Raw genomic sequence first — 57,671 nt, forward strand, 5'->3', positions numbered from 1 at the left:
CACGGCTTGCCCCGCCCGGGCCGGCACGTCACGTACCGGGCTGTTCGAGCGCGGGCTGCGAGCCGCTCGAAGACCGCCGCTTCAGCCATGGTTGTACATTTCCGAGCGGTTCAGAAGCTTGAAAAAGCACATGGCCATATACGCTGTGGTTATGACCATGGTTCTCCGATCACCTCTTGCGCGCCGCGGCGTTTCGCAAACGCCAGATTTCCGCGCACGGATTGCCGGACTCGCTGTTCTGTTTCAATTTTCGGTTATATGATTTGCGCCGGGGCATATGAAAAACGTATGCCTCCGGCTGGCAAGTTCGGGGCTGGAGCGGGCATCGAGACTCTGCCTGCGGGATCAAGATCGCGAGACCCCTCCATCTCCAAAGACGCTGGCGCTCGTGTGCCAGCCCGAAGACGTTTGCAATGCGGGACAACAGGAATCCATGGTGGCATTGTCCAAGCTCATCCCGTCGGCGAGGGGCCTGTTTGTTTTCGAGGCCGCGGCACGAACCGGCAGCTTCACCATCACTGCCCGTGAGTTCAATGTTACCCAGCCTTCCATCAGCCGGACCATCGCCCAGTTCGAAGCCGAGCTGGGGATGCGGCTGTTCGATCGCGGCCCGACAGGACTTGCTCTCACCGATGACGGCCGGGTCCTCCACGCTGCCGTCCGCGAGGGGCTGAGCCAGGTTCGCGACACCATTTTGATGATCCAGGACCAGAAGAAAGCCAGCAAACCACAGGTGACCTTGTCACTCTCAAGCTCATTCGTCACGCATTGGCTGGTATCGAGGTTGGGAGCTTTCAACGCCACGTTTCCGAACGTTGACCTGCGCTTTGATTTGATTGCGGGCGTCATGCGCGGCATGCCGGACAATGTCGATCTGGGGACGCGGATCGTTGGCGACGACGATACTCAGTATCACCGGTGGGACTTTTCACCGGAAATCATCCTTCCGGTATGCAGTCCTTCCTACCTTCGCGCCCATGGCAAGCTTGATCACGATGGCGACGGCGACGGCCACGTCTTCTTGCATCTTACCGATCACCATTTGCAGCAATGGGCCGACATCTGGGGAAACGTAGCGAACCGGAAGACCGCCAAGGGAACGTGGCTGGAGTTCTCCGACTACGCGGTCATCCTTCAGGCAGCTCTCAACGGCGAAGGTGTTGCGCTTGGCTGGCTCAGTGTCACCTCAACCGCACTGTTGAAGGGGATGTTGGTTCCGGCATCGGATCGCCTCATCGATACGGGGCGCCATCACCGTCTGATCGCTCCCCGTTCAAGGCCCCTTCGGCCCGTTGTGGCGGAAATCGCCAACTGGTTGAGATCGCAAATGATGGAGGATGTCCAAGCGCTCCAACCTCTGCTTCAGTCGGAAGTCACGCACCACTGACATTGCTCGCCGCTATTTTGCGGCCCGGCAAGCACCCGGAGACCTCCCAGGATCATCCGCAGAAGTGGCGGAAGGTCCTCAGCCAGTTGCCGCCCATGATCGCTGCCGCCTGTTCGCGGCTGTAGCCGCGGTCGAAAAGGCCCTGCGTCAGGTTCGGCAATTTGCTCACCGTCTCGATGCCGACCGGATAGGACTGTCGTCCAAAACTCGAAAGCGGTCCGAAAATGTCGGGGCGGCGGGTGCGCCAGGTGACGACGCTCGGCGGTGCGACGACCGACGCCTGCTCCTGGTATTTCTCGACATAGTCGACCCCGATGCCGACATGTTCGGGGCCGACCAGCCGGATCAGATGATCGACGTGATCGAGGAAATCATCCAGCGTCGGGGTGCCGTCGGCCAGCGATTGCGGCAGGCCGCAGACGCCGATCATGCCGCCTTTTTCGACCATCGCCTTGACCGTCGCGTCTTCGGTGTTGCGCCCGTTCGACCGCAACCCGTCGGCATTGGAATGCGTGCAGACGGGCGCGCGGGCCAAGGCAGTCGTCTCGGCACGCGTGCGGTGGCCGCAATGCGACAGGTCGATCATCAACGGCAAAGAGTTGGCCAGCGCCACCAGTTCCTCGCCAAGATAGCTGAGGCCGGCATCGCGCCTTTCACCGCATCCGTCGCCAAAGATATTGGCTGTCGTGTAGGCAAGACCGAGCACGCGCAGCCCCATCCTGGTCAGCAATTCCAGCCGCCAAAGCTGGTCGTCCAGCATGGTCGCGCCCTGTGTGCCGAAGACCACGCCAAGCTTGCCGGCCCGCTTCGCCGCCAGCATGTCGTCGGCGGTCAGACAGAGTTTCAGGTAGGCGCTCTTCTCGATCATCGAGAGATAGCGCTCCGCGTTGCGCATCACGACATCCCAGTTCTCCTCCAGGGCGAAGGTGACATTGGTCGCATTGACCCCGCCGGCGAGCGTCCTTTCGGCATACTTGTCCTCGAGCACATAGGCGATGGACAGTGCGTCGAAGACGAACATCTCGTCGTGGAAGCGTCGCGTCTCTTCGCTGGCTTGCCCCGTGGCCGGGCGGACGGCGGAAACAACTGACATCTCTATTTTCTCCTTGATCAATTCAGGCTGAAACCGAGCGGGCGGCCTCGACCGCAAACCGCTTGATGTGGAATGGCTCGATCGGCGTCATGGTGGACCCCCGGTCGATTAGTTCGGCCATCACGTCACCAACCCCGGGGCCGAGCTGGAAGCCATGGCCGCAAAAACCGAAGGCGTAATAGAGCCCGGACACCCGAGCGCTAGGCCCCATGACGGGAATATCGTCAGGCAGGTAGCTCTCGATGCCGCTCCAGGTGCGGATGACCCGCATGTTGGCGAGCGCCGGCACCAGGCGACGGATCTGTCGAAGCTGGTTACCAAGATGACCCGGCACCGCATAGGCGCGTCTTATGTCGGCAAAGGCCGGACCGCGCGCGCCGCCGCCGAAGACGATATTGCCGCGCTCAACCTGGCGCAGATAGACGACCTCTTGCGGAATCGCAGTCGATACGCCGATCACCGGTTTGAGGCGGTACGGCAACGGCTCCGTCACCGCCATTTGCGGTCCGTGCACGGCGATGGGGACCGGCTCTTCGAACTGCTGTGACAGGGCCCCACCCCAGGCTCCGGCAGTAACCAGCGCAATCGGTGCGCTGAACATCCTGCCGTCCGCCGCGATCGCCTGGAAATCATCGCCTGGCTTGGCGATCGAGATGATCTCGGTGTTCTCGAACACGGCAACGCCGGTCCGAGCGGCAGCGCGCCCGAAAGCCGGTGCCGCAAGCCGTGGATTCGCATGGCCGTCATTGGGCGAATAGGAGCCTGCGATCGCCTCCGGTCCGAAAAAGCCGAAGCGCGCCTTGAGGGAATTGGCGTTCAACAGCTCCAGGTCGAGGCCATAGTCGCGGGCCTTTTGCGCATAGGCTTCGATCACGCCGATCTGCCTGGGATCGTAACAGACGCGGATATGGCCGGTCTCCAGGAACTCGGCATCTTCGCCAAGCAGTTCCTTCAGCCTGCCCCAGATTTCGCGCGACCGGTTGGCCAGGGGGAGCTGCGGCAGAAAGCGCCCCTGCCGGCGCACATTGCCGAAATTGACGCCGCTTGCCTGCTGGCCGACCAGCCCCCGTTCAAGCAGGATGACCGAGCGCCCGCGCCGGCGCAGGAAGAACGCCGCGGCCGTTCCCATCAGGCCGCCGCCAATGACGATCACGTCGGCCTGCATCGGCTTCATGCTGCCTGCTCCGCGTCGCTCTCGGCGCCGATAATCAAGGGCTTGACCGGCGCCTGAGCGCGGATGCGGCCCACCGCTTCGACCGGAACACCGGCGCAAGCGGCGATCACCTCTGCCGCGGCATGCCCGCAATAGCGGCCCTGGCAGCGTCCCATGCCGACACGGCTGAAGGCTTTGGCGCGATTGATCTCGACCGCGCCATTGTCGGAGACGGCGGCACGCAGTTCGCCCGCGGTGATGTTTTCGCAGCGGCACACCACGGTATCTTCGCCGAGAGCAGCGGCAGCGCCCGCCGGCCACGGGAAAGCGGCGGCGATGCCACGCCGAAATCGCTCAAAGATACGCAGGCGGCGGCGAAGTCGTGCGACCTGGACCCCTGCCACCTGGCGGCCGAGATCGGACAGCACGGCCAGTGCCGCCAGGCGTCCGGCGACCTCGGCAGCGTCGGCGCCGAGCGTCAGCGCGCCATCGCCGGCCAGATAGACACCCGCCACGCTGCTGCGGCCGTCAGCGTCCTTTACCGGGAAGAACTGACGCGTCTGCGCATCGAAACGGAACTCACAGCGGGCGAGGTCCGCCAGCTGAGCCTCCGGCCGCAGATGATAGCCGAGCGCGACGGCGTCGCACGCAATCGTCCGGACTTTCCCTTTGCTGGTGCGGAAGCGGATCGTCTCGACCCCGTTCTCAGGCCGGCCTTCGATCTCGACCGGTGTGATGCCGGTTTGGATCTCGATGCCGCCGCGGCGAAGGTTCAAGGTGAGGGCCAGCCCCTTCAGCAGGACGTCCGGCCGGGCGATCAGCTGGGGCAGTGCCTTGACCCGCAGGTGGAAAGGCGAGGTATCGAGCACCGCGGCCACCTCGGCGCCCGCTTTCGAATATTGCGCCGCCACGAGATAGAGCAACGGTCCGCTGCCCATGAACACGACGCGCTTGCCGATCGCGGTGGCCTGCGATTTCAACGCAATCTGCGCGGCACCCATGCTGTAGACACCGGCCCGGTTCCAGCCCCGCACCGGCATCAGGCGGTCGGTTGCTCCCGAGGCGATGATCAGCGCATCGAAATCGACCGCGCTGGTTCGGGACCCCTGAAGGAGATGCAGCTGCTTTTCCCATATTCCCCAAGCGAGGGTCTCGGGCCGATAATCGATGCGATCACGCAAGGCATCGAAACTGCGATGCAGATCCTCGGCACGGCCGGCTTCCGATCCGTAGAGCGAGGCGTAGGAGCGGCGAAAACCTTCCGGCTGGCGGCGGTAGATCTGGCCACCGTCACGGCCGCCTTCGTCGATCACGATCGGCCGAACGCCTGATGCAACCAGTGTCTCGGCGGCACGCACGCCCGCCGGGCCGGCGCCGACAATCACTATGCGAGGCTCGGCCATGCCTGCTCCGGAGCTTTGGTGGCAATGCGCATGCCTGCGGCAAGCGGCGTGGTGCAGGCGCGCAAGCGCTCGCCCGTGTCGGTCCATACCCAGCAATCCTGGCAAGCGCCCATCAGGCAGAAGCCTGCCCGATTGCCGTCGCCGAATTCGGAGCTCCTGAGGTGGCGGATCTGCATGAGCATCGCCACCAGCAGCGTATCGCCCTTGCAGCCTTCTGCCGGCTGGCCGTCGATCGAGAAGACGAGTTTTGACCTGCCTTCCTCGCCAAGGCGTCGGAAACGGCCGCTTTCGTTTGAGGTCACGGGCGATCCTCCTTTGGATCTGGCTGTCTGCCATCCCACGATCTTTTCAGTCCGCCGCGCCCGCTGCCAATACTATGTGTTTTGCCATCCAGAACTTTTGGTTATGATGCGCCATGAACGCCAGGCATCTCGAAGTCTTCCGCGCCATCATGCGCCACAATTCGCTTACCGCGGCGGCGGAAGCCTTGCATGTTTCCCAGCCCGCGGTGAGCAAGATGCTCAGGCATTTCGAAACCGTGATCGGTTACAAGCTCTTCGAACGCATAGGCGGCCGCCTCGTGGCGACACCGGAGGCGCATCTGCTGTTTCGCGACGCCGACCGGATTTTCCGCGAGATCGAAGTGCTGAAGATCTATTCGAACCGAATTCGCGACAAACAGTTGAGCCTGCTGCGCGTCGCAGCCAGCGCGCCGCCGACCTTCGCGCTGCTGCCGGCCGCCACATGGCGCTTCCGACGGCGCAATCCCGGCGCTCGCCTGGTCCTGCAGACACTTCCGGCGGAAGAGGTTACCGAGCGCATCCTGATCGGCGACATCGATCTTGGCCTGACCATGACGATCCTGCCCGAGCCACAGATCCGCAACGAGGTTGTCGGCGCGGCGGACATCGTCGCACTGGTGTTGCCGGAATCACCGCTCGCAAGGCTCCAGATGGTTACGCCAGCCGATCTGGTGAACCAGACCTTGATCAGCTACGGCACGAATACGCCGGCCGGTCAGATGCTGGCGCGCGTGTTCCGAGACCAAGGATCGGTCTACGATCCGCAGATTGAAATAAGCCTGTCGATCGCGGCCGCACCTCTGGTGTCGGCTGGACTGGGGGTCGCGTTGGTGGACGGGCTGGTTCCCTGGGCAAAACTCGGCAACCTGAAAGTGCTGCCGTTCCAGCCGCGCTCCACGCTCGATATCGTGCTCGTGACGAGCACCACCTTGCCGCAATCGCGTTTTGGGCGCGAATTTGCCCGCGACATACAGGCAGCGATCCACGATCTGGGCCGCGGCAAGGCTTCGCAAACTATGACAACCAGTTGATTTCTGACACGAAGTCGGCGTGGCACGCCGCCAGTTCGTGCCTTTCCAACCCACCGATTTGCACACCTCAGGGCAGGATATTTTTTGCACGGGGCGCCAATGGTTCGTCGGCTAGCCGACAAATGAAACAGTCGTCGGGGCTTGCGCTGAAGGTAGGACATGCGGCTAGTATGCGCAGTCAGATCATTGGATTTCGAAAGGCCAAGCAATGCCGCCGAGCGAAATGACCACCCACGAGCCGGGCGAGAAAACTGTTCTCTCTGTTCGAAATCTGACCGTCCGGCTGCCCCAGAACATGGAACGGGAGAACGCAGTCGAAAACATATCCTTCGACATGAGGAAGGGTGAGATGCTCTGCATCGTCGGTGAATCCGGCTCTGGCAAGTCGGTCACCGCAAACGCCATCATGGGTCTGCTGCCGTCTTCGGTGCGGATTGCGCAGGGAAGCATCCTGTTCAAAGGTCACGATCTCGCAAGCGCCGGGGAAGACGTGATGCGGAGCCTGCGTGGCCGTTCGGTCTCCATCATCTTCCAGGATCCGCTGTCGGCACTCAATCCGCTGATGACAGTCGGCCAGCAGGTGGCCGAGGTTATGGAAGCACACCGGTCAGGCACCTCGGCGACCCGCGCCAAGGCGGTCATCGATTTGCTTGGCGAAGTCGGCCTGCCGGAGCCGGAGGTTCTGCGCCACCAGTATCCGTTCCAGCTCTCTGGCGGGCAACGCCAGCGCGTCATGATCGCCATGGCGCTGGCGCTCAAGCCCGACCTGCTGATCGCCGACGAGCCGACGACGGCTCTCGACGTCACCACCCAGGCGCAGATCCTTGCCCTGATCCGGCGGCTACAGCGCGAAAAGAACATGAGCGTGATGTTCATCACGCACGATTTTGGCGTTGTCGCGGAAATCGCCGATCGCGTTATCGTCATGGAGAAAGGCGCGATGGTCGAACAAGGAGCCAGCGCCGACGTGCTGGGCAATCCCAGCCATCCCTACACCAGGCGACTGATCGCCGCCGTCCCGCATATGATCGAGAACGAGGCGAAGGCGCGTGAGGATGCTCCGATCGTGCTGGAGGCGCACAAACTCGACAAGACCTACCGGCCGGGCATCGGCTTCTTCTCGCGGTCCCGCACCGTGCATGCCGTCAAGCAGGTCAGCTTCGAGGTTCGCCAGGGCAGAACGCTCGGCATCGTTGGTGAGTCCGGCTCGGGGAAATCGTCGCTGGGCCGCGTCCTGCTGAAACTCCTGGACTGCGACGGAGGCACCATCCTGTTCGACGGCAAAGATATCGCCGCACTTTCGAACTCCGAATTCCGGCCGATGCGGCCGCACATCCAGATGATCTTCCAGGATCCGTTCGCCTCGCTCAATCCGCGGCAGACGATCGCCAAGATTCTCACCGTCGGCCCGATGGCGCACGGCCTGTCCGCCCGGGAGGCGCGCGCGAAGGCGCTGCAGCTGCTGCGTCTGGTCGGGCTCGACGAGGGTGCCTACGACCGCTTTCCGCATGAGTTCTCAGGCGGCCAGCGTCAGCGGATCGGCATCGCACGGGCCCTGATGATGGACCCCAAGGTCCTGGTTGCCGACGAGGCGGTCTCCGCTCTCGATGTCTCCATCCAGGCGCAGATCCTCGATCTGCTGGCCAGCATCCAGGAAGAAATGCAGATCGCCATGATCTTCATCACTCACGACCTGAGGGTGGCAAGCCGCATCTGCGACGAAATTCTGGTGATGAACCGCGGCGAGGTCGTGGAGTGCGGTCCGCCTTCACAGATATTCCGGTCGCCACATCACCCCTATACGAGGCAACTGATCTCGGCCATTCCCGGCAAGGAATGGGTCCCTGCGGCTTGAGCCGCGGCCACCGTTGAAGATTCCCTTCCCTGAACAATGAATGACCGTGCCGACAAAGGCGCGGCTGCACGCCTGCTCCTTGATCAGGCCGCCGATGCCTGCCGCGCCGGCCTCCTGCTGAGTAGAATAGTTGCGTTTGTCCACTAAAAGTAGTTGCATTTGTCCACTACTCGCTCAATCATGCCCTGGAAGACCCTCGACAACCCCGGATGGGGCTGCGGCGATCTCGATGAAGGCTGTCCACGACAGCCTCTGGAGAGTGTTCGATGCCGGTAAAGAAGAACAAAGGTCCGCCCTATCCTGTCGAGACGGTCGGACTGGATGTCCTCGAAGACACGTTGAGCTTCTATATCCGCAGCATCAACATAGCGCTCTCGCGCGATCTCGATGAGCGCCTGGAAGGTCTCGATGTCGCCCGGGGAACGGGCAAGATCACCACCCTGCTCCTTGTCGACAGCCATCCAGGAATACGGCCCTCGGTCATCGCGCAGCTCATCATGCGCGATCGCTCCGCCATGGGCAGGCTCGTCGACCAGATGATCGATCACGAACTGATCACGCGTCAGGCCGCACCGGACGACGGACGCGCACAGGAGCTCCACATCACCAAAAAGGGGGCAGACCTCGCTCGCAAGGTGCGCAAGATCGCCACCAAGCAATCCAGCGATTTCTTCGCGGGTGTGCCCGAGAAAGACCAGAAGCGCCTGCTGGACATATTGCGGCGCGTCTACCGCCGCACCGCGGGACTCGACCAATGAGAGAACCGGCAGGAAGCAGAGCCGGCCAGCGTGTGGCGCTCGTGTCCGGTGCCAGCCGCGGCATCGGTGCGGCTTGCGCCCGGCACCTGTTCGAAACGGGCTGGACATTGTCGCTTGGCATGCGCGAACCGGTGCAGCCAGAGTGGGCCGATAGCGAACGCGTCCGCGTGTTCCCCTACGATGCCGCTGAAGCCGACAGCGAGCGGGCATGGGTCGACGGCACCATCGATGCCTTCGACCGCATCGACGCGGTTGTCGCCAGCGCCGGCATCATGATTCCGAAGTCGGTCATCGATGTCGACGACGCGGATCTCGACCGCATGTTCGAGATCAACGTCAAGGCTCCGCGCCGTCTGGTGCGCGCGTCATGGCCATCGCTTGCGGCGAGCCGTGCAGGCCGGGTGATCATACTCGCCTCGCTGTCGGGCAAGCGGGTCAAGTCCGTGACAGCAGGCTCCTACTCGATCTCCAAATTTGCCGCCGTCGCGCTGTCGCACGGCATCCGGCAGGCGGGGTGGGATCTCGGAATTCGAGCCACGGCCATCTGTCCCGGTTTCGTCGCCACTGACATGGCCCGTGGCATAACCGATCGCGACGATGCGCTGATGACCGACCCGGACGACCTCGCACGCATCATCGGCTTGCTTCTCGATCTGCCCGACCATGCGAGCGTCGCGGAGTTTTCCATCAATTGCCAGCTTGAGGAGTCCTACTGAGCATGCCCGGACCGTTCGTCGTCCCCGTTCATGGAGATACGGAGCTGCCAAAGGAGGTGGACTGCGTCGTCATCGGCGGCGGCATCATCGGCACCTCGACGGCACTGGAACTGGCCGAGAGAGGCTTGCGGGTCGCCCTGTGCGAGAAGGGCGGCATCGGACAGGAACAGTCCAGCCGCAACTGGGGCTGGGTTCGCATTTCCCGGCGGGATCCACGCGAGGTTCCGCTGATGGCTGAAGCCCTGCGGATATGGGCGAGGCTCTCCGAGCGGACGGGACGAGACACCGGCTATGCCCGGGCCGGGATTGTCTTCACCTGCGCGGACAACAAGGAATACGACCAGCACGAACGCTGGGGACGCCATCTCCAGGGCTATCAGCTCGAGTCGCGAATGATCGGCGCGGGTGAACTGCGTGACCTTCTCCCCGGCTCCAATCTTGATGTCAAAGGGGCGCTCTACACGCCCGCCGACGGTCGCGCCGAGCCGCAGAAGGCGGCACCCGCAATTGCCGAAGCCGCACGCGACCGCGGCGCCGCCATCCTGACTGAATGTGCCGTGCGTGGCGTGGAGACGACGAACGGCGCCGTCTCGGGCGTGGTGACCGAACGTGGCTTCATTGCCTGCAAGGCGGTCGTCCTTGCCGGAGGAGCCTGGTCGAACCTGTTTTGCGGGACGCTTGGTCTCAACCTACCGCAGTTGAAGGTCATGAATACGGTTCTTCGCACGACGCCGGTCGAGAACGGGCCTGACCAGGCCGTGTGGGCAAACAACTTCGCCATACGCAAGCGCCAGGACGGCGGCTACACCATCGCCTCCAGCATGACCAATCTCGTCGACATCGTGCCGAACTCCTTTCGCTATGCGCGCGATTTTCTTCCGGCCTGGAAGACAGAGTGGCGATCGCTGCAATTCCGCCTGGGCAGCCGTTTCCTTGACGAGGCAAGGATGCCGGCCCGCTGGGCGATGGATGAGGCGAGCCCCTTCGAATACTGCCGCGTACTCGATCCAAAGCCTTCCAAAAAAAGCTCGGAGCGCGTCCTTGCAAATGCCCGCAAGGCATTTCCGGTTCTTGAGAAGGCGCAGGTGGCGCAGCGCTGGGCCGGCTATATCGACGTCACGCCCGACGCCGTTCCCGTCATTTCGGCTGTCGACAGCGTTCCCGGCTTTCATGTGGCGACCGGCTTCTCGGGCCATGGTTTCGGCATCGGCCCCGCGGCAGGCAGGCTGATGGCCGACATCGTCACCGGACGGCCGCCGATCGTCGATCCCAAGGATTTCCGGTGGTCGCGGTTTTCGGACGGATCGAAGGTCGCACCGATCACTGGATTATAAGCGCTCCGACAAGAGAGCGTGACGCAGCGAAAGTGGAACACTATGAAAAGGAGCTTCCAATGTCAGATAAGAGCAGCAGCACAATCTTTCGACCGACGCGTCGTCAGGCGCTTGGAATGGCAATCGTCGGTGCCGCCGGCCTCACTATACCCAACCTGACCGGAGCAGGCAGGGCCCTTGCGGCAACACCGCCGAGCGAACCCAAGGGACAGGTGATCGTCGGCTTTTCCCAAGAGCCCACCGTCTTCAACCCGCATTTGCCGCATATCGAGGTCGACGAAGGCATTCACTTCAGCGTCTTCGATCCGCTGTTTGGTGTCGATCCCAAGGGCAATTTCTTCCCCGCGCTCGCCAAGGAGGTGCCGACCGTCGAAAACGGCGGCATCTCTGCCGACGGGCTCGAGTGGCACGTCAAGCTGCGCGACGACGTGAAGTGGCATGACGGACAGCCGTTCACCGCCGAGGACGTCAAGTTCACGCTGGAACTGCTGGTCGACCCGAAGTTTCGCAGCTGGCGACGCGCCGGCCACGAGCTCGTCCAGGATCTCACTATCGTCTCGCCAACCGAGATCAAATGGAAGATGAAGGAGCCTTACGCGCCCTACCCGTCGATCCTGGCCGCGACCTTCATCGTTCCCAAACATGTGCTCGGGGCGGCGGAAGACAAGAACACCGCGCCGTTCAACAATGCCCCGATCGGCACCGGCCCGTTCAAATGGGTGGAACGCATGGCCGGCGACCATATCGAACTGGCCGCCAACACCGACTACTTCGCCGACGGCCCCTACCTGAAGAGCCTGATCTACAAGTACATTCCGGATCTGACCGTTCTCTACACCCAGTTCAAGACCGGTGATATCGACGTTATTGGACTACAGTGGGTCACAGCCGACCACTATGAGGAAGCCAAGGCATTGAGCGGAACGTCGGTCGCCGTGATTCCCGCCGCCACGGTCGAGTCGCTCAGCTTCAACTTGGAGCGCCCCCAGTTCAAGGAACTCGCCGTTCGCCAGGCGCTGTACCATGCGCTGGACAAGAAGACGATCATCGACGCCCTCTACTATGGGCTGCCGGCCCCGACCGAAACCTACATGCCGCAGCAGTCCTTCTACTACAATCCGGATTTGCCGAAGCAGGAATACGACCAGGACAAGGCAAAGAAACTGCTGGACGACGCCGGCTGGGTCCCCGGCGCGGACGGCATCCGCGTCAAGGACGGTGTCCGCCTCTCGTTCAAGAACTCGACCACGGCGGGCAATCACATCCGCGAACAGGCGCAGCAGTTCATCCAGCAATCGTATCGCGACATCGGCGTCGAGGTGGTGATCTCCAACCTGCCGCCGGCCGTGATGTGGGGCGACTACTGGATGAAGTCGGAATTCGATTCCGTCGTCGTCGGCATCAACTTCCTGACGGGCTCCGATCCCGACACTTCGGACTATCTCAGCTCGAAGTCGATTCCGGCCAAGGGTGGCGCCGGCCAGAACACCTGGCAGTATGCCAGCCCGGAGGTGGACAAGCTGCTTGAGGCTGGCGGTGTCGAATTCGTGCCGGAGAAACGCAAGCAGGCCTACCTGAAAATCCAGGAGACCGTGCGCAACGACCTGCCATTCCTGCCGATGTTCCAATACGCGACGGTCCGCGGACACAAGTCCGGTGTCGAAGGCGTCGAGCCGAACATCAATGTGCGCATCGACTCCTGGGACGTGGCCACCTGGCACTGGGCATAGCCCGCGCAAACGAGGCCGGGCCGGTGATAACCGGCTCGGCCTGCATAGCCGACAAGGCGCCTCTGGCGCGACTGTATCCGACGGACACCAAAACGGAGACAACCGGCATGCTTCGCTATCTGCTGGGACGCTTCTGGCAAAGTCTCGTCCTGCTCCTGCTGGTTTCGGTGATCGGCTTTGCCGTCCTGAACCTGGCTCCGGGCGGACCGCTCTCGCAATTCACTCTCACGCCAGGAATGACGCAGGCCGATCTTGACCGGATCGCCACGCAAATGGGACTCAATCGCCCTCTTCCGATCCAGTACCTCGACTGGCTAAGCCACCTGCTTCGCGGTGACTGGGGTCATTCCTATCGGGACGGCAGGCCCGTGCTCGACATCATCTGGGAGCACCTTGTCGCGACATTGCTGCTGATGGGCGTATCGACCGCGATCGCCATCTTTGTCGGCACCTGGATCGGTGTCCTGGGCGCGCTCAGGCGATACTCGATCTTCGACTACGCGGCGACGGTCGGCGCGATGGTGGCGCTGTCGATCCCGACCTTCTGGTTCGGGTTGATTGCGATCTACATATTCTCGCTGCGGCTCCGATGGCTGCCGGCCGGCAACATGTACACGATCGGCAATGGCTCGCTCGGCGACTACGCGATCCATCTCATCATGCCGAGCATCGTTCTTGCGCTGGTCAATGTCGCCGTGTGGAGCCGCTATATGCGCACCGCGACGCTCGACGTCATCAGTCAGGATTTCGTCCGAACGGCCCGAGCCAAGGGGCTGAGTTCCCGACGCGTGTTGATCCGCCACATCCTCGGAAACGCCCTGCTACCGATGATCACCCTGCTGGGGCTGCAACTGCCGACGATACTGGGTGGCGCATTGGTGACGGAAACGGTCTTCACCTGGCCCGGCATGGGACGGCTGTTCCTCGATAGCCTTGGATACAGTGATTACCCCGTCGTGATGGAGCTGCTGATGATGTCCGCGGTCCTCGTCCTGGTCGGCAATCTGGCCGCGGACCTCACCGTCGCATTCGTCGATCCGCGCATTCGATTGAGCTGAGGAACGAAGAGATGACCCAGTCGGAATTCCTCGTTCCCACCCATTCCAGCCAACGCTGGTGGCGTAGCCGCTCCGTGCGCCGATTTGCCCGTCATCGACTGGCGATGTTCGGCCTGGTGATGATCATCGTTCTGGTCCTCGCATGCGTCTTCGGCCCCTTGCTGTTGCCCTTTGACGATCTCTACATCGACCTGCGTGGCCGGTTCTCGCCGCCGTTCACGGGCTATCATTTCTTCGGCACCGATCCGCTAGGGCGCGACATCGCGGCGCGCCTCTTTATGGCCGGCCGCATTTCGCTCCTGGTCGGCTTCGCTGCCATGCTCATCAGCACCGTCTTCGGCACCGTGCTCGGGATTGCTGCCGGCTTCTTCGGCGGCCGCATCGGCACGGTGCTGATGCGTTTCGTCGACGCGATGCTGTCCTTCCCCAACATCTTCCTGCTGCTGGCGATGGCAGCCTTCATCAAGCCGAGCCCGATCATGATCACCCTGATCATCGCGGCAACGAGCTGGATGGAAATCGCGCGCATCGTCGAGGCGGAAGTGCGTTCGCTGCGCGAACGCGACTTCATCGTCGCCGCCCGCATGCTTGGGCTTAGCAACAGCCACATCATGTTTCGCGAGTTGCTGCCCAATGCGATCGGCCCGATCATCGTCGCGGCCACGCTTACCGTTGCCCGCGCCATCCTTCTGGAAGCCTATGTCAGCTTCCTCGGCTACGGCATTCAGCCTCCGCTGCCGAGCTGGGGAAACATGCTGAACGGCGCCCAGCAATATCTCGACAGCGCGCCGTGGCTGGCAATCGTTCCTGGCGCCGCCATCACCCTGGCGGTCACGAGTTTCAACTTCATCGGCGACGGGTTGCGCGATGCGCTCGACGCGCGAAGCGACATGCTGTGAGGCCGCCCGGCATGGCAAGGTTCTCGCCGTTTGAAGTCTCGCTCTGGTATGCGACCGCGGCGCCGCCGCCGGAGACCAGCCCTCTGCAAGGACGCAGGCGGGCGGACGTCTGCATCGTCGGCGGTGGCTACACCGGTTTGACCACGGCACTCGACCTCGCCCGCGCCGGCATAGACGTGGTTCTGCTCGAAGCCCAGGAGATCGGGTTCGGCGGCTCTGGGCGCAATGCCGGCCACTGTACGCCAACCTTCACCCACTACAGCCTGCCCGAACTGCGTGCCATGCTCGGCGAGCCGTGGGCCGAAAGGCTGATCGCCCGGCAGACAGGAGCCAACGGACAGGTCGCCGGGATGATCGAGCGCTATGGCATCGATTGCGAATGGCAGCAGAACGGCTACGTCATGGGCGCGCTTACGCCAGGCGCCGTCGCCAAGCTCGAGGCAAAGGCGCAGCAGTACAATGCCGTTGGCGCCAAGACGCGGGTGCTCGACAGACAGGCGACCGAGGAGATGACCGGCAGCCCGCGATATCATGGCGGCTGGTTTCATTCCGAGGCTGGTCACCTCAATCCATTGGGATACGCAAGAGGCCTGGCCCGTGCCGTTATGGAGGAAGGTGGCGCAATCCACACGGGGTCACCGGTCCGCGACGTCGTGCGGCAGGATGGTGCCTGGGCAGTGCATGCCGGCGAAGGAACCGTCGTCGCCGACAAGGTCATCTTTGCGACCGGCGCCTACACCGTCGACGGATGGCCCGGCCTCGACCGGACCTACAAGATCCAGAGGGTGTTCGTCGCCGCCACCCAACCGCTGACCGCCAGCGAACGCCAAACCATCCTGCCGCGCAACACGACGATGCATGATGGCCGCGGCGACATCTTCGTCTACAAGTACAACGCCGAGGGACGCATCGTCGCCTCGATGTTCCCGATGGGTCGTCGCGGAAGGGACATGGCGTTCACACACCGCCTCATGTCCGATCGCCTGCGCTGGCTTCATCCGCAGCTCAGCAGCGAGTTGAGATGGGAGTATTTCTGGTTCGGCGAACTGGACATGCAGAAGCGCACCATCCCGCGATTCTATCAACTCGCGCCGGGCGTCGTCGCGCTGACGGGGCTATCCGGTCGCGGCGTGCCTACCGGAAGCATGCTTGGCGGCATACTCGGCGAATGGGCGAAGGGCGTCCCGGAAAAAGACCTTTCGCTGAAGCTCGAACCGCTCCGGCGGGCACCCTTCTTCATGTCGTTCGCTCCGGCTGCGATGTTGCGATACTATCGCGCCTCGGACTGGCTGCGGGCAAAGGCCAGCGGGTCTCAACTCCCACCCCACGCCTAGCCAGGATCGAATGGAAGATTTCGCGACGCTTGGATTGCGTATCACCTTTGGCCGTTCAGTCGCCGGGATATCCACCACGAATAGGCCACACATGCGAGTGCTGCGGTCAGCAGGATAACCAGCACGGCTGGGCCGACGCGATCGTCCGACAAGCCGAAAAGAGGCAGCGACGCTGTGAGCATCCCGGCCGCCGGAAAGACGAGGCCGCCGAAACGGTGGGTTCTCGTCCAGACGTCCCGATCCCCAAGGGTCCAGGGTGTTCTGATCCCGAACCATCGGTTGGGTTGCAGGAACGGCATTCGCGCGCCGACGAGGGTCATGATCACTCCCAGGACAATCGGCATCAACCGAAGCCGGTTCGTCTGGAATCCAAACGCCGAAGAGATCAAGAAAGCCTGCAGCAGGATGAGCAGCACAAGGCCGGTGAGCCACACCATGTCCGGCGCGGGACTTCTTGCGGGTTCGGCGGGCGCCTGCCTGCTCTCGACCTGCCGCCTCGGCCACAGCTGCAGAGCCATCCACAGCACGGCGAGCAGCGTCGGCGCACCAAGCAATGCGACCCAGCGGCCGGCAAATACGTCCGCTTCGCCCGACGCCGACCAGTGAACCGCAATGCGCGCATCCGGCAACGTGAAGAGTGCCGCGACGATGCCGCTCAATACCATCAGAACGAGCGCTATCAGCCTTCGGCGAATGAGAGGTCTCCCTTTTCGATCATTTGCTGTTTGGAATGCCGCTCCGCGGCGCCGCAAGGGAATGCTGCCCCGAATCGGCGTCAGGATCAACGGGCATGGTCAAACACGGCCTCGCGTTCGATGTGAGGCCGATTGTAAACGCTTTCTTTACTTAAATTAGCAAATGGTAAACTAACGTACTTTTCTTGCTTGAAAATTGATATTAGGGTAGTAATCTTTTAGTTGCCGCCGCAAATCTGGAATAATATTACGCCGGCAACCAATGATTGACAATTTCGAGAAGCATGGCCGACGCGCTCAACGTAGGGGGTGCCTATGGTGTCGCCTTATGCAGATTTCATCAAGAAGCTCCACGGGGACAAAGCGTTCCGGCAGGCATTCGCCGACGATCCGCGTAGCGTTCTTCGCGCGAGCGGGCTCGATCCAGACCTCCTTGACCTGCCGTCCAAAATCGATTTCGACGCGCTGGAACGCCGTATCGACGGGCGAATTTCCTCTGCTCCGCCGGATACAGCCACACTGAGCCATGCGTCGGCACAGGAACTGTGGGACAGGTTCAATTTCATCCGCGTCAACTATGGCCTCCCGTCGCCGTCGACCCCAGCAACGAGCATCATCTACGGTACGACGGCAACCACCTCCGTCATATCCCTTGTTACGGCGCAGGGCAGCGCAGCCCGAATGGATGTGGAGTTAGCGCGTCTCGGCCGGCTGCGTAATTTGACCCGGCTGCCAGGAACGGCCCTCAGTTTTGCGGTCGGCGGACCGGATGGAAGAGCACTGCACGGCCTCGGCATCGAAGCGATCAGGGCGCTGGTCGGCCGCCTGCGTTGACCGGCCCGACGCCCGCAAGCATGTGAAGAACAGGGAGCTTGTCATGGGAACCGAAGCGGCGAGTTTCATCAACCGATTGCGCAAGGACAAGGACTTTCGCCACCGCTTTGTCCGATCGCCCAAGGACGTGTTGTCCGAAGAGGGGCTGAACCCCGACGTGCTGGCGCTTCCGGAGCGCATCGACGAACGGGATCTCCTGAAGAAACTCGACCACGTGTTTTCAGGGCGAGAGTGGCAAGACGAGTTCGCACGGGCCAATCCTGAGACGTTGACGGCCGGGGAGTTGTGGGAGCGGTTCGGCGTGATCGGTTGGAAGGGTTCGGCAGCCGCGGGCAGCAAATCCGGGATCGACGTGTCGGTTGCCGCGGCGGTGGTCATCTATGGCGTCTCCGTGGTGACGTCCTCATCTACGCAAGTAGCGGCCGCCGGATCGTTGGCCATGACATCGGTCGAGCAGTTGAGGTCACTGCGCGAACTGGCTCGCTTTCCAAAGGAGAAGCTCCGCTTCTCCATCGTCGGGCCGGATGGCGTTGCCATCGAGGGCGTGAACGCCGACATGCTCGCCGCCTTTCTCTCACGTGTGAAGTGATGGTGCGCTGCAATGCTTGACGTTTACGACGGCGATCCAACGAAGACGGTGCGCTGGTGGTCCGGGCCGTCCGAGCCACCACGCGTCTGCGTCTGGGAAATCACGCTGAAGTGCGATCTCGGATGCCGGCATTGCGGTTCGCGGGCAGGCGCTGAACGCCCTGGTGAACTGACGCTCGAGGAGGCGCTCGACACCGTGAAGCAGCTTGCGGCGCTTGGCGTTCGCGAGGTCACTCTCATCGGCGGTGAGGCCTATTTGCGGGATGACTGGGTCGACATCGCCAGCGCGGTCACCAAGGCCGGAATGGCCTGCACCATGGTGACGGGCGGCTATCGCCTCGATGATTTCCGCATCCAGGAAGCGCTCGCGGCCGGCATCAGGCGGATCGGCGTGTCGATCGACGGCATCGGCGCTACGCACGACCACCTTCGCGGCCGCATCGGCAGCTACGAAGCAGCACTCGACGCGGCGAGACGGATCATGGCCACTGGCCGGATCGGCCTCAGCGTCAACACCCAGATCAACCGGCTTAGCCTGCCGGAGTTGCCGGCGCTTGCTGAACTGTTGGTCGAGATCGGCGCGAGCGCCTGGCAAGTGCAGCTGACGGTCGCTCTCGGCCGCGCGGCAGACCGTCCGGGCCTTCTGCTGCAACCCTACGATATGCTGAACGTGATGCCGCTGCTCGCAAGGCTCAAGCGGACAGTACTGGAGCCGGGCGGCGTCCAGCTCTTCCCTGGCAACAATATCGGCTATTTCGGTCCGCATGAGCCCTATCTGCGCTACGGCGGCGCCGACGGGCATGCCTGGAGCGGTTGCCTCGCGGGCCAGGCTGCGCTGGGTCTTGAAGCAGACGGCACATTGAAGGGCTGCCCCTCCTTGCCGAGCGTCGACTATGGTGCAGGCTCGGTGCGCACCAGCACCATCGAGGACATGTGGCGGTCGAGCGAGCGTATACGCGGCCTCGGCGAAAGGACGCGCTCCGATCTGTGGGGTTTCTGCGCCACCTGCGAACACGCCGATCGGTGCAAGGCCGGCTGCACATGGACGGCACATGCGCTGTTCGGGCGCCCCGGCAACAACCCGTTTTGCCACCACCGGGCATTGACGCTCGCGGGACAGGGCCTGCGCGAGCGGATCCGTCTGGTCGAGCGTGCCCCCGGCGTGCCGTTCGACTACGGCCGCTTTGAGATCATCGAGGAGCCGCTCGATGGCGAGGAAGGCTATCAAGGCGGGCTCGAGGAGCTTGCCGCGCTCGCGACGCTCTTGGGCGCAGCCGGCAGCGGTGTCTGGTCGAACGCCGGGCTGCGGGCGGCGACGGCAAAGACGGCGCAGCCCCGTCGCCGCGAGGTCGCACCATGAACGCGACCGGCAATGACGTTCAACGCCCGCTCGAACTGGGAATCATGTTCACGCACCGCTGCCCGATCGCATGCCGCCATTGCGGCATCCTTTCCGGCCCGGACAATTTCGACAGCATGGCCATGGAATTGGCGGAGCGCTGCATCACTGAGGCGGTCTCACTCGATCCCAAGCCGGCGACGATCGTCTTCACCGGCGGCGAGCCGATGATGTACCCGCACCACCTGGAGCGTCTGCTGAGCGTGGCCAACCTGCTGGGATTTGCGACACGCGTGATCACCAACGGTTTTTGGGGTCGCAATCAAGCCACCGGTCGGCGCATTCTCTACCGGCTGCAGCTCGCCGGGCTTGATTCCCTCAACTTCAGTGCCGACAAATATCACCTGGAATTCCTTCCTGCCGAGGTTTTCCGTCGCGCAATCGAGATCGCCTGGGAGGCAGGCTTTCCGGTCATCGTCAACACGGTCCTCAACATGCCGGGCGATCCTGTCGCCCTGTTCTCGCAACTCTATGGCATACCCACCGAGAAGATCCGCCTCTTCGACGAGGACGAATTCATCAGGCAGGTGGCTACCGATACCGTGCCGTCCGAATTGACACACATGGTCAATCTCTCGTTCGGCAGGCTTGTCGGCCTCGGACGCGCCGCCGAATACCCGGAAGAGCACTACCGCTCGGAACTTGCCACCTACTCGTACACGCCCTGCCAAGAAGTGGTGAACCGACCGGTCATCTACCCCGACGGCAGTTTTCAGGCGTGCTGCTGCGCCGGCGGCAAGATCGCAAGCTTCACGGTCGGCAACGTCCGTGAGCGTTCGCTCGCGGATCTGTTCGACGAGATGCGAATGCGGACGCATTTCCGGTTCATAAATCAGTTCGGTCCGCGCGCACTTCATGAGGCGATTGCGGAAATGAGTCCTGAGCGCTCCTGCGCCCCTGACGGCTACGCCTCGATTTGCGACGCCTGCGTCGCGGCCACGAAAGGCTTGTGCGCGAAGGAAGTCGATGCCCGTCTCGATCACTGGCTGCTCAAGCGATTTCTCGAGAAGGATGAAATTTCGGCCGGGAGCGGATCGAGGCCGCCGGAGCTGGCTGAGCGTGATGATGAAAGCGTGGCCGCGGTCGACTTTCTGGACGCCAGCCGGCGACTAGCTGCTTCGACGGAAGGTATGAAAATGTTCCACCGGATCACTTGAAAATCTAATATAAGTAACATATGATAAAAAAATCTGGAACAGTGGTCGATATCTGCGCTGATATTTAGTCGGCGATGGGTATTTTTTGAATATCTGATAGATATATTCTTCTCCATCGAATTTATAGTTTGTTTGGCGATTATAACTCTGGGTAATGACGGATTTTCGGAGCGTCGATGGCTATATCGATGCGGCAGGAGCGGCGTCCCATGAGCATGCTTTCTCCGGTTGACCAAGCGACATCGTCGACGGTCGCGTGCTGTCTTGAGCTGGAAATACGCGACGAGCACGGACGGCTTCCACAAGGAAACATGTTCCCGGTGCTGACCCATATCGACAGCGGACGCACCTGGCGCATCCTTCGCTATGCCCGCGCCTTCGACGGTTTGCTGTTCAGGGCTTTGCCGCCCGGCCATTTCAGGCTGCATGTTGCGAGCCCACGCCACGAAACGGTGCAGATGGAGATCGTCCTTGCTGCAGGCGGGCGCGAGCGGATCAATCTGCAACTGAAAAGAAAGCCGGGGCGCGAACCGCTGATCATCGATATCGGCGGCGCCGACAAGGATACGCTGATCCCTGCCCGCCATTCGGTCTCGCGGCTCATGTCCAGTCTGCTCAGTGATCGCGCCGTCCTCAGCGCGGTCGAGGCACCGCTTGACGCGTTGGGTGCAATCGAGGACAGCGAGCGGCACCATGTCCGGCGGCTGCTTTGCGTAGGCTTTCCCATCCCGCGCCGGCCGCTTGCCCAGCGGCTGTTCTGGAGCATTGTCGACCGGCGCTGCCGTCTCGAGGCCTTGCTGGCTACGGTGTTCGCCAATGAGGCGGTCGCCGAAATGCTGGATTGTGACCCAGCTCAGGTGGCGGATGAAGCGCGGACGGCCGTCGACGGACTGGACCGCCTGGATATCGCCGACGCGTTGATGATGCTGGCGCTCTACAGCGCGCCGTGGAAGGCGGTGATGTCCGAGGTTTGCCGCACCCAGGCCGGAATTCGCGATGTGCTGATTCCGGCCGGCCTTGCCCACATGCTGCGGCCCGATGCAAACCCGGCAATCCCGACGCGGCCGAGCGCGCGCGGGCGCTGGGCCGGCCAGCCGTCCGACCAGACCGTGCTCGATGCAGGTCCGCTGATTGCGCGCATCGCCCTGGTGATAGCTGGCGCGTCCGAGGCACAGCCGGCCTATTTCGCCCTGTTCGACCCGGTCCTGAGACAGATGCGGGAGGGCAACGCATGACTGCCGGCAGGAAACCAACCACACTGACCTTGCTGACGTCCTACCAATGCACGGCGGCCTGCGAGAACTGCTGCTTCGCGTCGCATCCCGGGATCGCGGAGAAACTGCCGCTATCGCGCATGCTCGATGCCATTGAGCAAGCAGCGGAGATGGCATCGATGAAGCTTGTGGTCTTCTCCGGCGGCGAATGCTTCATGCTGGAAGATGAGCTTGTCGTGGCGGTTGCGCGCTGCACCGAGCGAGGGCTCGCCAGCCGGTGTGTCACCAACGGCTATTGGGCGAAGTCGGCGCAAGCCGCGCATGCACGCCTCGAGCCGCTCTACAGGGCGGGTCTGCGTGAAATCAACTTGAGCACCGGCGATCATCATCAGCAGTTCGTGCCGGTCGAGCGCATCGCCTATGGCGCAGCGGCCGCGATCGGGCTCGGCATGAATGCCGTCGTCGTGGTGGAACGCGAGATGGACCGGACTTTTCATGCCCAGGGACTGCTCTCTCACCCGGCGATGGCGGCGATCCGCGACCATCCCAACCTCATTGTGTTCGACAGTCCCTGGATGGCGATGGAGGATCGCGATTCCGTGCGGCATGGCCCCGCCAGCCTGACGAACCACCTGAACATTCACCGCCGCGCCCCGTGCGAAAGCGTGCTGGACACGATGGTGGTCAATCCGCGCGGCGAGGTCGGCGCCTGCTGCGGTTTGACGCGCGAACAGATTCCCGAAATGCAGATCGGATCGCTTGAAGAGGCAACGCTCGTGGAACTCGCGGAAGCCGCCGGCAACGATTTCCTCAAGATATGGCTCGCGGTAGAGGGGCCGGAGCACATACTCGCCTGGGCTTCCACGATCGATCCACGCATCGACTGGGAGAATCGTTTCAATCATCACTGTGACGCATGCCGCGCGCTCTATGACGATGCATTGGTGCGCGACGTGCTTGCCCACCATTGGCGCGAGCGGCGCGACGACGTCCTTTACCGTTATCGGCTGGCTCATCAAAAACCCGAGGCAGAATGGCCGGAACAGTCCAACCGGCATGCGCCAATCGCCTCATCCCGGCAGGAGGCCATGAATCATGCACGATAGCGATCTCATCAGAAAACTCGTCACCGATAACCCTCCGGAAAAAGTCCGGAACCTGTCAGAAAGACTCGCGTCCGACCCGAGCCTACTCGAGAAATTCGTCGACAAACCATCAGCCGTGCTGAAGGATCACGGCCTTGCGGTGAGCGGCGACATCAAGCTCGGCGACCGTGAAAAGGCGATGATCCGGATGTTCTCCGATCCCCGCGTCATCGAATTGTACAATAACGGCAAGATCGACGACCTGCGCGCGCACATCACGGACAAGTACAAGGAAATTGTGATCACCAATCCCGGCGACACACACGCAGTGGCGGTCGCGGATTTCGACGTGGCGATCGAGGTCGAGGTCGTCGCCGTTGCCGTGGCCGTCGCGGCGATCGTTGTAGCAGGTGCGGCCGACAGGTTTTCCAAGCTGGCAACGATCGAAGCCGAGGCGGGAATTCTCAGCGCCAAGGTGGCGGCGCTCGAGGCTCGGGTCAATCTTGTCGACAAGCTCGATGCGAAGGTCACCCGTCTCGAGCAGCGCATTCGCTGACGCGGCATCACCGGGGTGGGCGCCATCGCGTTCATCCCGTCTCTTCGTCCATATGGACACTGGAGGGCTGGCATGCGGCAAAGGGAACTGTTGCGGGAATTTGTAACGGCTACTCCGCCGGTCGGCTTGGCTCGCCTGCGCGACGACATCGCTGCCGATCGCAGTGTGCTCGACAGTTTCTGCGATCATCCCGGAACGGTATTGCGGACCTATGGCGTGGACGCCGACCAGACGATTGCGCTTGGCGACCGCGAGAAGGCCATAATCCGGCTGTTCTTCGACCCTCACGTGGCCGAGCTTTATAGCCGCAAGGAACTCGACCGGCTGCGCGAATACATCCTTGCGCATCATCCTGAAGTCGGTATCGCCAACCCGACCGATCTGGCCGGGGCGTTTGCATATGTCGACGTCGACGTGGCGATCATTGCCGAAGCCGTGGCAGTGGCGGTTGCGGTAACGGCGATCGCCGTCACCGGTTCCTTCCGGTCTGGAAGCACGGTTAGCAACGCGATCAAGCCTCTCGCCGCGCGCACTTCGGTTCTGGAGAGCCGGCTGGCGAGCCTGTCGCGGCTTGAAGTCCGCCTCGCCGAACTGGAACGGCGAACACAGTAGGCCTGGAGGCCGCCGATGCGAAAAGACAAGATGGCCGCTCGTTCGAAAGTGCTGTTGTGCGTGATGCCGTTCCTGCCGATCGAACGGCCGGCGCTGGGCGTGAGCCTGTTTGCCGCACGTCTGCGGCAGCAAGGCATTGCATGCGACATATTCTACGCCAATCACCGCTTTGCCGACCGCATCGGCTTTCCGCTCTATCAGCGGATCGCGCAAAGCGCTCCGACGCATGACCTGCCCGGGGAATGGGTGTTCAGCCGCGCACTCTGGAGATGCGACGCGCTACCCGACGAGGCCTTCGATACGTATGCCAGAACCACGCCGGGCGATTACTACCCCAATGCCTTCCTAGGCCAGATCCGCTACGCACGAGAGCAGGCTCCCCAGTATATCGACGATCTGGCGGAAACGATCGACCTTCAAGACGTCGACATTGTCGGTTTCTCAAGCACCTTTCAGCAGAACCTCGCAAGCCTCGCCATGGCCAAGGCACTCAAGGCGCGCGCGCCAAACCTCCATGTCGTGTTCGGCGGCGCCAATTGCGAGGGTGAGATGGGGCTTGAACTGCATCGCAGCTTCACCTTCATCGATGCGGTTTGCCGCGGCGAGTCCGATACGAGTTTCCCGCAGTTGATCGAGGCCGTTCGCAACGACGCGGACATGTCCACCATTGGCGGCCTCGTCTATCGCGGTGCGGGAGGCGAAACGGTCGAGAGCCTGGTGCCCCAAGCCGCGATCCGCGACATGGACAGCCTCCCCTTTCCCGATCACAGCGATTTCCTCGCCGCGTTCGAGCGGTCCACAGCCCCGCAATTCATCGAACCGGAGCTGACCATCGAAACCTCGCGCGGATGCTGGTGGGGCGAAAAACACCACTGCACCTTTTGCGGCCTCAACGGCCTCGGTATCGGCTACCGTGCGAAGTCGGCGGACCGCGCGCTGGCCGAATTCCGCCATCTGCGCGACAGCACGGGGATTCATACCTTTTTTGCGACCGACAACATTGTCGACATGCGCTACTTCACGACGGTGTTCCCTTCCCTGGTGGAGGATGGCACCAAGCTGCAACTGTTCTACGAGACCAAGGCAAACCTCAAGAAGGAGCAGATCGGGATTCTCAGGCGTCTGGGAACGACCTGGATGCAGCCCGGAATCGAGCACCTGAACACGCATGTGCTCAAACTCATGGACAAGGGCATTCGCGGTATCCAGAATGTGCAGACCTTGAAATGGGTCCGCCAGCACAAGATGCTGGTCACCTGGAACGTTCTCTGCGGCTTTCCTGGGGAACGGCCGGAGGACTACGAGGAAGCTATCCGATTCATGCGGTCGATACGCCACCTGACCCCGCCGTCGTCCTTCGCTGCGTTTCGGCTGGACCGATTCTCGCCGATGTTCGACCGGCCGGACGATTTCGGGCTTTCCGGCATCAAGCCATGCCCATCCTATGACCTTTGCTATCCGGGAGTGTCACCAGATGCACGGGCGCGCATCGCCTATTTCTTCACCTACCGTGGCACCTCCGACGCGCGGACGCTGGAGGGGATCAATCGCGCCTGGCGCGAGGCGCAGGATTGGAAGCAGGAGCACCGGCACGCTGCATTGAGCGCTATCGTCGGCACCGATCTGGTAACGATCATCGACCTACGGCCGGATCACCCGGTTCGCCCTTACATATTGGTCGGAGACGATCGGCTCATCTATCTTGGCCTCGACAGCATTCAATCCATTGCTTCCCTCACCGCCAATTTGCGCGGCGTTGCACCCGATCGCGCATGGGACGAGGGAGCCGTGGCCAAAACGGTGCAAGGCTTCATCCAAAACGACCTCGTGCTCCAGGAGGACGATCTCTACCTTGCGCTGGCGATCCAAGTCCCCGCCGACACGAGCCAGGATGCCGAGCACGTGGATATGGCGGCGCCATCAATGCGCTTTGTCCGGCAAGACGAAGCGGCGGTGACCTGAGCCGCCGCGATGAAACCGATCGATTTGCCTCTCATGGAGGGTTTCCAAATTTTGCTTCGCGGCGAACTCTTCGTCGAACAGGCGCGGCGGCGCGTTTCGTCAACCGTCGACGAATATCACTGGACCACGCACGCCGAAAAGGTTGGCGGGCCCAAGCCCGTTCAAGAAGCGGCAATCATTGAAATCGGTGATGACGGCAAGGTTGCGAACTATTCGCTGTTTTCATCCGGCGCCGTGCTTCACCGCGCCGTTTTCGGCCAGAACCGCGCGCTGCTGACCTTGCGTGACGGCAACGAGCATGAGTTGGCGCTGACTGTTGCGCCCGACCTCGTACTTCAGCAGAATTTACTTCTGCAGCTTTCGCGCTCTCTTGCCGCGTTCGATCGCGATGAAGGTCCGCGGAAACTTCACTACTTTTCGCCCGAAGCGCTGGCAGTGCGCGAGATCGAGGTCGCGCCGGCTGGAACGCTGGACTGGGAGACGTCGATCGGCATACGGCTCAACATGAGCACCAGTGGCGCCCTGGTCTCCGCTGTGCGAATGGACGAGCAGGGAACGCTTGTCGGGCGGGCGGGCGCGCCGGTGTTCCACGCGGTGCCGATCGAGACCCTTCGCGGCGCCGAGGAAAGCATCGAACCACCACCGCCTCCCCCTGGCATCGACCGCGAAGAAATTACGATCGAGAGCGAGGATATCACGCTGCACGGCCTGTTCGTGCACCGCCGCGAACCCGCCGGGCCTTGTCCGGCCTGCCTGTTCCTAAATGGATCGGGCTCCATCACCCGCTGGGGCGGTGCGCCCGGCATGCGCCTGAAGACACTGGAGACGATGGATGCGCTCGCGCAAGTCGGCGTAGCCAGCTTGGCGATAGATGCGCGCGGAGCAGGCAAAACCGGATTCGGCAAAGCCGACCGCCCCTTGGGCGCGACGCGGCTGGCCGATGCCGCCGCCGCCTGGCGCTGGCTCGCCGCGCGCGCCGACGTCGATGCCCTGCATCTTTTCGCAGCCGGTCATAGCCTGGGCGCCCTCGTGATCCTGCAGCTGTTGTCGGCCGACCCGGCCCTGGCGCCGGCCGGCCTGATCCTGCTTGCGCCCCCGGGCAGGCCGTTGCGCGATATCCTGATGGAACAGAATGCACGCGAGAGCGCGCGCCTGCAGGTGTCGGAGGAAGAGGCCGGCAAGCGGGACGCCGCGCTACGGCAGTGGCTCGACCGGGAGGCAAGGACAGATGGCACGGAACTGCGGCTCGGGGGCCTGAGACCGCTCACCGATCCAGCCGTCCTCGATGCCGATCCATGCGCGGCGGTTGCAGCCGTCCGCTGTTCGATGCTGATCTTGCACGGCGATAAAGACATACAGACATCGGCCGACCGTGATGCCAAAGCGCTGCACCGCGCCGCCCGCAGCCACAACATCCGCTCCACATACAAGGAAATCCACAACGCCGACCATCTGTTCCGCCTCGAGCCCGAAGCGTCGACGCCGGAGCGTTACCGCCAGGATCTGCCACCGAACCCGGAGTACCTCGCAGCCGTTACTGGATGGATTGCTGGACTTGCTGCCAGTGGACCCAAACCGCGACGTTGACGCCAAGAACGTCACGCTTGGCCAAAAATTTTCTGGCGAAGTGTATGATTGGAAAATAGCAACTAGTGGCGCCTGACTTCAGTCAGAGCGTTTACGGGAAATTTTTGCAGTATTTCTTTATACAACAATCTTAATTAATAATATAGGTCAAAATAAATCTGTTGACGATTGGTGTTGCAATCTTTAAATTGCTTTGGCGGCGCAGATGCGAGCCGCTGGAGCGTAGTGAAGCCGTCCGATTTGGAGGCCGATCAAGATTCTGTTTGTCTTGGAACCGACAGACGAGACCGTTCGGCAACGCTGCCTCCGACTGGTTTTTTCGGGAGGGCCGGCATGGTCCGACGTAGAAGTCGCGCGTCCGACGAAGTCGCTTCCAAGCGACGTTCTGCGCCTGAGCCGTCAGAGGGCCCACGATCGCGGGAGCTCGCCATGAGTGCTGAAAATGCCTATTCGAACTACTGCCTGAAAGGGTTTGAGCTGGCGCAGCAATATGCGGCGCGCACGCAGGAACTCTACGGCCGTAGCCGCCAGCAACTGGAAGAGGCCGAAGTCCCGGCCCGTGATCAACTCCAGCAAATCATGGCGTCGTGGCAGCGGGCGCTGAGCGAGGCTGGCAACGGCGACGACGCGCAACAGCGCGCTGCCTCTGCATGGCTCGATCACGCGCGCCAGTACGGGCAAGTGATCAGCAAGCATCAGAACAGCGTCGAGCGGACCATGAAGGACTTGGGCGAGCAGTTGGCGTCCGCATATGACGAGGCTCAGCAAAAGGCCCGCGCGAATTTATCGGACTATCTGGCCGACCTGCAGACACTGGCGAGCGGCAAATCCGACGAATGACAAGGCTCTTTTTGGGGTCGGCATATGACGGCAATCCCCATATCCGGCAACATGAGTGCCGAACGTCGTTCGCTGCTCGGCAAGTTGCTTGGCTCGGCCGGGCTGCAGCCCCCCGCGTCAGATGATCCGCCGCTGTCGCCCCGCGATCACCCTGGCCCGGCAGCGCTTTCCTGGGCTCAGCAGCGCCTGTGGTTCATGCAGCGCCTCGCGCCGGCAAGCCCTTTCTACAATGTGCCTCTGAACTTACCCCTGCGCGGGCCTCTGAACGTGGCGGCGCTCAAGCGCGCCCTTGATCACGTGGTTTCACGCCATGCCGCCCTGCGCACTGTCTTCACTGACACTGCAGGCGAGCCGATGCAGCAGGTGCTGCCACCCGGCCCGGTGTCGATGCCGCTGCTCGACCTTACGCATCTTGAGCCGAAGGAGCGCGAGGAGGCAGCGCGCCGCGAAGCCGGCGAACAGGCGCGGCTGACGTTTGATCTGCGGCATGGGCCCATGGTGCACGCACGTTTGCTGCGGCTATCGATGCACGAACACTGGCTCCTGCTGACCCTGCATCACATCGTCTGTGACGGCTGGTCCATGCAGATCCTGCTGCGCGAACTGGCTGCCGCCTATGGGGCCTTCGTCGCCAACCGGCCCTCCCCGCTCCAACCCCTGACGATCCAGTATGCCGATTTCGCCGAATGGCAGCGCCAGTATTTCAGCGGCGAGCGGCTGGAGACGGAACTGTCCTATTGGCGTCGGCAGCTCGCCGATCTGCCGCTATTGGCGCTGGTGCCGGACCGACCGCGTCCGGATGAGCCGAGCTTCGAAGGTGATTTCGAGGAGTTGAGCATCGGGGCCGCTGTGCTCGTTTTGTTGAAACGGGTGGCGAGCGAAGAAGGTGCCACCCTGTTCATGGTGCTGTTGGCAGGTCTTGCCGCGTTGCTGCAGCGCTACACCGGCGACGAGGACATCGCGATCGGCGCCCCGATCGCCAATCGTACGCGGCCCGAGGTCGAGGCGCTGATCGGTTTTTTCGTCAATACACTGGTGTTTCGTATCGACGCCAGCGGCAGGCCGACCTTCCGCGAACTGGTGCGCCGCGTGCGGCAGACCGCGCTCGATGCCTACACGCACCAGGACATGCCCTTCGAGAAGTTGGTCGAAGCGCTCCAGCCCGAGCGCCAGCCTAACCGCAATCCGTTGTTTCAAATCGGGCTGGTGCTGCAGAACGCGTGGAACATCGATAGCGGCAGTGCCTTGCCGGCTCAGGATTCGGTGGTGTCAATCGAACGCGGAACCTCCATTTTCGATATCGCGTTCCACCTGCATGAGCATGCCGGCGGGGTTTCCGGAGGCATGGAATACAGCACCGCGCTATTCGATCCCGAGACGGCCGCGCGCATGGTCAGGCATTTCTGCATCTTGCTAAACTCGGCGGCGGCAGACCCCGACCAGCCGATCGATACGATCGCGATGCTCGACCGGGACGAGCGGCGCCGGTTCTGGCACGCGTCCGAGGGCAAAGCGGTCGCCTTCGACGAGACGCCGCTCTGCCAGCAATTCGAGCGCTTCGCAGCGACGGCACCTGACCGTATCGCACTTGCCGGCCCTGCGGGCACCATCACATATGGGGCGCTTGATCAGCAGGCTGAAAAACTCGCCGCCGGACTTGAGGAGGCCGGCGTTCGGCCGGGCGAACCGGTACTGCTGCTGCTCGACCGTTCCCCGGCGGCCGTGGTCGCGATACTCGCCGCGCTGAAGACAGGCGCGGCGTTCGTACCTCTCGATATCGATCTCCCGATCGAGCGCCTGCGCTATATTGCCGAGGATACCGGGGCGCGCCACGTCCTCACCGAGCCCGCGGCTTGGGGCCGCGTCGAGGATGCGCTGTCGTTGCTCGAATGCCGGCCACTTTTCGTCAGCGCGATGGCGCACGACGGCACCACGGCACCACGTGCAACGGACCGCGCATCAGGTGAAGTGGCCTACATCATCTACACTTCAGGCTCGACGGGCCAGCCGAAGGGCGTGATCATCGGGCAGCCTGGACTGGCCAATGTTCTCGCGGCCCAACGACGACTGCTCGATACGACGGCGGAAAGCCGCGTGCTGCAGTTCGCCTCGCTCAGCTTCGATGCCGCCGTGTTCGAACTCGGCCTCGCGCTCGGCGTCGGCGCCACACTGGTGATCCCGGGACCTGAGCAACGCATGCCCGGTGCCGGGCTCGCTCGGCTGATCGACGAGGCGTGCGTCACCCACGCGGTGTTGCCGCCTTCCGCGTTGTTCGCGCTCGATGCCTCGGGGTTGCGAACTCTCACCACGCTGATGGTGGCAGGCGAGGCCTGCCCGGCCTCGATAGTGGCACACTGGGCACCCGGCAGGCGCTTCTTCAACCTGTACGGTCCCACGGAAACGACCATCTGGGCGACCTGGGAGCGATGCGAGGATTTTTCGCGCGCGCCGACCATCGGCGTGCCGATCGACAATATGCGCGCCTGGGTCCTCGATGCGCACGGAGAGCCGGTGCCGATCGGCGTCCCAGGTGAGCTCTGTCTGGCAGGGATCGGACTTGCGCGGGAATATCTTGGCAGGCCGCAACTGACGGCCGAGCGGTTTGTCGAGCTGCCGCTGGGCAATGGCCCTATCGAAAGAATCTATCGCACTGGCGACCGCGTGCGATTGCTTGCCGACGGGCGTATCGACTTCATCGGCCGCATCGATCGCCAGATCAAGCTTCGCGGTCACCGCATCGAGCTCGGCGAAGTCGAGGCGGCATTGCAATCGCATCCCGAGATCGCCGAGGCGGCGGTCGCGGTGCGCGAGGTCGGCGTTGGAGATGCACGTCTCGTCGCATACGTGGTGCAGCGCGACGACCCACGCGCGCCTAACGCCGCACAGTTCGAGAGCGCAGCTTCGAGCGAGCAGGTGGAACACTGGCATCGCATCTACGATGAAACCTACGGGACGATCGCGGACGCTACGGATCCGGCATTTGTAATCGATGGCTGGAACAGCAGCTACACGGGCCTGCCGCTAGACGAGCAGACGATGCGAGAGTGGCTTGCAAGCACGGTCGAACGATTGAATTCGCTCGCATCAGAGCAAACCCTCGAAATTGGGTGCGGCACGGGGTTGCTGGCTTTTCGCCTGGCACCCAAGGCCCGGCGTTATGTGGCAACCGATATCTCGCAAGGAGCGCTTGACCATATGGACAAGCATGCGTCCGGCGCCGGGATCAATGGTTTCGAGTTCCGTCGATGCGCGGCGCACGAGGTCGCGGCCCAATCGATGGGCGCAGTGGACCTGGTGATCCTCAATTCGGTCGTGCAGTACTTCCCGAGCGAACGCTACCTGATCGACGTGATAGGCGCCGCGTTGTCGACGCTGGGTGCCCGCGGTACCGTATTCATCGGCGATGTGCGGAGCCTGGCGCTGCTGGAGTGTTTCGCAACCTCCGTGGAGTTGTACCGGGCAGAGTCCGACCTGCCCCTGGCCACCTTGCAGGAACGTGTGGCGCGCCGCCTGGGGCTGGAACAAGAGCTGGCGGTCGATTCCGAATTTTTCCTCGCGCTGGCAGCGGATTTCCCCGGTATCCGGGCGGTTGAGATTCTTGCCAAACCGGGCCGCGCCGATAATGAGCTGACGCTTTTCCGATATGACGTCATGCTCCATGTGGGCTGGTCGCCGGAGGTCGTGAAGGCGGCGGGCACCTGTGACTGGGCGAGCGTGGGCAGCGCCGAGGCGCTGCTGCGGACGTTGCGGGCACTTGACGGAAAAACCCTACTGGTTGCCGACATTCCGGGCCGGACCGTCGAGGCGGAGCTGCACGCCGCCGCACAGGTCATGAGCAGCGATGGATCGCGCCGTGTCGGCGACCTGCGCTCGAACGCAGGACAGGTGACCGTGCAGGGGCTTGACGCAGACCAGTTGCTCGCTTGCGCAGCCGAAACCGGCTACAAGGTCGAGCTTCATGTCGCGGGACGCCACGCGACCGGTCACATCGACGCCGTGTTCAGTCCGCTCGCAATGAACCGGGCGGGCCGCGGGCCAATCCCGCGGCGCACTCTTGGAGGCGACGCCGGGCACCGGCGGCGCTGGACCAACAACCCGCTGCAATCCGCCTTTGCGCGCAAGATGGTGCCGCGGGTCCGCGCCTTCCTTGCCCAGCGTTTGCCGGCCTACATGATCCCCGCGCGCTTCCTGCTGCTGGATGCGCTGCCCACGACCGTGAGCGGCAAGGTCGACCGCCACCGCCTACCGAAGATAGACGGTATGCGGCCTGAACTCGGAGCTGAGTACGTTGCCCCATCGACAGTTGCCGAACTGCGGCTCGCCGCCATCTGGGGCGCCATATTGCGGCTCGAGCAGGTGGGCATCAACGACAATTTCTTTGAGCTCGGCGGCGACTCCATCCTCGGCATCCAGGTCGTCAGCCGTGCGCGTGAAGCGGGGCTGTTGATCGAGCCGAACGACATCTTCGTCCACAAGACACTGGCCCTGCTCGCTCGCGCCGCGAAGCCTACCGAATCCGTTGAAGAGGACGTTGGTGAAGAAGAAGATGTCGGGGGGTTCGCCCGACATATCAAGGCGGAGGACCTGGTCATGTTGATGTCACGCCTCAACCGTGGGCAGGGAGACCAAGATTGAACACGAACAGCGTTGACATTGAAGACTTCTGGCCACTGGCGCCGCTCCAGACGGCGATGCTGGTCGCCAGTCTGCGCGCGCCAGAAAGCGGCGTCTTCGTACAGCAGGAGGTGATGTCGCTGCCAGAGCCCGTCGATGCGCGCGCGTTCCAGACGGCGTGGCATGAACTGGTTCGGCGCACGCCTGCACTGCGCACATCCTTCCATTGGCAAGACCTTGAGCAGCCGGTCCAAGTTGTTCACCGTCACGTCGGGCTGGCTTTTGAAGAACTCGACTGGCGGCATCTCGACGCGGCCGCCTTCGAAGCTCAGCTGGCACGGTACCTGGGGGACAGCCGCCGGGCGGGCTTCGCGCTCGATCGTCCGCCTTTGATACGGTTGGCGCTGATCCGCGGCCGCGCCGGCCAAGTGAGATTTGTCTGGCAGTTCCATCACATCCTGCTCGACGGATGGAGTGCGCAACTGCTGGCAGCGGAGATGATCGAACATTATCGCGCGCTGGTCCGTAACGCGCCTTACCGGCCTCCGGTGCGACGCTCGTTACGCCACTACATCGACTGGCTGGCCACGCGCGACCTCGAAGCAGCACGCGAATATTGGGCCAATGTGCTTCGTGGCTACGACGAGCCGCTCGAGATTGGCCTGCCGCGGCCATCTGGCCGAGCGGCTCTCGCAGAAGCCGACACTGAGGTCAGCGGTAACCTTGATGCAGAGGAATCGGAGCGGCTCAGGGCATTCGCACGCCAGCACGGCCTGACGTTGAACACCGTGCTGCAAGGTGCGTGGGCTTTGCTGCTCGGCCACTATACGGACCGCGACGATGTGGTTTTCGGTGCCGTCGTTTCCGGGCGACCGCCTGAAGTTCCCGGCATCGAGCAGATGATCGGCCTCTTCATCAACGCTGTCCCGGTGCGGGTGCGCGTAGATCCGCAGGCAGCTTTGGTGCCATGGCTCAAGGATTTGCAGAGCGCACAGGCACGCGGCTCGGCTTTCCACCACCTCGACAGCGCCGAACTGCAACGCTGCAGCGAGATCTCCCCTGACCGACCTCTGTTCGACACGCTGGTGGTGTTCGAGAATTTCCCGCAGGCGGCGGCGAAGCTCGAATCCGCGACCGGCGGCCTCGACTTGGCGCGTGCCAACGTGCCGCTCAGTTTGCTCGCGGTCCCGGGCGATCGGCTGCACCTCAAACTGCGGTTCGATCGCAGCCGCTTCCATGGCGATGACATGGGAGCTCTTGTCGAACATTTGCTGAACCTGTTGCGGGGCATGTACGGCGCGCCCTTTGCAACTTTGGCAACCTTTTCGCCGCTCTCCGATGCTGAACGCCGGCGGCTGATCGAAGACCCAAACACCGGCGATGCCGATGCGTGCGTGGATCTGGATCCGCTCGAATTGTTGCGGGGTCTGGCGCGCGACAAAGGCGCAGCTCCGGCCTTCATTGTTGACGATCGTATGCTCGACTTCGACACCTTGGAGCGCGCGTCGTCGCGGCTCGCACGACGGTTGCACGACATTGGTGTGGATCGCGGCGTGCCGGTCGCCGTGTCTGCACCCCGCTCGTTGGAGCAAGTGGTGGCCTTCTACGCCGTGCTTAAGGCGCACGGCGTCTATCTGCCGCTCGATCCGGCCTATCCCAGGCACCGCCTGGAGCAAATGCTGGCGGACGCCAAGCCGGCCGTGCTGCTGGCAACCGGCCCAACTCCGCCAGACGGACCGGCGACCGTGATCGACATCGGCGACGTCCTCGCCCCCGGCAGCGGCAGCGGCGATGCGGCAAACGACGACCCGGTCTGCTGGCGGAACGACGACCCCGCCTACATCGTCTTCACGTCTGGCTCGACGGGCCGGCCGAAGGGCGTGCTGGTTCAATGGGGTCAGGTGTCGAACCGGCTCACATGGATGTGGCAGGCCTACCCCTTCGGCGCGAATGAAATGGCCTGTCAGCGCACCGCAATCAACTTTGTCGATTCGCTGTGGGAGCTGTTGGGCGCCGCGCTGCAAGGTGTGCCGACCCTGATCGTTTCGGAGCGGATCGGAACGGATGCCTCCGCGTTGATCCGCCAGCTGGCATCGCGCGGCGTCACACGGCTGTGGCTGGTGCCGTCGCTGCTAAAGATGATGCTCGAAGCGCAACCGGACCTCGGGCGGCACTTGCCGCACCTGCTGTTCTGGGTCTGCAGCGGCGAGCCGCTCCACGCAGACCTCTACCAGCATTTCCGCCGACACCATCCGGAGGCCACACTCTACAATCTTTACGGGACTTCGGAGGTCTGGGATGCCACCTGGTTCGATCCCGACCAAGAACCCCCTGTGCTGGGTGTCGTCCCGATCGGCCGACCGATCGCTGGCGTGCGTGCATATGTGCTCGACAGCAAGCTGCGCCCCGTTCCGCTTGAGATGGCAGGTGAGTTGTGCATCGGCGGCGTAGGTGTCGCGCTTGGATATCTCGGGCCTGCCGAACTGACACGCGAGCGCTTTGTCACCGACCCTTTTGCAGGCAGCAAAGCGGCGCGAATGTACCACACCGGCGACCTGGCCCGTGTGCAGCGCGACGGCTTGATTGTCTGCCTCGGCCGACGCGACCAGCAGATCAAGTTGCGTGGTTTCCGGATCGAACCGGCCGAAATCGAGGCACTGCTTCGCCAAGCCCCCGAAGTCCGCGATGCCATGGTCGTGCTGCGGGAGGGCCGCCTCGTTGCCTACGTCGCCGCGCCTGCATCCAGCTTCGATGCGCGGCGATTGTTGGCCGGGTTGCGGGAACGGCTTCCGCAGGCGTTCCTGCCGACGGTCATCGCACGTTTCGATGCGCTACCGCTGACGCCCAACGGCAAGCGCGACAGACTGGTGCTGCCGCCGCCCGAAGAAGTGTCGGATGCTGGCGATTCGAATCCGGTGCTGCCATTTGAAAAAGAAGTCCAGGCGTGTTTCGAGCAGGTGTTGCAACTGCATTTGGTGGCGCTTGACGGAGACTTCTTCCTCGATCTCGGCGGACATTCGCTGGCGGCTTTGCGTGTCAGTTCACGACTGTCACGCCAACTCGGAATCGATGTGCCGGCGGGTGCCGTGTTTGACCACCCGTCAGTCCGCCAGCTTGCCCGTTGGATCGCGGAGTGCCAGGCCGCGACATCGGAGGCCAGCGACGACGAGCTGTTGGCGCTGTTGACGTCAATGCCAGCGGCCGAGCGCGAGGCGCTGCTCGCCTCACAAGAACCAGCGGAATCGAGAGGGGCGCCTTGAACAGTCTGCAAAACCGCATTACCGCGATGACATCCGAGCAGAAGCGCTCGCTGCGCGAGCGCCTCATTCAAGTTCGGCCGGCGCAGGAAATCCCTGTCCAGCCGCGCGACGGACGCGACTTCCCGCTTTCACATTCACAAGACCGCCTGTGGTTCCTCGACCAACTCGTTCCGGGCAATCCCTTCTACAATATCTCGATTGCGCAGAGGCTGCCGTTTGTCCCCGTGCGGCGCTACCTGGAAAAGGCACTCTCGGCGGTGGTCGCCCGTCATGAGGCGTTGCGCACCGTGTTCCCGCTCGTCCGAGGACAGCCGGTGCAGCGCATTCTGCCTGCGACAGCCGTGCGATGCGAGATCGATGACCTCAGCTACGAGTCGGATCCGGAGGCGCGCGCCGCGCAGATAGCCTCGGCTGCCAGCCAGCAGCCCTTCGACCTTGCCGAAGGGCCGCTTCTACATTGTCGGCTGTTGCAGCTCTCTGCCGGTGAATCGCTGCTGCTGCTCGTAATCCATCACATCGTCGCCGACGGATGGTCGCTGGAGAAATTGCTGGCCGAAATCGGCCAGGTCTATTCCGAGCTGTTAGCCGGCAGGCATCCGTCGCTGCCGCCATTACCGGTGCAATATGCCGACTTTGCCGTCTGGCAACGCGAGGCAATGCCTGGTGAAAGGATGGCTCAGCACCGCAAATACTGGGTGCAGCGGCTCGAGGGCATGCAGCAACTCGAGCTGCCCACGGACCATCCTCGTCCCGCCCGGCCAAGTTATCGTGGGGCGCGCGCACCGATCACCATCGACGCAGCCACAACTGCAGCCGCGGAAGCGCTGGCGCGCCGCCTGCGCACCACACGCTTCACCGTGCTGTTTGCCGCTTTTGCAGCACTGCTGCACCGGCTCGCGGGACAGGACGAGGTGACCATCGGCACTCCAATGGCAGCGCGTCCATATGCCGAGCTCGAAGACGTAGTCGGCTTTTTTGCAAACACCGTGGTTTTGCGGCTGGATTTCAGCGGCAGCTGCAGCTTCGACGAAGCGGTGGAACGTACGCATGCCCGGCTGCGTGAAGCGCAGAACCATCAGGACCTGCCTTTCTCCATGGTGGTGGCAGCCCTGGCGCCCGAACAGGATCTGTCGCGCAACCCGCTGTTTCAGGTTTCGTTCCAGGTGCTCTCTTCCAGCCAGGTGCGTAAGGCGACCTCGGATGCCGCGCCAGCGTTCAGCTTCGCGCGTGGCACTTCGGCCTTTGACCTTACCCTGCAGCTTGCCGAAACGGCATCCTGCCTGGTCGGCGAACTGGAGTACGCTACCGATCTTTTTCAGCAGTCGAGCGCCGAACGACTGGTGGAGCGCTTCTTGCGACTACTTTCCGCAGCGCTGGCCGACCCCGAAGCGTCGGTGGCGGATCTGCCGTTGATGGATGCCGCCGAACTGCATCAGTTGGAAGCTTGGTCGCGAGGCCCTGCGATGCCGTCGGCCGAAACCGACCTATGCGGGCTGTTCGAAGCACAAGCGCGTCTTAGCCCGGACGCAGTCGCCTGCCAGGCACCCGACGGACGCCTCAACTATGCGGAACTCGACAGCGGCGCCAACAGTCTCGCTCATCAGCTCATCGCACGCGGCGTGAGGCCCGGCGATTGCGTGGGGGTGGCGATCGAGCCATGCACGTATCTGCCGATGGCACTGCTCGCCGTGCTCAAGGCCGGCGCTGCCTATGTGCCTCTGGGGCCTGAATTGCCAGTCCAGCGCGCCCGCGACATGCTCTTTGACGCAGGGGCGACGGTGCTTCTTGTTTCCAAAGGTACGGGATCCGACTTGCGGACCGGGTTCACCTCGATCGTGGTGGAGAGCGAACCACTGCAACTCGGCGTACCGCCACCGAAGGTGCGTGCCGACGCTGAGAGCCCGGCTTACATACTGTTCACTTCCGGTTCCACCGGACGGCCCAAGGGCGTCTCGGTGCCGCATCGTGCATTGCTCAACTACCTCCGCTGGTGCATGAGCGTCTATCCGGTGGACGATGGCGAAGGGGCACCGCTGTGCACTTCGATCAGTGCCGACATGTCGATCACCACGCTTTTCGTGCCGCTTCTGTGTGGCAAGACCGTGTTTTTGCTGCCTGCCGGGGGCGGCCTCGAAGCGCTTGAGGAAGCGCTTCACTCGGGCCGGCGCTACGGCTTTGTCAAATTGACCCCAAGCCACCTCGAAGGCTTGCGCCAGCTTGCCGGAGGGCGGGCGCCCGCCTGTGCAACTGGCTGTTTCATCGTTGGGGGCGAAGCCTTGCACGGCGAGACGCTCGAGCCTTGGCGCGCGCACATGCCGGGATTGCTGATCGTCAATGAGTACGGGCCGACAGAAACCACGGTTGGCTGCTGCGCGCATTTTTTGCGCGCCGGCGACATTCGACCTGGCCCGGTGCCGATTGGCCGTCCAATTGCCCTCACGCGGTTGAATGTGTGTAACGCGTCCGGTGCGCCGGTCCCGGTCGGGGTGGTTGGCGAACTGCGAATTGGCGGTGCCGGCGTTGCGCTGGGTTATGTCGGCCAAGCCGGTCTCACCGCGGAGCGTTTCGTACGCGGACCGGACGGAGCGCCGGTCTACCGTTCGGGGGACCGAGCACGGTACCGCCGCGATGGCACGCTCGAATACCTCGGCCGCGCCGACAATCAGATCAAGTTGCGTGGCCACCGTGTCGAGCCAGATGAAGTGGAGGCTGCATTGCGCACACACCCGGCGGTGGCTGAAGCGGCCGTGATGCTGCATCGCGCCGGACCGGGTGATGACCGACTGCGTGCGGCATTGCTGCTTTCGCCGGGGTGCGACCTCGATCAGGCCGACTTGACCGGGACTTTTCGAAACCATCTCCGGGACAAACTGCCGCCGTTCATGATCCCGAGCGTCTTCAGGGTCGTTGAAGAGATCCCGCTCACCGCCAACGGCAAGGCAGACCGCGATCGTATCGCCCGGATGCTTGCCGCCGCCGCCCCGAGGGAGCGGCGGCACGTGACACCGGAAACCGCTCTTGAAACATTGCTCGTCAGGTGTTTCTGCGACGTGTTGAAGGTGCCGGAAGCAGGCGCGACCGACGATTTCTTTGCCGATCTCGGAGGCCACTCGCTCTTGGCTACGCGATTGGTTTCGCAACTGCGAGAATTGTTGCAGATCGAGATTCCGCTGCGTCGAGTATTCGAGGCCCGATGCGCACGCGAGCTTTCGCGCGCGATCGTCCCTGATGGTTCGGCGCGGCAGCGGTTGGAAGCGGCCGCAGCCATCGTGCTGCAGGTGCTTGAAATGAGCGATACCGATGTACGCCAACAGTTGCATCAGCAAGGAGACGGCGCATGCGCGTGATGCTAGATGTATTCTCCGGTCGCCCCAACCCGACATGGCAGGTGCCGCCGTCTTTGGCCCAACACGTCAGGCAACTGATGTCACGCCAGGGCGGGCCGGTTTCTGCTGCCCCGACGCCGGCGCTTGGCTATCGTGGCCTGCTCGTCGGGATTGGTCCGGAAGACGCCGACGCGCCGGCGGCCTTCCATATCGGCGTGCCACCGCTTGCGACGGTGGAGACAAAGGAGGAGGCGGTCTCCGCACGGCGGGCGCGGCTGCCGGATGAGGAGCGCGAGGCCGTTTTGGCACTGTTGGAAAGCGCCCGACCGCTCGTCGCGCGCGCCGTGATCGACGAAGCAGCGCGCTCCGTCGAATTGCGGGGCGACGGCGTGGCACCACGTGCTAACCGTAGCGCTGCGCTACGCGCCAGCGGCGCCGAGGCGCCCACAGCTGCCGAACAGCCAGAGGTCGAGCCGCCCTGTGAGCCGATCCTCGCCGCCTATAGCCCCTGGTTCTGGAACACGCCGTCTGTGCGCCTGCGCAACAATTGCTACAATTATGCCAGCAACTATGTTTCCAACTTCGTTGCACAGCCCGGACGAAGGGTCGGTCGTCAGTATGATGAGTTCAGCTGCGAGGCGGTCGCGCGGGCTGCAATCGCCGATGGATTCAGGGCGAACTGCGACGGCCCGGCGCGGCTGGCGGCGCTGGCTGTTTGGCCGGGACACGATTTCCACTGGTACCGCTCGCATGGCGACTTCTGGGGCCACAAGCTGGGCATCTACAGTGCTCGCAACGTCGACAACCGGGGCCGCGTCATTGCCGGCGCACTGACGCCGGCCACGTGTGACCGCGGCCCCTACACGCAATTTTGCAGCTACCTGTTCGTACCGCCGGGAGTGGAGGTGTTTTAGTGCGCGTGGTGCTGGACCTGTTCTCAGGCAGGCCGAATCCTTCATTCAGGCTTGCACCCAATGAGGTCGCGGAACTGGCCGCCCGGGCGCGGGCGTTGTCAGTTCCAAGCGCTGCGCCAGCCGTGCCTCAGGCGGGCTGGCGCGGGTTCATCGTTCTGGGCGACGGCCCGCCTGGTTTTGAGTCGATCTGGCTGCGCGTCAAAGAGAAGGTGGTCGAGATGCAAGGTGGCGCTTGGCAGGACAGCACCGGTATCGAGGCATTGCTTGACACGTCTGCGCGACGTCATGGCTATGGGGCGTTGCTGGATGAAGCGCGCAAATGGACCAACTCTGGAGCTGTGTTATGAACCCGGAGCAACAATCGCCTTGGCAATGGACCCAGGACGGTCCTCAGCTTGACTTCGCCCGCGCTTTCGCGCGCTTTCGCGGCGTCCTCGAATCTGCCTGGACCTCGCCCGAGGGTGGCGCGGCCGTTGCCGAGACCTTCGCCCGCTGCGCCGAGGCGATGCAGGAGCCGCTCCAGGCCCCGGAGGCGGCGGAACGCATAGCTCAGTCATTTGCCACCTATCATGAGGCGCTGCGTGCAGCGACACTGACGCCGGAAGCGCGGAGGATGGTGCGGGAGGCACTGCACGAATACGTGGCCGACCTCATCAAGGCCTGGGCTGCAGTCCCGCCTGACAATATGGCTGCTGCGGATCTTGCGGCGATCGCGCAAAGCATGAGCTGGATCGCCAGTGTGGCGGTTGACATCGAAAATGCCTGAGCCGCCGGACGTCGGCAAGGTCCACTTGTGGCTGCTCGACGCGCGGCCATGCATTGCGGCAGAAGCCGATGCGCTGAAGCTGCTCGACGATGAGGAACGCGCGCGCGCGGAGCGGCTGCGTTCGCCCCGGGCGCGGGCACAATTCGTGCGCACGCGAGCGGGATTGCGCCGCATCCTGGCGAATTACCTGGCGGTGCCGCCACGGTCGGTCCTCATTGCGTATGGCGCTCACGGCAAGCCTCGGATGGCGTGCGAACGGTTGCGCTTCAATGTTTCGCACGCGGGTGGGGCGGCGCTTCTCGCATTTGCATCTGAATGCGAGGTCGGCGTCGATCTGGAACGCATCGAGACCATCGATGCCGACGAAATCCTGTCGACATGGGCATCGCCACGCGAATATGCCGCCTGGAGAGCCTCCTCCCCCGGCGACCGCCTAGCCGCCCTCTACCGCGGCTGGGTACGCAAGGAGGCCATACTCAAGGCGTGGGGTTGCGGATTTTCCGTGGCACCTCAAGAGCTTGACGTACCGATGAGCGCGACGGCCGGGGAACATATCGTCGTCGGTACGGCCTTGCACCGTCCCAACTGCCGAGTGCTCGATGTGCCGGTAGGCAGTTCCTGGACTGCGGCGCTCGCAGTGGAGGGCGGTGCACCTTGTACGGCCTCGTTCATTGTCCAGTCCCCATAAGACCGACCGAACCCAGCAAGATCGGAGGGATCGCCGGTTGGCCATCTATGTCGTGACTAACTCAGCACACATTGCACACACACCAGCCCTTGGCAGGCATGTGCGAAGCGACTGCTATGGGGGCAAAATACCGTCAGGAAAGTATGGGCACCTCAAACGGCTTTTTCTCTAACAATTTCAAAGTTTAAGCCGCCGAAAATACCGTCAGCGCGCTGATTCATCTGACGGCATGTGACCAACTCTCTCGAGCGCTCCTGAATATACCGTCAGAAGCACCGTCAGATTATTTCGCTGCCTTCTCTGTCGTCAGGAGCCAATCAAAATCCGGTTCTTGAAAATCAATAGCTTGCCTATATCCGAGGTTCAATTGACGATGCGGTGGTCGACAAGACAGAATCCCGGTCCTCAGAGATCGAAGTTGGCCGGCATCATCACCAATGCCAATTTCGGATTCGCCACACTAGGCGGTCTCGGCAATATTCAGCACGGCGTCGATCTCGGCCATCACCGCTGCCGGCAGCGGCCCTTTTTCCAGCGCACCGAGATTGTCCTCGACCTGCTCGGGCCGCGTGAAGCCGGGCACCGGCAAGGCGATCGCCGATTTGGCGAGGATCCAACCGAGCGCGCCCTGTGCCAGCGTGCGCCCGCCCGAGGCGAGCAGGTCGCGGATTGCGGCGAGCCTTGACAGATATTGCGGGTTGGCGGCGCCATCCCTGAAAAACACCATCCATTCGGCATTCCCGCCGCGCACGTCATCGACAGGCAGCTTCATGGCCGGCGTGTATTTGCCGGTGAGCAGCCCCATTGCCAGCGGTAGCCGGCTGAACGAGACGAGGTTCTCGCGCGCCGCAACGGCCATCAGCTCGTTCGCCGGGGTGAACACATTGAAGTCGTTCTCCACGGCGACGAAACCGTCGCGGGCCGCGTAGGCGGCAAGCCGATCGCGGTCATCGGTGCTCCAGCCGAAGCCGCCGATCTTGCCCTCCTGATGCAGCTGGCCGAGCGTATCGAACACCTCGCCGGCGCGCTCGATCGGATACTCGTTGATATGCAGCAGCGCGACGTCGATACAATCGCGCTGCAGGCGCTGCCGCGACTTGTCGATCGATGTCCGGATCGCCGCGGCAGAGGCATCCTCGGGAGCGATCTTGCGCGTTTCGGGGTCGCCGAAATAGCCGACCTTGGTGACGATGACGGCTTCGTCCCTGCCCTTCAACGCCCGCCCGAGGATCAGCTCGGCATTGCCGGCGCCATAGGCGGCAGCCGTGTCGAACACCCGCGCGCCGATGTCATAGGCCATCGCCAGCGCGGCTTGCGACCTGATGTCGTCGACCTCGCCATAGATGGTCGCCGCATCACCCCAGCGCGCGGCGCCACCCGCCGCCCAGGTGCCGATCCCGATGCGTGGTACCGAGCGGCCATCCCAAAGCTCCATCATCTGCATGCCCGCCTTCATTGTTTCAACCTCGCAGGCTGGCGTGGCGGGCACGCTCGCGGATCTCTTCGCGAGAAATGCCGGCATCCGCCAGTGTGCTATCCGGGACATGTCTCAAGCTCGCAAGTGTCTGGCGATAGGCACGCCAACGGGCGAAACGGCGTCGAAGTTCATCCAACATGATCATCTCCTCTGGCGCGCGGAAGGCACGCGCCCGGGTTGGTCGAAAGCGCAAAGCATCTGCACGAAGCGCATGCGCGATCGAACGGATTGCACTGGCTTGCTGGCCAGCCGGGACGCTTGTCACCGTCCCGACAGACCGGATTGTCCAACGCCGCCAAGGCCTGCATACTTGCGCGTGATGCCCGCTTCGCGCTACAGCCACGGTCGCAAGGAGTTTTTCATTTCTGCAAAATGGATATCGGCTGGGACGATCTGCGGTTGTTTCTCGACGTTGCGCGGCTGGGTGGCCTGAGCGCGGCGACGGGAACCACGCGGCTCAGCGCTGCCACCCTTGGACGACGCGTCACCGCGCTCGAAAAGCAGATCGGCGAACCGCTGTTCGTGCGTCAGCAGACCGGCTACCGGCTGACCCCGGTCGGTGAAGAACTGCTGCGGCGCGCCGAAGACGTCGAGGCAGCAATGCAGTCGCTGACCCGGTGGCGCGAGGGAAGCCTGCCTGACCGCATTGTCCGCGTCTCGGCCGGGCCATGGACCTCGGCCTTCGTTTCCGCCCACATCGGCGAGATCTGGACGGTCGATGACGGCATAAGGGTGGAGTTCGTCACCACCACCGACAGGGTCGACATCGGACGCCGTGCCGCCGACATCGGCATCCGCAGCGAGCGCCCAACCGAGCAGTGGCTGGCCGGCCGTCAGAGCGGCAAGGTCGCCCATGCCATCTATTCCGGGCGCCACCTGATCAACGGCATCGCCGCCGGGTTGTTCGTCGGCGTCACCGGCGAAGGGGCAAACATTGCCTCGGCGCGCTGGTTGCAAGCCCATCACGGCGACCGCATCGCCGTGCGCGGCAACAACACCCATTCGGTGCGCGAACTGGTGGCCGCCGGCGCCGGCCTTTCGATCTTTCCGTGCTTCGTCGGTGACAGCGATCCGCGGCTGGTTCGCGTCGCTCAGCCTATCCCCGAACTCGAAACCGACCAATGGATCGTCACCCATCACGAGGAACGTCACTCCCCGCCGGTACGAAAAGTCGCCGACCGGATTGCCGCCTTGATGCGGGAGCACCAGCCGCTGTTTCGCGGCGAAACGCCGATCCGGTAAGCGCGTCGTCAAGCTGACTGTAGTTGGTCGTACCGAGACCTAGGCGGCGACTATTCGACCAGTCACTAACATCCGCGTAATCGGGCGCAGCATCAATTCCAAGTAAAGCCGGTGCAATGCGACTAGCTGATTTCAGGAATGCGCCTGGAGGGCTCACAGGCACGGACTCGCTGCCAGTTCCAGACTGCATCTCTCATTCAGGTGCGCTTAGCCAGCTCGGTGTGGGCGCGATGACCTCAGAGCGAAGCCCGCCGAATTGCACGCCTTTCTACGCCGTTGCCCTATGCCACGTCGATGGCGCTTTACATCCATCGCCCGGGGCGTTTCAGATTGGTCAGGCTGTTTAGAAATGAGCACGAATCCAACGACGAGTGAATGCCGCGTGGTCGCAAACGGAGGCCGAATAGTCCGCCGAATGACTCTATTGCCGTCGCTCCCCTACTCCCACTCGATTGTTTCAACCCATGATAACCGGTTGATTTTTAATGGCAATTAATTTTCGGCTCGCAGTTGGTGCCGGCAGATGTACCGTCAAAAATTTGGGCTTTTGATTTCATTGGTGAATTTCCGCTGTTCGCGGCTTCCGTGGTTTAGCGGACTATCGACAAGGCCGGTCGATTTTGTCCCCGTTGACCCGGGGCAGCTGCATCCTCGGTAGCAGACAAAAATACCGTCACTCTTCCCAGACATCAGATGCCGCCAACCTCGACCTTGGAGCCGTCCAACAGCCGCGACAGACGATATGGGCCAGGATCGACGACGGGTGTGTCGTTGGCGATCAGGTCGGCCGCCAACCGGCCCGACGCTGGTCCGATCCCGAATCCATGACCGCTGAATCCCGCCGCCAAAAAGAACCCCTTCAGCGCGGCGACTGGAGAGATGACGGGCACAGCATCGGGCGTGCAGTCGACATAGGCCCCCCAGCTTTCAGCCATCTCGACATTGGCAAGGCGGGGATATAGGGCTCTGGCTCTGGCCATAATCCGCGAGATCGTGCGCGGGTTGGGGGCCGGATCGAGGACGCGAATGCGCTCGAAAGGTGAGACCTCGTCGAGCCGCCAGCTGGCGAGCGCCTCTGGCCCGTTAAGGAACGAGCGTCCGATGCCGATCTCGATGGACTTCAGGCGCTGCTTGAACATCGGCAGAAAGGAGCGCGCGTAACGCAGGCCTTGCGGCGTGATCTCGAGGGTCGCCTTCCCACTGATCGCGACGGTGTAGCCCCCATCGAGACGCCGGGTGAGCGCGCAATCCGGGGTATAGATCGCTTCCGGCAGCTGCGGCCCCGGTTTCGTTCGCAGAATGCTCTGACGCACGCTTGCCTGCGGGAAAGCAATGCCTTGCTGACGGCAAAATGTGGAAGCCCAAGCGCCACCGGCGCAGAGCACTGCACCGGCCTTGATCAGGCCTCGTTCCGTGACCACCCCCGTCACCTGGCCGTTGCTGACATCGAGCCCGCGGGCTGCGCATTGCTGGATGATTTTCGCACCATGGTCGCGGGCAGCCTTCGCCAACGTGGGCGCGGCAAGCGCCGGTTCGGCCTTGCCGTCGTCGATCGAGTGCACGCCACCCAGCCAGCTTCGACCGGTCCCTGCCGTTGCGGCGGTTGCCTCGGTAGCACTCAGCATCCGTGTATTGACGTCGAACCTCCGGGCGGTCTCGCGCCACCGCTCCCACTCCGCCAGTTGCCGCGGGTCGTTCGTCACATAGGTCAGCCCGCAGCGGCGGAAACCGAGATCGCGGCCGATCTCCTGCTGCAGCTGGTTCCAGAGCTGCAGGGCATAGCCGGCCAGAGGCAGTTCACGCTCATCGCGATTCTGCTGGCGGCACCAGCCCCAGTTCCGGGACGACTGCTCGGCGCCGATATAGCCCTTCTCCACCAGCGCAACCGAGATCCCGCGCTTGGCCAGAAAGTAGGCGGCCGCCGAACCGACGATGCCGCCGCCGATCACGACGACATCCACGGCGGCAGGCAAGACCTCATCACTGGGAATGCGCAGGACTGTGGGAGACATGTAGCCGTTACTCGTCTGTCTGATTGGCAGCCCGTCGGCCGGATCGTGTCTGCATGCGTCAGTTTCCCGACGCCCTGTGTTCCTTCGCCGCCATCCGCTCCAGGCGACGAACCAGGAGCGAAAGTGGGTAGGTCATGATCAGGTACATGGCGCCGACGGTGAGGTAGAGCTCCATCGGCATGTAGTACTCGCTAGTCAGGTCATGGGCCCGCAGCATGAGCTCGGGCGCCGAGATCAGGGAGGCGACCGACGTGTCTTTCAGCAGCGATATGGCGGAGTTGCCCATTGGTGGAAGAATGATCCGCCAGGACTGGGGCAGGATGATGTAGCGCATCGTCTCCCCGCGGGTCATGCCGATGGCCTGCGCGGCTTCGTGCTGCCCGCGGTGGATGGCCTCGATTCCCGCGCGGTAGGTCTCGGCCATGTAGGCGGCATAGTGAAGGCCGAGGGCTATCACCGCGGCTTCGAACGCCGGAAGCACGATCCCGACGAGCGCCAGGCTGAAATAGATCAGAAAGATCTGTGTCAGGGTCGGCGTTGCGCGAACGAACTCGATGTAGACCAAGGCGGGGATCGAGACGACCCGCCGCTCCGATCGTCTGGCGAGCGCCAGGAACAAACCCGCGACAGCACCGAGAATGTAGGCTGCCGCTGCCATCTTCATGGTGTAACCGGCGGCCACGAGGAGCTGAGGCATCCACTCCGTTGCGAGGGTTTCGGCGTCGGCCAGGGTCATTGTGCGTGCGCCCGTGCCATGCGGCGCTCGAGTAGCCGGGTTGCCAAGGACAGCGGCAGGCTCATGCAGAGATAAAGTGCCGCCACCAGCAGGTAAATCTCGGTGGCAAAGAATGTCTCGGATACCAGCCTGCCGGCATTGAACATCATCTCGGGCGCCGCCACCGCCGAGGCCAGCGAGGTATCCTTGAGAAGACCGATCGCGAAATTGGCGAGTGGCGGCAGGACGACGCGGATCGATTGCGGGAGGATGATGTAGCGGAATGCTATCATCCGGGTCATGCCGATGGACAGGGCCGCCTCGGATTGTCCCTTGTGGATTGATTGGATGCCGGCGCGGAATACTTCCGAAAGGTAAGCGCCGCCATTTATGCTGAAGCCGGTGATCGCCGCGGAGATGGGGTCGAGCCGGATACCGATGGTCGCAAGGCCGAAGAAGATGATGAAGAGCACGGTGAGCAGAGGCAGACCGCGGAATATCTCGACGTAGATATGGGCGACGGTGCGCAGCAGCAACGACTGCGATGTCGAGAATGCGCCGAACAGGATGCCCAAGACAACCGACCCGACAAACCCGCCGACCGTCACTATGACAGTTATGACCGCCCCGGTCAGCAGCGCATCCAAGAAATGGGGCAGATGCGTGATCCAGGCCGGCCAGTCCGCCGCCGTCATTGATAAGCCTGCCGGCCTAGCACTGCGCGCAGAAAAGTCTGGGTCCGCAGATGCGAGGGCGTTCGGAAAATCTCCTCCGGCGATCCCTGCTCAACCACCGCACCGTGGTCCATGAAGATCACGCGGTCCGAGATCTCTTCGGAAAACTTCATCTCGTGGGTGACGATGATCATAGTCATGCCTTCCGAAGCGAGCTGCTTCATGACGCTCAACACTTCGCCGACGAGTTCCGGGTCGAGCGCCGAAGTGGCCTCGTCGAAAAGCATGACCTTGGGGCGCATCGCCAGCGCGCGGGCTATCGCGACGCGCTGCTGCTGGCCGCCGGACAGCATTTCCGGGTAGGCGTCCCGCTTGTTCGCGAGCCCAACCTTTTCCAGCAGCGCAAGGGCTGCTGCCTCCGCCTCCGTCGCCGGCATCCTGAGGACTTTCATCGGCCCGATCGTGATGTTCTGCAGCGCGGTCAGATGCGGGAACAGATTGAAGCGCTGGAACACCATCCCCATGCCCGCTCGGAGACGAGCAAGCTCGCGGTCTTCCATGTCGATATAGCGGTCGCCGACGAGCTTCTCGCCAATGAGCTGGCCGTCCACGTAGACATGGCCCCCACTCGGCTTCTCAATTCTGTTGATACAGCGAAGCAGCGTCGTTTTGCCGGAGCCGCTCGGCCCGATGATCGAGACCTTTTCGCCGCGCCGGACGTCAAGGTCGATCCCCTTCAGGACATCGAGGCTGCCATAGCTCTTGCGAAGGCCTCGGATCCGGACGATCGGTTGATCCGCCGCAGCCCCGTCCGTTGCGGCATTGTTGGTTTCTATCGACTGGACTGGGTCGTGCATCAGCGCAATTCCGTCTTCGGCCGCACTGGCGCATATCGAGCTTCTGCGCCGTCCGTCGCCTATCGATGTGGATACGCCGGCGGGCTCACCTGGCCCTCCGGCGCCGGCAACCGAGCTCATGCAAACAGTGAAGAGAAGTCTTTCGGCGTATGCGCCGCTGGTCCGAGGATGTTGCTGCTGTCATCCCGGTCCACCCCAACGCGGGGATTTTTAGCCGGTGCCACGAGATAATCCGGGCTCGTCATGCCGTTCTTGGCAAGGATATCGGCATTGGTCTTTGACGACCAGAGCCACTTGATGCCGGCGTTGAAAGCATCAAGCAGGTCCGGGTTTTCCAGACTCATCCCCATCACGGCGATGCCCTTGTCGGTCAGGAGCGGATAACCTTCGGTCGACCGGAGCGGGACCTGCTTCAGCTTGAGGTCGGGATTTTTCAGCACCATGTAATCGACCTCGGGACCGTCGAGGAACGCGAAGTCAAGCCGACCCGCCTGCACGTCGCGGATCGCCGCGTCGTCGGTGTCATAGAGCTTCACTTCCTTGGCGTCGGGGATCTTCTTGAGATCGGGGACGAAATTGTAACCGACGCTGGTGCCCAGGCTGTAGCCCTTGAAGTCCTCGATGCCGATCGAGTCCTTGAAAGGCATATCCTGCCGCATGGTGGCGAGGTTGCCGGCATAATAGATTGCGTCGGTCAGCAGCATGGCGTCCGCCCGCTTCGGCGTCCATGACATGTTGCCGACCATGATGTCGGCCCGGCCACTCCGGATCGCCTCGATTGTGGCGGACCACTGCATGATCGCCGGCTTCACGCCGAGGCCAAGCTTGTTGGCGATGGCGGCGATCATCTGAGCGTCGCTGCCCATGATCTTCCCGTCCTCATAGCCCGTCATCGGCATGGCACCGCTCATGGCGATGGTAATGACGCCGTCTTCGACCGTCTTGAGCTTGGGGGCAGCCGCCAGGGCGGCCCGGCCGAGCAGAGGCGCGGCCATCATGCCCACTCCCACGATGGCGGTCCGCTGAAGCAGACAGCGCCGAGATAGTTGCGTCCCGATCTTGTGCATTCTAACCCTCGTGTTCATTAAATTATTGTTGTGTTCATTTTATTGCACAAAATGAAGGGGCACGCAACGGCTCGATTCGCAGCGGCATCCCGGAAGAAGCACGCCCTTTCAGAGATGCGCATCCATGATGCTCATGATCCAGACCACACGAGCGGGTTCGCCGTACGGGTTCACGATCTTGTGGGGAATGTCGGCGGGGAACTGAAAGCTGTCGCCTTCTTCCAGGTCGCCGGACCTGTCGCCGACCTGAAGGCGGGCGCGCCCCGAGAGCATATAGCCACCCTTTTGGCCCTGGCTCTGGAGCACATCCTCGCTTTCGCTTCCCGGTGGCAGCGTTACGATCATGAAGCGCAAATTCTGATCTTTGCGCGGTGACAGCAGCTCCTTGACCAGTTTGGTTTGTCCCACGATCAGCGTCTGGCGCTGAGATTTGCGGCAAATGAAGTCCGGAATTTCCCGTTCGGCACTGCTCGCCGCAGGGTGATCGGACGACTGCAGGAATTCCCACAAGTTCATGCCAAGCGCCGCGCGCAGGCTCTGCAGCGTGCGGATTGACGGATTGGATCGGCCCCGCTCGATCTGACTGATTATGCCTGACGACAAACCGGCCCGCTCGGCAAGCTCGGCAATCGTGAGGTTGCTTGCAATCCTGAGGCTGCGAACCCGTTCGCCCAGAGAAACGGCATTGGTAGAGACAGCCTCGGCTATGGTCGCGGATTGGTCGGTCATGGCCCTGCTCTGCTTTGCGCCCCGGCTATTGGCTTTCATTGATTTGAACCCTTTTTCGGCGATTCGCAGCCAGCGTCACCTCAGCCAATTCGACAGATCTCGGTTGAGTGTTGCGGACGGAAATAGGCCGTTCCAACGACCCATCGCAAGCCGCCGCGGCTAGTATGTTGACGCAATTTTCACTTTAATGAATACCCCATAGCATGCTGCCCGGCAAGCGGGACCGGTTCCGGTATAGGCGCCGCGGCTCGGCCCTTACCCCATACGCTCGGAGGCATAAGATCCCGGTGATGCCGGAAAAACGACGGTTCGGTCACCGTTGAGGAAAACCCGGCGATGAATATGCGCATGGATCGCCCGGGCCAGCACCTGGCTTTCCACATCGCGGCCAAGCGAAACATAGTCGCTCGGGCTCTGGGCATGCGTCACCCGGACCGTATCCTGATCGATGATCGGACCCTCATCGAGATCGGCGGTGACGTAATGCGACGTGGCGCCGATCAGCTTGACGCCCCGATCATAGGCCTGCTTGTAGGGATTGGCTCCCTTGAAGCTCGGCAGAAAGGAATGGTGGATGTTGATGATCCGTCCCGACATCTTCCGGCACATCTCATCCGACAGCACCTGCATGTAGCGCGCGAGCACGATCAGTTCGGCGCCGGATTCCTCGACGATGCGCATCTGCGTTGCCTCGGCTTCAGCCTTGTTGGCCTTTGTCACCTTGATGCAGTGAAACGGAATGTCGTGGTTCACAACCACCTTCTGGTAATCCATGTGGTTGGAGATCACCGCCACGATGTCGATCGGCAGCGCACCGATCCGCCAGCGGTAGAGCAGGTCGTTCAGGCAATGACCGAAGCGCGATACCATGATGACGACTTTCATCCTCTCGGTCTCGTCATGGAAGGCATAGGTCATGCCGAACGGCTCGGAGGTCCGTGCAAACCCGGCGCGCAGGCCGGAGAGATCGGCACCGGTCTCCGACCTGAAGCTCATACGCATGAAGAAATTGCCGCTCTCGCTATCGTCGAATTGCGAACTGTCGGTGATGTTGCAGCCATTCTCGGCCAGATAGGTGGTGATGGCAGCGACGATCCCGCGTGTAGACGGGCATGTCACGGTCAAGGCAAACTGGGTCATGAAATATCCTGGAATCAGCAGGTCCGTCCTGGGACAGAACCAGGCGAGGCCGAACTATTTAGTGGCGCAAAGAGCCGCAAATTGAAAGCCGCAATGCGTTCCCGCAGCGGTCTCGGTCAGGACATCCAGGGCAAACGGCGCCGAGGCGATGTCGACGAAAATGTCGTAGGATACCGCACCGAAACGATCGAACCGGGCCACCACAGCATCCAGATGCAAGGCGCGGGTCTGGGCGAGGTGAGCGAGCTTCAGGCTTTCCGGCCTCAGATCGGCCATCGAGATCCGTCGCATCAGTGCGGGCGCCGCAGGGCCCGATACCACAAACCAAGCCCAGCCCTCATCGCGATAGGCGTCGTAGCCCTTGGCCGGAAGCTCACTGTCCTGCCAGGCCTTGCGCAGCTCGCGCAACCGCGCGCCGCTGCCGCCGGGAGGCGCCGCCAGCAGCACCTCCTGCTGGCCAAGCCGCAGCACTGACGTGCCACAAGGCAGGGTCAATGTCGTGTTCACTGCCGCCGGTGCGGAGACTCCCGTTGAACCAAGCCAGTCCATTGTACCGGGGCCACGCAGCCCGAAGCGCTCGGTCTGCGTGCAATCGAAAACGACGTTCTTATGCGCTCCAGGAAGCGCATCGCTTCGCACAAGGCGATGCGCCAAGGCGTTGTGCCGCAGGCTGGGATCAATACCCTCGGGATGACTGCCCGATGTCCCGGAATGGCTGCTCGGGAACATCTTACATCTCCTGCCGTTGGTTTTCGGGATCATAGAACGGAACGGGCACCACTTCGGCCCGAACTTCCTTGCCGCATAGCCCACGTATGCGCAGGCTGGATCCGGGCGTCGCGTCACGCGGGTCGGCATAGGCCAGCCCGATCCATTTGCCCAAGGTCGGCGAAAAGCAGATCGAGGTGACAAAGCCCACCGGGCGTCCGTCCCGCAACACGAGGCAGGATTCCGCAAGCCGGATACAATGGCCCTCGGGCAGTTCGAAGCCGCAAAGCTTGCGCTTCAGGCCCAGTCTGCCGCGCGCCTCGATAGCAGTCTTGCCGACATATCGCGTCTTGGCCTTCGACAGCGCCCAGCCCATGGCCAGTTCATCCGGCGTCGAGAGCGCATCGGTATCCTGGCCAATGATGATGTGGCCCTTTTCCAGACGCAAGATGCGCGAGGCTTCCAGCCCATAAGGTTGCAGACCAAAGGGTGCGCCCACCTCCAGCAGCTTGCGCCAGAGCGCCGCGCCGAAGGATTGCGGCACGTGAAGCTCATAGCTCAGCTCGCCGGTAAAACCGATGCGCATGATGTGGGCCGGACACCCGCCGATCACGCCGCTGCGGCCATTGAGATAGGGGAAGCCGGCCGCGGAGAGATCGATGTCTCCGCCCAGAGCCTCGAGGACCTTGCGCGCCGAAGGACCGGTGACATTGATCGCGGCGAAGGCGGCGGTGACGTTCTGGATATCGACCCGCATGCCCCATTGTGTGTTCAGGAACACCATCTCGGTAAAGACGCGGGCGACGGCACCGGTGGTGGCGGTCACATAGAATTCGGTCTCGGACAGGCGGAAAGCCACACCGTCATCGATGACCGACCCCATGTCGTTCAGCATCAGGCAGTAGCGGACGCGCCCCACCGGCTGCCTAGCATGGGCCATGGTATAGATACGATCGAGGAAGGCACCGGCATCCGCCCCACGGATCGCCAGCTTGCCCAAGGTAGAGACGTCCAGCATGCCGACCTTGTCACGCACCAGCTTGACTTCGTCAGAGATCGCCTTCCGGACATCGCGATTTCCAGCGTAGTACAGCGGCCGCCACCACGCACCGACCGGTGTCATCTTCGCCGCGCCTGCAACATGTTCGGCGTGGATCGCCGTATGCCGGTAGGGCACGTGGTTCGGGCCGGCCAGAAGTCCCAACTTTTCCGGACCAAATGGAGGCCGGGATGTCGTGATTCCAACCTCGCCCACCTTGCGCCCGGTTTCTTGAGCGACAATTCGGGCCGTTGCCAGGGCAGAATGCCGGCCCTGTGACGGTCCCATGCCGACGGTGGAATAGCGCTTCACCAGTTCAAGCTCGCGATAACCGTCGCTGACGGCGTTCTTGATATCCTTGATCTGCAGATCCTCGTCGAAATCCACGAAATCCCGTCCCTTGGGGTGGGGGGATAGTTCCTGCAAATAATTCATCTCCGGTGCGCTGGCATCTGGGATGATGTCCGACCGGACAGAGGCATGGCCAGCGCCCTGCGCTGCTGCCGCGCCCGCGACCTCGCCGCTCCGCAGCACCGATTTCAGGTCGAAAAATCCTGCCGCCGATCCGGCGACATGAAACGCTTCCGGCAGATTGCTCAGCACGAATTGCCGGCTGGCCTCGTCAAATCCCAGCTTTGCACCGGCCTGCAGGGGCAGCTGGTAACACGGTGTGTAACCCGCGGCGACCACCAGATGATCGCACTCCAGCAGTTGCATGCCATGCTCGGGCGTGCAGAAGCGAATGGCTCGGATATGGCGGTTGCCTCCGGTGCCCAATGCTTCCGTGACGGCGACATTCGGGATGATCCGAACGCCGCGCTCGACGAGGCGTTGCGCGAGGATTTTGCTGGATGTATCGGCGGCAGGGTCGAGAACGGCGACCAGCGGCACGCCTGCATCAAGCAGGTCGAGAGCCGTGAGATATCCATCCCGGTTGCCCGCAAAGACCACGCCACGCTGGCCAGGACGAACCGCATAGAGGCGCATCAGCCTCTGCGCCGCGGACGATAAGAGGATGCCCGGCAGGTCGTTGTTGCGGAATACCAGCGGCTGTTCATGCGACCCCGCGGCCGCCACGACCTGCCTGGCGCGAACTCGATAAAGCGTCTCGCCCTGCAGCACCGGAAGCCAGTTGTCGGCAAACCAGCCATTGCATGTGGCACCGGTCAACACCCGCAGATTGCCCAGCTTTTGAACGGCATCGCGCAACGTCCTCAAGGTCGCCTCCGCCTCTGCGGTTTCGAGCCCGAAGCGCGCATAGGTCAATGCGCCGCCGGGTTCCGGGTTCAAATCGACCAGCAGCACTTGCGCACCCGCCTCGGCTGCCTTGATGGCGGCCGAAAGCCCGGCGGGACCTGCCCCCACGACCAGCACGTCGGTGTGCAGGTTCTCCTTGATGTAATGGCCATGATCGGCGGCCAGATCGACCTTGCCGAGACCGGCCGACTTGCGGATCATCGGCTCCCAGAATTTGAGCCAGCTCTTCGCGCCGGGGCGAAAGAAGCTGCGATAATAGAACCCGACGGGCATGAAACGGCCCAGCCTGTCGAGCACTGCGCCACCGTCATGCTCGGCCGTTCCGTGGACGTTCTGGGCGGTGACCTGCAATCCTGCGGTGATGGGACGCAGATCGGCCCGAACATTCGGCTCATCGGGCAGTTGCACCAGCGTGTTGGCATCCTGCCCGGCCATGGTGAGAATTCCGCGCGGACGGTGATATTTGAACGAGCGCGACAAGATCCAGCGATTGGCGCCGGCCATGGCTGAGGCAATGCAGTCGCCCGCGAAACCTTCGAGCGCACGGCCGTCGAAGTCAAAGCGGATCTTTTGGGTGCGATCGAGACGCGATCCCCAGGGAAGTGGCAGCCGTTCGGTCATGTCAGGCGGGCTTTCGATGCGGAAGATAGGTGGCAAGGATCTGGTCGCTGACGGTGTGGCGTTCGGCAATCAGCACTGTGTTGGACGGTGTGTGCCGCCACCACTCCCGCATCACGCCGAGCGGGTTCTCGGCGTAGAACAGGGCTTCGATCAGCTGCTCGGGTTGTTCGGCGCTGGCGGCGCGAACCGGCCCGAGATACTGAAATTCGGTGATGTTGCGAGGCCCGTTCACCGGGCAGGTCAAAAGCTTCATGGGAGCACTCGTCAGTGGCTGGCGGCCGTGGCGCCCATCTCGTTCAGCAGCGCGAAGCTGTCGAAACGGCGCAGGTCGAACGGTTTCAAGACATCGGGCACGCGTCCGGTGGCAATGGTCTCGGCCATGCGCTTGCCGGCCACGGGCGTCGCCTTGAAGCCCCAGGTGCCCCATCCGCAGTCCAGCCAATAGTTTTGCAACGGCGATGCCCCCATGATCGGACTGTAATCCGGCGTCATGTCGGTGATCCCAGCCCATTGCCGCAGCAGCTTGACCTTGTGGAGGAAGGGGAAGAGGTGCAGCGCGCCTTCGGCGAGATGCTCCTTCTGGTCCAGCGTGGAGCGGGTCGAAGCCAGCTGGTAGGGGTCGGAGCCGCCGCCGATAACGACCTCGCCACGCGAGGACTGCACCAGATAGGTGTGCAGATTGGCTGATGAGACGAGTATGTCCAGGAATGGCTTCAGCGGCTGCGTCACCATCGCCTGCAGCGGGAAGCAGCGTATCGGCAACCGGATGCCCGCCATGGCGGCGACCTGGCCGTTGAGCCCACCGACGGCCTGCAGCACCTGCCCGGCGGCAATCGTGCCGCGGTTCGTCCTGACGTGGGTGAGCCGGTCGCCCGCGTGCTCGAAGCCGGTCACCTCGGTACGCTGGTGGATCTCCACGCCACGCGCGCTGGCATGCTTGGCGTAACCCCATGCCACGGCATCATGGCGTGCAGTGCCGCCGTCCGCATGCCAGAGCCCGCCCATCACCTCGTGCTGGCCACCGAGATCGAGGTTCAGATGAGGGCAAAGCTCCTTCACCGTCTGGACATCGACCACTTCGATCCGGGTGCCCATGTGCTTTCCCATCTCGGCACGCAGATGGAAACTGCGCAGCGTCGCCTCGGAATGCGCGAGCGTCAGTTGCCCGCGCTGCGAAAACATGACGTTGAAGCCGAGATCCCGCGACATCGTCTCGAACAGTTCGACACCTTCCTTGTAGAAGCGGACTGATTCCTCGGTCACGTAGTTCGAGCGGATCGTGGTGGTGTTGCGCGCCGTATTGCCGCCCGCGAGATAGCCCTTTTCCAGCACGGCCACGTTGTTGATACCATGCACGTTGGACAGGTAGTAAGCCGCCGCGAGACCGTGACCGCCGCCGCCGATGATCACCACGTCGTAGGATCGTTTCAGGTCGGGCGTTGGAGGGATGTCGCCAAAGGAAACGTGCCTGGCGCGCAGACCGTATTTCAGCAAAGAGAAAGGCATGGTTTCCTGCGGTTCAGCGGCTGGGAACAGGCCTCAGAAAACCCGCCGGGCGGACTTGGCGCAAGAAATCGTTCTTTACCCAGTGACCTCGTTTTCGTAATGCATGAGAAATTTGAATGAGGTCTCTCCATGCGAAAGCTGCCGCATCTCATCTATCTTGAAGCCTTTGAAGCGGCAGCCCGGCATCTGAGCTTCACCCGGGCCGCCGAGGAGTTGAATTGCACCCAGGCGGCGATCAGCCAACGGGTTCGGGCGCTGGAGCAATTCTTCGCCAGGCCGCTTTTTCACCGACGCAGCAATGGTTTGGAGCTGACCGAAGTCGGTACTGCCTATCTGCCCGGAATAGCCGAGGCCCTGGATCGGGCCGAAGCAGCGACCGAAGGGCTGCTGGGCGCACAGGCGCAGACCAGCGTGACCGTTTCAGCCCCCCTTAGCTTCGTCACACTGTGGCTCGCGCAGCATTTGGTTCGTTTCTCC

General features: G+C 62.8%; 48 protein-coding genes (1 of these 48 only partly in view). 30 read left to right on the plus strand and 18 right to left on the minus strand.

Going from position 1 to position 57,671, the window contains the following annotated elements:
* The first annotated feature begins 433 nt into the window (after positions 1-433).
* A complete protein-coding gene (locus ACFFNA_RS30550) occupies positions 434-1,387 on the plus strand; it encodes a LysR substrate-binding domain-containing protein (protein WP_378923550.1) in 954 nt (317 codons plus the stop codon).
* A gap of 52 nt (positions 1,388-1,439) precedes the next feature.
* On the opposite strand, the gene ACFFNA_RS30555 is transcribed toward ACFFNA_RS30550, so the two are convergent.
* The 4 genes from ACFFNA_RS30555 to ACFFNA_RS30570 are packed head-to-tail and all read right to left on the minus strand — an operon-like array spanning position 1,440 to position 5,338.
* Entirely contained in the window at positions 1,440-2,480 is a 1,041-nt protein-coding gene (locus tag ACFFNA_RS30555; protein ID WP_378923551.1) for a membrane dipeptidase, read from the minus strand.
* Between the two features lie 22 nt (positions 2,481-2,502).
* Positions 2,503-3,654, minus strand: a complete 1,152-nt coding sequence (locus ACFFNA_RS30560; protein WP_378923552.1) for an NAD(P)/FAD-dependent oxidoreductase — start codon at positions 3,652-3,654, stop codon at positions 2,503-2,505.
* Complete coding sequence (locus ACFFNA_RS30565) at positions 3,651-5,036, minus strand: FAD/NAD(P)-dependent oxidoreductase (RefSeq protein ID WP_378923553.1); 1,386 nt, start codon at positions 5,034-5,036, stop codon at positions 3,651-3,653. Before ACFFNA_RS30565 ends, ACFFNA_RS30560 begins: the two co-directional genes overlap by 4 nt.
* On the minus strand, positions 5,018-5,338 hold the full coding sequence (locus tag ACFFNA_RS30570; protein ID WP_378923554.1) for a (2Fe-2S)-binding protein: 321 nt from the start codon (positions 5,336-5,338) through the stop codon (positions 5,018-5,020). The genes ACFFNA_RS30565 and ACFFNA_RS30570 overlap by 19 nt, the downstream gene beginning before the upstream one ends.
* Positions 5,339-5,451: 113 nt before the next feature.
* Between ACFFNA_RS30570 and ACFFNA_RS30575 the strand changes: the two genes are divergently transcribed.
* The 9 genes from ACFFNA_RS30575 (at position 5,452) to ACFFNA_RS30615 (ending at position 16,053) form a co-directional block, all read left to right on the plus strand.
* Positions 5,452-6,369 carry a LysR family transcriptional regulator gene (locus ACFFNA_RS30575; protein WP_378923555.1) on the plus strand — a complete coding sequence of 306 codons (918 nt, stop codon included), beginning with the start codon at positions 5,452-5,454 and terminating at the stop codon, positions 6,367-6,369.
* A gap of 208 nt (positions 6,370-6,577) precedes the next feature.
* Positions 6,578-8,224 (plus strand): ABC transporter ATP-binding protein, encoded by a 1,647-nt coding sequence (locus ACFFNA_RS30580; RefSeq protein WP_378923556.1) that lies wholly within the window; start codon positions 6,578-6,580, stop codon positions 8,222-8,224.
* A 266-nt stretch (positions 8,225-8,490) separates the two neighbouring features.
* Complete coding sequence (locus tag ACFFNA_RS30585) at positions 8,491-8,982, plus strand: MarR family winged helix-turn-helix transcriptional regulator (RefSeq protein ID WP_378923557.1); 492 nt, start codon at positions 8,491-8,493, stop codon at positions 8,980-8,982.
* Positions 8,979-9,698 (plus strand): SDR family NAD(P)-dependent oxidoreductase, encoded by a 720-nt coding sequence (locus ACFFNA_RS30590; RefSeq protein ID WP_378923558.1) that lies wholly within the window; start codon positions 8,979-8,981, stop codon positions 9,696-9,698. The genes ACFFNA_RS30585 and ACFFNA_RS30590 overlap by 4 nt, the downstream gene beginning before the upstream one ends.
* A gap of 2 nt (positions 9,699-9,700) precedes the next feature.
* Positions 9,701-11,032: an NAD(P)/FAD-dependent oxidoreductase gene (locus ACFFNA_RS30595; protein WP_378923559.1), complete on the plus strand. Its 1,332-nt coding sequence runs from the start codon at positions 9,701-9,703 to the stop codon at positions 11,030-11,032.
* 59 nt (positions 11,033-11,091) lie between these two features.
* The gene (locus tag ACFFNA_RS30600; protein WP_378923560.1) at positions 11,092-12,762 is read left to right on the plus strand and encodes a peptide ABC transporter substrate-binding protein; all 1,671 of its coding nucleotides are present in this window, start codon (positions 11,092-11,094) and stop codon (positions 12,760-12,762) included.
* 107 nt (positions 12,763-12,869) lie between these two features.
* Positions 12,870-13,820: an ABC transporter permease gene (locus ACFFNA_RS30605; protein ID WP_378923561.1), complete on the plus strand. Its 951-nt coding sequence runs from the start codon at positions 12,870-12,872 to the stop codon at positions 13,818-13,820.
* An 11-nt stretch (positions 13,821-13,831) separates the two neighbouring features.
* Entirely contained in the window at positions 13,832-14,719 is an 888-nt protein-coding gene (locus ACFFNA_RS30610; protein WP_111548014.1) for an ABC transporter permease, read from the plus strand.
* 11 nt (positions 14,720-14,730) lie between these two features.
* Positions 14,731-16,053, plus strand: coding sequence for an NAD(P)/FAD-dependent oxidoreductase (locus tag ACFFNA_RS30615; protein ID WP_378923562.1), 1,323 nt, complete (start codon positions 14,731-14,733; stop codon positions 16,051-16,053).
* 41 nt (positions 16,054-16,094) lie between these two features.
* Here ACFFNA_RS30615 and ACFFNA_RS30620 read toward each other — a convergent pair whose 3' ends face one another.
* A complete protein-coding gene (locus ACFFNA_RS30620; protein ID WP_378923563.1) occupies positions 16,095-16,838 on the minus strand; it encodes an SdpI family protein in 744 nt (247 codons plus the stop codon).
* A gap of 225 nt (positions 16,839-17,063) precedes the next feature.
* On the opposite strand from ACFFNA_RS30620, the gene ACFFNA_RS30625 reads away from it, so the two are divergent.
* From ACFFNA_RS30625 to ACFFNA_RS30710, 18 genes are all read left to right on the plus strand, one after another.
* Positions 17,064-17,582 (plus strand): hypothetical protein, encoded by a 519-nt coding sequence (locus ACFFNA_RS30625; protein WP_378923564.1) that lies wholly within the window; start codon positions 17,064-17,066, stop codon positions 17,580-17,582.
* Between the two features lie 43 nt (positions 17,583-17,625).
* Positions 17,626-18,171 (plus strand): hypothetical protein, encoded by a 546-nt coding sequence (locus ACFFNA_RS30630; RefSeq protein WP_378923565.1) that lies wholly within the window; start codon positions 17,626-17,628, stop codon positions 18,169-18,171.
* Between the two features lie 12 nt (positions 18,172-18,183).
* On the plus strand, positions 18,184-19,530 hold the full coding sequence (locus tag ACFFNA_RS30635; protein WP_378923566.1) for a radical SAM protein: 1,347 nt from the start codon (positions 18,184-18,186) through the stop codon (positions 19,528-19,530).
* Entirely contained in the window at positions 19,527-20,726 is a 1,200-nt protein-coding gene (locus ACFFNA_RS30640) for a radical SAM protein (RefSeq protein ID WP_378923567.1), read from the plus strand. Before ACFFNA_RS30635 ends, ACFFNA_RS30640 begins: the two co-directional genes overlap by 4 nt.
* Before the next feature lie 209 nt (positions 20,727-20,935).
* On the plus strand, positions 20,936-21,961 hold the full coding sequence (locus tag ACFFNA_RS30645) for a hypothetical protein (RefSeq protein ID WP_378923568.1): 1,026 nt from the start codon (positions 20,936-20,938) through the stop codon (positions 21,959-21,961).
* A gap of 119 nt (positions 21,962-22,080) precedes the next feature.
* Positions 22,081-23,046 carry a hypothetical protein gene (locus tag ACFFNA_RS30650; protein ID WP_378923569.1) on the plus strand — a complete coding sequence of 322 codons (966 nt, stop codon included), beginning with the start codon at positions 22,081-22,083 and terminating at the stop codon, positions 23,044-23,046.
* The gene (locus ACFFNA_RS30655) at positions 23,036-23,581 is read left to right on the plus strand and encodes a hypothetical protein (RefSeq protein ID WP_111548006.1); all 546 of its coding nucleotides are present in this window, start codon (positions 23,036-23,038) and stop codon (positions 23,579-23,581) included. The genes ACFFNA_RS30650 and ACFFNA_RS30655 overlap by 11 nt, the downstream gene beginning before the upstream one ends.
* Positions 23,582-23,653: 72 nt before the next feature.
* A complete protein-coding gene (locus ACFFNA_RS30660) occupies positions 23,654-24,193 on the plus strand; it encodes a hypothetical protein (RefSeq protein WP_378923570.1) in 540 nt (179 codons plus the stop codon).
* A gap of 15 nt (positions 24,194-24,208) precedes the next feature.
* The gene (locus tag ACFFNA_RS30665) at positions 24,209-26,155 is read left to right on the plus strand and encodes a RiPP maturation radical SAM C-methyltransferase (protein WP_378923571.1); all 1,947 of its coding nucleotides are present in this window, start codon (positions 24,209-24,211) and stop codon (positions 26,153-26,155) included.
* Positions 26,156-26,164: 9 nt separating this feature from the next.
* On the plus strand, positions 26,165-27,742 hold the full coding sequence (locus tag ACFFNA_RS30670) for an alpha/beta hydrolase family protein (protein ID WP_378923572.1): 1,578 nt from the start codon (positions 26,165-26,167) through the stop codon (positions 27,740-27,742).
* 429 nt (positions 27,743-28,171) lie between these two features.
* On the plus strand, positions 28,172-28,582 hold the full coding sequence (locus ACFFNA_RS30675) for a hypothetical protein (protein ID WP_378923573.1): 411 nt from the start codon (positions 28,172-28,174) through the stop codon (positions 28,580-28,582).
* 24 nt (positions 28,583-28,606) lie between these two features.
* Complete coding sequence (locus ACFFNA_RS30680) at positions 28,607-33,217, plus strand: non-ribosomal peptide synthetase (RefSeq protein WP_378923574.1); 4,611 nt, start codon at positions 28,607-28,609, stop codon at positions 33,215-33,217.
* Positions 33,214-36,456 carry a non-ribosomal peptide synthetase gene (locus ACFFNA_RS30685; RefSeq protein ID WP_378923575.1) on the plus strand — a complete coding sequence of 1,081 codons (3,243 nt, stop codon included), beginning with the start codon at positions 33,214-33,216 and terminating at the stop codon, positions 36,454-36,456. The genes ACFFNA_RS30680 and ACFFNA_RS30685 overlap by 4 nt, the downstream gene beginning before the upstream one ends.
* Entirely contained in the window at positions 36,453-39,803 is a 3,351-nt protein-coding gene (locus ACFFNA_RS30690; RefSeq protein WP_378923576.1) for a non-ribosomal peptide synthetase, read from the plus strand. The genes ACFFNA_RS30685 and ACFFNA_RS30690 overlap by 4 nt, the downstream gene beginning before the upstream one ends.
* A complete protein-coding gene (locus ACFFNA_RS30695; RefSeq protein WP_378923577.1) occupies positions 39,794-40,696 on the plus strand; it encodes a hypothetical protein in 903 nt (300 codons plus the stop codon). Before ACFFNA_RS30690 ends, ACFFNA_RS30695 begins: the two co-directional genes overlap by 10 nt.
* A complete protein-coding gene (locus ACFFNA_RS30700; RefSeq protein WP_378923578.1) occupies positions 40,696-41,043 on the plus strand; it encodes a hypothetical protein in 348 nt (115 codons plus the stop codon). The genes ACFFNA_RS30695 and ACFFNA_RS30700 overlap by 1 nt, the downstream gene beginning before the upstream one ends.
* Complete coding sequence (locus ACFFNA_RS30705) at positions 41,040-41,462, plus strand: hypothetical protein (protein WP_378923579.1); 423 nt, start codon at positions 41,040-41,042, stop codon at positions 41,460-41,462. Before ACFFNA_RS30700 ends, ACFFNA_RS30705 begins: the two co-directional genes overlap by 4 nt.
* On the plus strand, positions 41,455-42,150 hold the full coding sequence (locus ACFFNA_RS30710) for a 4'-phosphopantetheinyl transferase family protein (RefSeq protein ID WP_378923580.1): 696 nt from the start codon (positions 41,455-41,457) through the stop codon (positions 42,148-42,150). Before ACFFNA_RS30705 ends, ACFFNA_RS30710 begins: the two co-directional genes overlap by 8 nt.
* A gap of 460 nt (positions 42,151-42,610) precedes the next feature.
* Here ACFFNA_RS30710 and ACFFNA_RS30715 read toward each other — a convergent pair whose 3' ends face one another.
* Both ACFFNA_RS30715 and ACFFNA_RS30720 read right to left on the minus strand, forming a co-directional pair.
* Positions 42,611-43,606 carry an aldo/keto reductase gene (locus ACFFNA_RS30715; RefSeq protein ID WP_378923581.1) on the minus strand — a complete coding sequence of 332 codons (996 nt, stop codon included), beginning with the start codon at positions 43,604-43,606 and terminating at the stop codon, positions 42,611-42,613.
* Positions 43,607-43,610: 4 nt separating this feature from the next.
* Complete coding sequence (locus tag ACFFNA_RS30720) at positions 43,611-43,766, minus strand: YjiS-like domain-containing protein (RefSeq protein ID WP_111548064.1); 156 nt, start codon at positions 43,764-43,766, stop codon at positions 43,611-43,613.
* Positions 43,767-43,999: 233 nt separating this feature from the next.
* Between ACFFNA_RS30720 and ACFFNA_RS30725 the strand changes: the two genes are divergently transcribed.
* Positions 44,000-44,869: a LysR family transcriptional regulator gene (locus ACFFNA_RS30725; protein ID WP_111547992.1), complete on the plus strand. Its 870-nt coding sequence runs from the start codon at positions 44,000-44,002 to the stop codon at positions 44,867-44,869.
* 689 nt (positions 44,870-45,558) lie between these two features.
* Here the strand turns inward: ACFFNA_RS30725 and ACFFNA_RS30730 are convergent.
* From ACFFNA_RS30730 to ACFFNA_RS30780, 11 genes are all read right to left on the minus strand, one after another.
* Positions 45,559-46,881, minus strand: a complete 1,323-nt coding sequence (locus ACFFNA_RS30730) for an NAD(P)/FAD-dependent oxidoreductase (protein WP_378923582.1) — start codon at positions 46,879-46,881, stop codon at positions 45,559-45,561.
* Positions 46,882-46,939: 58 nt separating this feature from the next.
* Positions 46,940-47,617 carry an amino acid ABC transporter permease gene (locus ACFFNA_RS30735; protein WP_378923583.1) on the minus strand — a complete coding sequence of 226 codons (678 nt, stop codon included), beginning with the start codon at positions 47,615-47,617 and terminating at the stop codon, positions 46,940-46,942.
* Entirely contained in the window at positions 47,614-48,291 is a 678-nt protein-coding gene (locus tag ACFFNA_RS30740; RefSeq protein WP_378923584.1) for an amino acid ABC transporter permease, read from the minus strand. The genes ACFFNA_RS30735 and ACFFNA_RS30740 overlap by 4 nt, the downstream gene beginning before the upstream one ends.
* Positions 48,288-49,127, minus strand: coding sequence for an amino acid ABC transporter ATP-binding protein (locus ACFFNA_RS30745; protein ID WP_378923585.1), 840 nt, complete (start codon positions 49,125-49,127; stop codon positions 48,288-48,290). The genes ACFFNA_RS30740 and ACFFNA_RS30745 overlap by 4 nt, the downstream gene beginning before the upstream one ends.
* A gap of 116 nt (positions 49,128-49,243) precedes the next feature.
* Positions 49,244-50,122 (minus strand): substrate-binding periplasmic protein, encoded by an 879-nt coding sequence (locus tag ACFFNA_RS30750; protein ID WP_167458753.1) that lies wholly within the window; start codon positions 50,120-50,122, stop codon positions 49,244-49,246.
* 180 nt (positions 50,123-50,302) lie between these two features.
* A complete protein-coding gene (gene relB, locus ACFFNA_RS30755; RefSeq protein WP_378923586.1) occupies positions 50,303-50,923 on the minus strand; it encodes a type II toxin-antitoxin system RelB family anti-toxin in 621 nt (206 codons plus the stop codon).
* A gap of 255 nt (positions 50,924-51,178) precedes the next feature.
* A complete protein-coding gene (gene purU / locus ACFFNA_RS30760) occupies positions 51,179-52,063 on the minus strand; it encodes a formyltetrahydrofolate deformylase (RefSeq protein ID WP_111547986.1) in 885 nt (294 codons plus the stop codon).
* A gap of 54 nt (positions 52,064-52,117) precedes the next feature.
* Positions 52,118-52,825, minus strand: coding sequence for a hypothetical protein (locus ACFFNA_RS30765; RefSeq protein ID WP_378923587.1), 708 nt, complete (start codon positions 52,823-52,825; stop codon positions 52,118-52,120).
* Positions 52,794-55,688, minus strand: coding sequence for an FAD-dependent oxidoreductase (locus ACFFNA_RS30770; RefSeq protein WP_378923588.1), 2,895 nt, complete (start codon positions 55,686-55,688; stop codon positions 52,794-52,796). Before ACFFNA_RS30770 ends, ACFFNA_RS30765 begins: the two co-directional genes overlap by 32 nt.
* A gap of 1 nt (position 55,689) precedes the next feature.
* Positions 55,690-55,941, minus strand: coding sequence for a sarcosine oxidase subunit delta (locus tag ACFFNA_RS30775; protein ID WP_111547983.1), 252 nt, complete (start codon positions 55,939-55,941; stop codon positions 55,690-55,692).
* Positions 55,942-55,952: 11 nt separating this feature from the next.
* Positions 55,953-57,194 carry an FAD-dependent oxidoreductase gene (locus ACFFNA_RS30780; protein WP_378923589.1) on the minus strand — a complete coding sequence of 414 codons (1,242 nt, stop codon included), beginning with the start codon at positions 57,192-57,194 and terminating at the stop codon, positions 55,953-55,955.
* A 129-nt stretch (positions 57,195-57,323) separates the two neighbouring features.
* Here ACFFNA_RS30780 and ACFFNA_RS30785 point away from each other — a divergent pair, with 129 nt between their 5' ends.
* On the plus strand, positions 57,324-57,671 hold the beginning of the coding sequence (locus tag ACFFNA_RS30785) for a LysR family transcriptional regulator (protein ID WP_378923590.1). Its footprint extends 546 nt past the window's final position; the window shows 348 of its 894 coding nt (coding positions 1-348); it begins with the start codon at positions 57,324-57,326; its stop codon lies off the right edge, out of view.

The organism is Mesorhizobium kowhaii (assembly GCF_042431665.1).
In the GTDB taxonomy this organism is placed as follows: Bacteria; Pseudomonadota; Alphaproteobacteria; order Rhizobiales; family Rhizobiaceae; genus Mesorhizobium; species Mesorhizobium kowhaii.

Bases quoted from the DNA above. Each gene is read 5' to 3' on its own strand.
- ACFFNA_RS30550 (WP_378923550.1), top strand. From the start codon at position 434: ATGGTGGCATTGTCCAAGCTCATCCCGTCGGCGAGGGGCCTGTTTGTT.
- ACFFNA_RS30555 (WP_378923551.1), bottom strand. From the start codon at position 2,480: ATGTCAGTTGTTTCCGCCGTCCGCCCGGCCACGGGGCAAGCCAGCGAA.
- ACFFNA_RS30560 (WP_378923552.1), bottom strand. From the start codon at position 3,654: ATGAAGCCGATGCAGGCCGACGTGATCGTCATTGGCGGCGGCCTGATG.
- ACFFNA_RS30565 (WP_378923553.1), bottom strand. From the start codon at position 5,036: ATGGCCGAGCCTCGCATAGTGATTGTCGGCGCCGGCCCGGCGGGCGTG.
- ACFFNA_RS30575 (WP_378923555.1), top strand. From the start codon at position 5,452: ATGAACGCCAGGCATCTCGAAGTCTTCCGCGCCATCATGCGCCACAAT.
- ACFFNA_RS30580 (WP_378923556.1), top strand. From the start codon at position 6,578: ATGCCGCCGAGCGAAATGACCACCCACGAGCCGGGCGAGAAAACTGTT.
- ACFFNA_RS30585 (WP_378923557.1), top strand. From the start codon at position 8,491: ATGCCGGTAAAGAAGAACAAAGGTCCGCCCTATCCTGTCGAGACGGTC.
- ACFFNA_RS30590 (WP_378923558.1), top strand. From the start codon at position 8,979: ATGAGAGAACCGGCAGGAAGCAGAGCCGGCCAGCGTGTGGCGCTCGTG.
- ACFFNA_RS30595 (WP_378923559.1), top strand. From the start codon at position 9,701: ATGCCCGGACCGTTCGTCGTCCCCGTTCATGGAGATACGGAGCTGCCA.
- ACFFNA_RS30600 (WP_378923560.1), top strand. From the start codon at position 11,092: ATGTCAGATAAGAGCAGCAGCACAATCTTTCGACCGACGCGTCGTCAG.
- ACFFNA_RS30605 (WP_378923561.1), top strand. From the start codon at position 12,870: ATGCTTCGCTATCTGCTGGGACGCTTCTGGCAAAGTCTCGTCCTGCTC.
- ACFFNA_RS30610 (WP_111548014.1), top strand. From the start codon at position 13,832: ATGACCCAGTCGGAATTCCTCGTTCCCACCCATTCCAGCCAACGCTGG.
- ACFFNA_RS30615 (WP_378923562.1), top strand. From the start codon at position 14,731: ATGGCAAGGTTCTCGCCGTTTGAAGTCTCGCTCTGGTATGCGACCGCG.
- ACFFNA_RS30625 (WP_378923564.1), top strand. From the start codon at position 17,064: ATGGTGTCGCCTTATGCAGATTTCATCAAGAAGCTCCACGGGGACAAA.
- ACFFNA_RS30630 (WP_378923565.1), top strand. From the start codon at position 17,626: ATGGGAACCGAAGCGGCGAGTTTCATCAACCGATTGCGCAAGGACAAG.
- ACFFNA_RS30635 (WP_378923566.1), top strand. From the start codon at position 18,184: ATGCTTGACGTTTACGACGGCGATCCAACGAAGACGGTGCGCTGGTGG.
- ACFFNA_RS30640 (WP_378923567.1), top strand. From the start codon at position 19,527: ATGAACGCGACCGGCAATGACGTTCAACGCCCGCTCGAACTGGGAATC.
- ACFFNA_RS30645 (WP_378923568.1), top strand. From the start codon at position 20,936: ATGAGCATGCTTTCTCCGGTTGACCAAGCGACATCGTCGACGGTCGCG.
- ACFFNA_RS30650 (WP_378923569.1), top strand. From the start codon at position 22,081: ATGCTCGATGCCATTGAGCAAGCAGCGGAGATGGCATCGATGAAGCTT.
- ACFFNA_RS30655 (WP_111548006.1), top strand. From the start codon at position 23,036: ATGCACGATAGCGATCTCATCAGAAAACTCGTCACCGATAACCCTCCG.
- ACFFNA_RS30660 (WP_378923570.1), top strand. From the start codon at position 23,654: ATGCGGCAAAGGGAACTGTTGCGGGAATTTGTAACGGCTACTCCGCCG.
- ACFFNA_RS30665 (WP_378923571.1), top strand. From the start codon at position 24,209: ATGCGAAAAGACAAGATGGCCGCTCGTTCGAAAGTGCTGTTGTGCGTG.
- ACFFNA_RS30670 (WP_378923572.1), top strand. From the start codon at position 26,165: ATGAAACCGATCGATTTGCCTCTCATGGAGGGTTTCCAAATTTTGCTT.
- ACFFNA_RS30675 (WP_378923573.1), top strand. From the start codon at position 28,172: ATGAGTGCTGAAAATGCCTATTCGAACTACTGCCTGAAAGGGTTTGAG.
- ACFFNA_RS30680 (WP_378923574.1), top strand. From the start codon at position 28,607: ATGACGGCAATCCCCATATCCGGCAACATGAGTGCCGAACGTCGTTCG.
- ACFFNA_RS30695 (WP_378923577.1), top strand. From the start codon at position 39,794: ATGCGCGTGATGCTAGATGTATTCTCCGGTCGCCCCAACCCGACATGG.
- ACFFNA_RS30705 (WP_378923579.1), top strand. From the start codon at position 41,040: ATGAACCCGGAGCAACAATCGCCTTGGCAATGGACCCAGGACGGTCCT.
- ACFFNA_RS30710 (WP_378923580.1), top strand. From the start codon at position 41,455: ATGCCTGAGCCGCCGGACGTCGGCAAGGTCCACTTGTGGCTGCTCGAC.
- ACFFNA_RS30715 (WP_378923581.1), bottom strand. From the start codon at position 43,606: ATGAAGGCGGGCATGCAGATGATGGAGCTTTGGGATGGCCGCTCGGTA.
- ACFFNA_RS30720 (WP_111548064.1), bottom strand. From the start codon at position 43,766: ATGTTGGATGAACTTCGACGCCGTTTCGCCCGTTGGCGTGCCTATCGC.
- ACFFNA_RS30725 (WP_111547992.1), top strand. From the start codon at position 44,000: ATGGATATCGGCTGGGACGATCTGCGGTTGTTTCTCGACGTTGCGCGG.
- ACFFNA_RS30730 (WP_378923582.1), bottom strand. From the start codon at position 46,881: ATGTCTCCCACAGTCCTGCGCATTCCCAGTGATGAGGTCTTGCCTGCC.
- ACFFNA_RS30735 (WP_378923583.1), bottom strand. From the start codon at position 47,617: ATGACCCTGGCCGACGCCGAAACCCTCGCAACGGAGTGGATGCCTCAG.
- ACFFNA_RS30740 (WP_378923584.1), bottom strand. From the start codon at position 48,291: ATGACGGCGGCGGACTGGCCGGCCTGGATCACGCATCTGCCCCATTTC.
- ACFFNA_RS30745 (WP_378923585.1), bottom strand. From the start codon at position 49,127: ATGCACGACCCAGTCCAGTCGATAGAAACCAACAATGCCGCAACGGAC.
- ACFFNA_RS30750 (WP_167458753.1), bottom strand. From the start codon at position 50,122: ATGGCCGCGCCTCTGCTCGGCCGGGCCGCCCTGGCGGCTGCCCCCAAG.
- relB (WP_378923586.1), bottom strand. From the start codon at position 50,923: ATGACCGACCAATCCGCGACCATAGCCGAGGCTGTCTCTACCAATGCC.
- purU (WP_111547986.1), bottom strand. From the start codon at position 52,063: ATGACCCAGTTTGCCTTGACCGTGACATGCCCGTCTACACGCGGGATC.
- ACFFNA_RS30765 (WP_378923587.1), bottom strand. From the start codon at position 52,825: ATGATCCCGAAAACCAACGGCAGGAGATGTAAGATGTTCCCGAGCAGC.
- ACFFNA_RS30770 (WP_378923588.1), bottom strand. From the start codon at position 55,688: ATGACCGAACGGCTGCCACTTCCCTGGGGATCGCGTCTCGATCGCACC.
- ACFFNA_RS30775 (WP_111547983.1), bottom strand. From the start codon at position 55,941: ATGAAGCTTTTGACCTGCCCGGTGAACGGGCCTCGCAACATCACCGAA.
- ACFFNA_RS30780 (WP_378923589.1), bottom strand. From the start codon at position 57,194: ATGCCTTTCTCTTTGCTGAAATACGGTCTGCGCGCCAGGCACGTTTCC.